The sequence below is a fragment of the Pantoea sp. LS15 genome, assembly GCF_012241585.1.
In the GTDB taxonomy this organism is placed as follows: domain Bacteria; phylum Pseudomonadota; class Gammaproteobacteria; order Enterobacterales; family Enterobacteriaceae; genus Enterobacter.
In genome coordinates this window covers 1-57023 of record NZ_JAAVXA010000020.1, presented here as the reverse complement: position 1 = coordinate 57023, position 57023 = coordinate 1, and the positions used below count along the sequence as shown (strand labels likewise).

Here is a 57023-nt window from a genome sequence, read left to right as displayed (position 1 = left end):
GTGAAGAGGCCATCCGGAAGGATGGCCTTTTTGCGTTTGTACGCAAAAAAACTGTAGGCGGGTAAGGCGAAGCCGCCACCCGGTAAGTCAGATCGCACTCCACTCCACAATAAACTCCGCAATTCCATCCACATCATTTAAATCGAGCACCGGAACCTCAAGCGGCAACACAACATCACTGGCCACCGCAACCACATGCTCATCAAGCGTTAACTCGCTAACATCATGCCCGGCATCGCTTCTGAAAAGCAGGATCTTAGGTACAGCCTCATGCTTAAAACCCTCAACCAGCACCAGATCCAACCTGGAATGATCCATTCGACTGACCAGGTAAGCGAGATCCAGCGGCGCCTCATCAGGTGTTTCTGTCATTAGCGCCCAGCGCTGACGACTTGCTACCATCGTTTGAGCTGCACCCGCTTTACGTAACTCATAGCTGTCTTTGCCCGGTTTATCGACATCCATATTATGGTGGGTGTGCTTGATCAATCCTGGATGTATACCCCTGGCACAAAGGGCAGGAATGAGCTTTTTCAACAGCGTGGTTTTCCCGGTCCCACTCCAGGCGGAAATAGCCAGAACAGGTATCATCATTTCTCCTGCATCATCTGCAAATCTTCAGTTGTATTCACGTTCACAAACGCAGACTTCATATCACTGAAATCAATGGAATGGCCGCCAGACTGACGCATAAAGACCATCACCCTACGCTCTCCCGCCGTCAGGTACTCCTGCAGAGCAGGCACTAATGATCTGTGCATCAACGCGATAGCAGGATGGTCACGCTCACCGTCATGTACCCAGACCACAGGGGCTGCAGCACGAAGCCGTACCAGACGCTCGACAAGGCAGGACGGAATCAATGGGGTATCGCAAGGACAGAAAATAAACCACTCTCCGGGCGACTGCTGCATAACCGAAAGCATACCAGCCAGCGGACCTGGGTAATTTGCCTGGTTATCCTGATAAACGGCGTACCCGCTGCGCTGGTATGTCTCAATATGCCTGTTAGCACTGATGACCATTGTCGTCACCTGGCCTGTAAGCGCATCAGCGACACATTGCCACAAGGGTTTACCGTTCAAAAGCTGAAGCCCCTTATCTTTTCCCCCCATTCGCGTCGCTCTGCCACCCGCCAGAACGACCCCAGTGATTTCCTGGCTAAGATTCACGAATATCGCCTCTTTTATTGTGGGATTGACCCTGCTAACGTGTCACTCTAAATGAAAGGAGCACCACCATGAAATGTAAACGTCTGAATGAAGTCATTGAACTCCTCCAGCCAGCCTGGCAAAAAGAGCCAGAGCTGAATTTGATGCAATTTTTACAGAAACTGGCGAAAGAGTCAGGTTTTGACGGCGAACTGGCAGACCTTTCTGATGATATCCTGATCTACCATCTTAAAATGCGTGACTCTGCCAAAGATGCTGTTATTCCAGGTATTCAAAAAGATTATGAGGAAGATTTTAAAACCGCATTGCTGCGCGCCAGAGGCGTAATTAAAGAGTAAAAGCTTGTAAGCGGCGGCACCGAAATCGCCACAAGATGATATCCTGAATCATTCGTATAATTTCCGGATGATCGGATGAACGACCAGGCTTTTACTTTCCAGACATTACACCCGGATACCATTATGGATGCCCTGTTTGAACAGGGTATCCGGGTGGATTCTGGGCTAACGCCGTTAAATAGCTACGAAAACCGTGTGTATCAATTTCAGGATGAGGAGCGTCAGCGCTTCGTCGTGAAGTTTTATCGCCCTAAACGTTGGTCAGCAGAACAAATTCAGGAAGAGCATCAATTTGCTCAAGATCTGCTGGATGACGATGTACCCGTTGCCGCCCCGCTAAAATTCAATAACCAAACGCTGCTTATGCACGAAGGGTTTTACTACGCAGTCTTCCCAAGTCTCGGTGGTCGCCAGTTTGAAGCGGATAATATTGATCAAATGGAGTGGGTGGCCCGCTATCTGGGACGTATACATCAGACGGGACGCAAAAAATCCTTTATTGCCCGTCCGACTATCGGCATTCAGGAATACCTTCTTGAACCTCGCGAAGTATTCGAAACCTCTGCGCTGATCCCCACAGCGCTAAAGGATAATTTCCTCAGCGCCACTGATAAGCTTATTGGTGCGGTAAAAGCCAGCTGGCGCGATGATATTTCCGTGCTGCGTCTGCATGGCGATTGTCACGCAGGAAATATTCTCTGGCGTGATGGCCCGCTGTTTGTCGATCTCGATGATGCGCGTATGGGACCAGCAGTTCAGGACTTGTGGATGCTGCTCAATGGCGACAAAGCCGAGCAGCGCATGCAGCTTGAAACCATTATTGAAGCCTATGAAGAGTTTAGCCCGTTTAATTCAGACGAAATTACCTTGATTGAACCTTTACGTGCGATGCGTTTTGTTTATTATCTCGCATGGTTAATCAGGCGTTGGGATGACCCCGCGTTTCCCCGAAATTTCCCGTGGCTTACCGGAGAAGATTACTGGCGCAGCCAGATATCTACATTTACTGAGCAGGTTAAGGTTCTTCAGGAACCCCCTCTGCAATTAACGCCGATGTATTAATTGGACACACCCAGGAGAGAGTTTATTATGAAAAAAATTTGGCTGGCGCTGGCAGGAATGATTCTGGCATTTAGCGCTTCTGCTGCGCAGTTTACCGACGGCAAACAGTACATCACGCTGGACAAGCCTGTTGCTGGCGAGCCACAGGTTCTGGAGTTCTTCTCGTTCTATTGCCCACACTGCTATCAGTTCGAGCAGGTGCTGCATGTATCTGACAGCGTGAAGAAAAAGCTGCCAGAAGGCACCAAAATGACCAAGTACCACGTTGAATTCCTGGGTCCATTGGGTAAAGACCTGACTCAGGCGTGGGCAGTTGCTATCGCACTGGGCGTAGAAGATAAGATCACTTCCCCAATGTTTGAAGCCGTACAGAAAACCCAGACCGTTCAGACTACTGCCGATATCCGTAAAGTTTTCGTTGATGCGGGTGTGAAAGGTGAAGACTATGACGCGGCATGGAACAGCTTTGTGGTGAAATCTCTGGTGGCTCAACAGGAAAAAGCCGCTGCCGACCTGCAGCTTCAGGGGGTTCCGGCGATGTTTGTTAATGGCAAATATCAGCTGAATATGCAGGGCATGGACACCAGCAGCATGGATATCTTCGTACAGCAGTATGCCGATACTGTGAAATACCTGGTTGAGAAGAAGTAAGATTATTGATGTAAAAACGCCGGTCACTGACCGGCGTTTTTGTATGAAGATTTAATGTTGTCTATCTGTTCGTCTTTCTCTTTCCAGAGTGTATTAAGCCATAACTGGAAACGACGTTTGAAATTCTTATCGTTAACGTAGTCACCGTGCAATTCGGCCTCGATCGGTACCAGATCAACACGCACAACAATGCGCGTCAGCTTGCCACTGAGCATATCGAAGAACGGCGTTTTATCGTTTTCCGGGTAGCAGAGGGTGACGTTAAGTAATTTATCGAACTGAGCACCCAGCACGTTAAGCGCCATCGCAATACCCGCGGCTTTTGGCGGCAGCAGGTTCTGAAAAGGAGAACGTGTTTGTTGGCGCTTCTCTTCTGTAAACCGGGAGCCTTCAACGAAGTTCACGATGGTTGTTGGATGTGCGCGAAACTTTTCGCAGGAACGGCGTGTGGTCTCCACGTCCTTACCGCGACGCTCAGGATGGCGGATCAAATAGCTGCGCGAATAGCGTTTCATAAACGGCATATCGAGCGCCCAGCAGGCCAGACCGATGAAAGGAACCCAGGCGAGCTGCTGTTTCAGGAAGTATTTGTTCATCGGGATGTGCTTACGGAAAAGCACACATAACACCACGATGTCAGCCCAACTGTGGTGATTGCAAATTAGCAGGTACCAGTTCTTTTTGTTGAGGCTCTCCAGTCCTTCAACATCCCACTTCAGTTGTGGGTTCAGGTACAACAGGATCGCCAGCCCTTCACACCAGCAATACATCATGAAATTACAAAATGTGGACACGGCTCGCCACACCACAGGCACAGGCAGCAGCAGTTTAATAATTCCTGCGACAATGATCGGCACAGAACAGGCGATAGTCACCAGAATCGTTAAAATGATGCTTAACAGTAATGTTATTGCAGCGAGCAATCTGGACATGATTAGCTTTTTCAAATAGTTAGCTTTAATTGAGCGACCGGCTATTCGGCGCTGGGCGCTGATTTTACCAGAAAATAGACGAAGTAATGGCGCTTTCACACGGAGAGTTGGTGGCTTTTTCCCTACTGCAGAAGATTTCGCTACGATTCTGCACGAATCAGGGCTTATATCCACATAGACTAAATTGTCATCAGCGGGTAATACAGATGAGATCTAACAGAATAACGTTATGATAATTAAGATCTAAATTATATCACGTATGTATTTTTAGCGTCTGTTATTCATATGAAGTGAAAATATACACAAACTTATCCACAGTTTGTTTTTTGCGAGAGATCTTCACGATCGCAAAATCTTTTTCTGTATCTGGCGCTAATAACTGATGTTTTCATCCTTCTGTGGCATCCTTTAGCCATAAATTGATTAAAGGCACGGACATTATGGTTCAGATCCCAGAAAACCCTCTTATTCTCGTCGACGGCTCTTCTTACCTGTATCGGGCGTATCATGCGTTTCCTCCTCTGACCAATAGCGCAGGGGAACCTACCGGCGCGATGTACGGCGTGCTTAACATGCTGCGCAGCCTGATACTCCAGTATCAGCCAACCCATGCGGCGGTGGTCTTTGATGCCAAAGGCAAAACCTTCCGCGACGAGTTGTTTGAGCATTACAAATCTCACCGCCCGCCAATGCCTGACGATCTGCGTGCGCAGATTGAGCCGCTGCACGCCATGGTGAAAGCGATGGGCCTGCCGCTGCTGGCTGTCTCTGGTGTTGAAGCCGATGACGTCATCGGCACGCTGGCGCGTGAAGCTGAAAAAATGGGCCGTCCGGTGCTGATCAGCACCGGTGATAAAGATATGGCGCAGCTGGTAACGCCAGGTATCACCCTGATTAACACCATGACCAACACCATTCTGGGGCCTGAAGAGGTTGTCACAAAATATGGCGTACCGCCTGAGCTGATTATCGACTTCCTCGCGTTGATGGGCGATTCGTCGGATAACATCCCTGGAGTCCCTGGTGTCGGTGAAAAAACGGCACAGGCGCTGCTTCAGGGGCTGGGCGGGCTGGATACGCTGTACGCGGAATCGGATAAAATCGCCGGGCTCTCCTTCCGTGGTGCAAAAACCATGGGCGGAAAACTTCAAGATAACAAAGAGGTGGCTTACCTCTCTTATAAGCTGGCAACGATTAAAACCGATGTCGAACTGGAACTGGGTTGTGAGCAACTGGAAGTGCAGCAGCCTTCTGCTGACGATCTGCTGAGCTTGTTTAAGCAATACGAATTCAAGCGCTGGATCACCGACGTCGAAAGCGGCAAGTGGTTACAGGCAAAAGGGGCTAAGCCAGCAGCAAAACCGAAAGAGACGATAGTTGTTGATGCTGAAGAACAGGCCGAAGAAGAAGCCGTAACCTTGTCCTTCGACAACTACGAGACCATTCTTGAAGAGTCACAGCTGATCGCCTGGATCGAGAAACTGAAAAAAGCGCCGGTCTTTGCCTTCGACACGGAAACCGACAGCCTCGACAACATCTCTGCCAATATGGTGGGCCTGTCATTTGCGACAGAACCGGGGATGGCGGCTTATGTTCCTGTTGCACACGATTACCTGGATGCGCCGGCGCAGATCTCCCGTGAACGTGTGCTCGAGTTGCTGAAGCCGGTTCTGGAAGACGACAAGGCGCTCAAAGTCGGGCAAAACCTGAAGTACGATCGCGGTATTTTGCAAAACTACGGTATTGAGCTGCGCGGTATCGCATTCGACACCATGCTGGAATCCTACATTCTGGACAGTGTTGCAGGTCGCCATGATATGGATTCCTTATCAGACCGTTGGCTGAAACATAAAACCATCACTTTCGAAGAGATTGCCGGTAAAGGGAAAAATCAACTTACCTTCAACCAGATTGCACTCGAAGAGGCGGGTCGCTATGCCGCGGAAGACGCGGATGTCACCCTGCAATTGCACCTGAAGATGTGGCCAAAACTTCAGAAAGAAGCAGGGCCGCTGAACGTATTCCAGCATATTGAGATGCCATTGGTGCCTGTGCTTTCACGTATTGAGCGCAATGGCGTTAAAATCGATCCAACTGTATTGCATAACCACTCCGGGGAGCTCGCGCAGCGTCTGACCGAGCTTGAGCAAAAAGCGCATGAGCTTGCTGGAGAACCGTTTAACCTCTCGTCACCGAAACAGCTGCAAACCATTCTGTTTGAAAAGCAGGGTATCAAGCCGCTGAAGAAAACGCCTGGCGGTGCACCGTCGACGTCTGAAGAGGTGCTTGAAGAGCTGGCACTGGATTACCCCCTGCCAAAAGTGATTCTGGAGTATCGGGGTCTCGCGAAGCTGAAGTCCACTTACACTGATAAGCTCCCGCTGATGATCAACCCGAAAACAGGCCGTGTGCATACCTCGTATCATCAGGCTGTGGCAGCGACGGGTCGACTCTCGTCAACTGATCCAAACCTGCAGAACATTCCGGTACGTAATGAAGAAGGTCGCCGAATCCGTCAGGCTTTTATTGCGCCAGATGACTACCTGATCGTCTCTGCTGACTACTCGCAAATTGAGCTACGTATTATGGCGCATCTGTCCCGCGACAAAGGCTTGCTGACTGCTTTTGCCGAAGGGAAGGACATCCACCGAGCAACCGCGGCGGAAGTCTTCGGTTTGCCGTTGGATAGTGTAACCAACGAACAGCGCCGCAGCGCCAAAGCGATCAACTTTGGTTTGATCTACGGTATGAGCGCATTTGGTCTGTCGCGCCAGCTCAACATTCCACGCAAAGAGTCGCAGAAGTATATGGATCTCTACTTCGAGCGTTATCCTGGCGTGCTGGAATATATGGAACGCACCCGCGCACAGGCTAAAGAGAAAGGTTATGTCGAAACACTGGATGGCCGCCGTCTCTACTTACCAGATATCAAATCCAGCAATGCAGCGCGACGCGCTGGTGCAGAACGTGCGGCAATCAACGCCCCTATGCAAGGTACTGCGGCGGACATCATTAAGCGTGCGATGATCGCCGTTGATGCCTGGCTGGAAAAAGAGAAGCCTCGCGTGAAAATGATCATGCAGGTTCACGATGAACTGGTATTCGAAGTGCACAAAGACGACCTCGACGCTGTATCGAAGAAGATCCACGAACTAATGGAAAGCAGCATGACACTCGACGTGCCGTTGCTGGTGGAAGTGGGAAGTGGTGAAAACTGGGATCAGGCTCACTAAAGGCTCTGCGAATAACGCGCTTTTTATGTAAGTTAGCAACATAACAAAGTGCGTTTTGTGACGATCATTAGAATTCCCTATGTAAATAATGAAAAAAAACTACAAAAAGTGCTTTTTCTGCAGCAAAAAAAGGGGTAGAGTTATCGACGTAGGGTACAGAGGTAAGATGTTCTATCTTTCAGACCTTTTACTTCACGTAATCGGATTTGGCTGAATATTTTAGCCGCCCCAGTCAGTAATGACTGGGGCGTTTTTTATTGTGGAAAAGAAACATTCAGGTAAAAAAAGCGCGGACATCGCCGCGCTCGGTATTACTCTTCTTCCGCTTCCGTCGCGGGTTCCAGCTCGCTAAACCAGGTGTCGAGCTTCTGGCGCAGTTTGTCTACGCCCTGCTTTTTCAGAGAGGAGAAAGGCTCCACCTGCACATCACCGTTGAAAGCCAGCACCGCTTCGCGAACCATATTCACCTGCGCTTTACGCGCGCCGCTTGCCAGCTTATCGGCTTTCGTCAACAGCACCAGTACGGCAATATCGCTTGCTACAGCCCAGTCGATCATCTGTTGATCAAGATCTTTCAGAGGGTGGCGAATATCCATCAGCACCACCAGACCTTTCAGGCACATGCGTTTTTCCAGGTATTCACCCAGCGCACGCTGCCACTTGATTTTCATCTCTTCGGGTACCTGAGCGTAACCGTAGCCCGGTAAGTCGACCAGGCGTTTGCCCTCTGCCACTTCAAACAGGTTAATCAACTGGGTACGGCCAGGTGTTTTTGAGGTACGCGCCAGGCTTTTCTGATTAGTCAGCGTGTTCAGGGCGCTGGATTTTCCCGCATTGGAGCGGCCAGCAAATGCCACTTCAATACCGGTATCAGAAGGAAGGTGGCGAATATCGGGCGCACTGGTGACAAAATGCGTCTGTTGGTAGTTCCAGGTAGTCACGTGGTCGTCTCCAAAATCGTAATCTGAAGGGGATTATACCCGAATGCAGGCAAAAGGCTTTTCTGATTGCATATGGCCTGTAGGTGAAAGCCCTGGCTGTTGTGAGAGATCGGCTAATCAAGCTTTGGGATATTTCAGAGAAATCGCAGGTGCCAAAAATGGCAAACTATTTTAAATCATAAACTTAAATGCGGGTAATTGTCCGAAAATCCCTTTTTGTACTGTTTCGTTGCTTGTTAGTTTAACGGAACAAGGTAAAGTGTGCGTCAGGGCGAGGAAGCCAACAGGAAATCGACTTAAGGATTAGGGGTCAGGAGCGCCAGGAGGCGAAGACGCAGGATAGTCAGGATGACCAGCGCCTGGAGGCGTTTTAACAGGAAATGGAACCGTATCAAGGACGGTATCAGCCAAGGGATAAACAGGGCTTGTTGTTGGCAAACACGGAATGTCTGACCCGCTAAGGGTTGTGAGTCAGGAAAAAAGGCGACAGATTGCTCTGTCGCCTTTTTTCTTTGCTTGCTTTCTGCTAGATTTCGCCGCAATTCTATACTGAAGAAAACGACTTAAAGATAAAACATCATGAAAAAACCAACCTCCGCTGCGGGCGCTAAACGCCCTGCAAAAGCACGCCGCAAAACGCGCGAAGAACTGAACCAGGAAGCGCGCGATCGTAAACGCGACAAAAAGCATCGCGGTCATGCTGCGGGTAGCCGTGCGAACGGCGGTGGTACTGCGGGCGCTTCTGCAAAAGGTAAGCAGCAGAAAGATCCTCGTATCGGCAGTAAAACTCCCATTCCACTGGGCGTGACAGACACCCCGGTCACTAAGCAGCACAAACCAAAGAGCGAGAAACCTATGCTTTCACCGCAGGCTGAGCTGGATATGCTGGAGAACGATGAGCGCCTGGACGCGCTGCTGGAACGTCTTGAAGAGGGGGAAACCCTGACTGCTGAAGAGCAGTCGTGGGTTGATGCCAAACTGGATCGCATTGATGAGCTGATGCAGAAGCTTGGTCTGTCTTACGACGATGAAGATGACGAAGAAGAAGAAAAGCAGGAAGATATGATGCGTCTTCTGAAGGGTGGAAACTAACATTTGCACCCGGCAGGAACGCTGGTCCTGCTTATAACCCTTCCGGTTATATGTTATCTGGTGTGGTTATTCGTTAAACTACGGCGGTTGTCGCGGCGCCAGAAATGGCTGCGCACCCGAATGATGGCTCGCAACGGGGCCAGGTCGGGCCGCCGTATACGAACGCGACACCAACGGAAGGAGTGAGCATGTCTGTACCATCTATCGACTGGGATTTGGCCCTAATCCAGAAATATAACTATTCCGGGCCACGCTATACGTCATACCCTACCGCGCTGGAGTTTACTGATACCTTCGGCGAGACTGAATTTCTTCAGGCCGTGGCGCGCTATCCTGAACGCCCGCTTTCGCTCTACGTCCATATTCCGTTCTGCCATAAGCTCTGCTACTTCTGCGGCTGCAATAAAATTGTTACCCGCCAGCAGCACAAGGCCGATCAGTATCTGGATGCGCTCGAACAGGAAATCTTGCATCGTGCGCCACTCTTTGCCGGACGTCATGTCAGCCAGCTGCACTGGGGTGGCGGTACGCCAACCTATCTGAACAAAGTGCAAATCAGCCGATTGATGGCGTTGCTGCGCAGCAACTTCAATTTTAATGATAACGCCGAAATCTCGATCGAGGTTGATCCGCGAGAAATCGAGCTGGATGTACTGGATCACTTACGCGCTGAAGGTTTTAACCGCCTGAGTATGGGCGTGCAAGATTTCAATAAAGAAGTACAGCGTCTGGTGAACCGTGAGCAGGACGAAGAGTTTATCTTCGCCTTACTGAATCACGCGCGTGAGATTGGTTTCACCTCGACCAATATTGACCTGATTTACGGCCTGCCAAAGCAGACCCCCGAAAGTTTTGCCTTCACACTGAAACGCGTGGCCGAACTCAATCCGGACCGCCTGAGCGTCTTTAACTATGCGCACTTACCAACGCTGTTCGCTGCCCAGCGCAAAATAAAAGATGCTGATCTCCCTTCTGCCCAACAGAAGCTGGATATTTTGCAGGAAACCATTACTTCACTGACTGAGACCGGTTACCAGTTCATCGGTATGGATCACTTTGCCCGTCCGGATGACGAACTGGCCATTGCTCAGCGTGAAGGGGTATTGCACCGGAATTTCCAGGGCTACACCACCCAGGGCGATACCGATTTGCTGGGGATGGGCGTCTCTGCCATCAGCATGATTGGCGACTGCTATGCACAAAACCAGAAAGAGCTGAAGTCGTACTACCAGCAGGTTGATGACGCCGGCAACGCGCTGTGGCGTGGCATTGCGTTAACGCGCGATGACTGCATTCGCCGTGATGTCATTAAGGCGCTTATCTGCAACTTCCGTCTCGATTTCAGTGACGTTGAGTCGCAGTGGGGTCTGCACTTCAGCGATTATTTTGCGGAAGACCTGAAACTGATTGCACCGCTGGCGAAAGATGGGCTGGTGGATGTATCGGAGAGTATGATTGAGGTCACGCCGAAAGGACGTCTGTTGATCCGTAATATCTGCATGTGCTTTGACGCGTATCTGCGTCAGAAAGCGCGTATGCAGCAGTTCTCGCGGGTGATTTAAGGCGCATAGCCAAAAGTATGAAACGTAGGCCGGGTAAGGCGAAGCCGCCACCCGGCTTTTACGTTCAACTCCGCTAGCTAAACAGCCCAACCAGCGCCGCACACAACATAGCCGCAACGGCTGTTTGCGGTGTGTGGCTTTCGGCTGCACCGCTAGAGAGCAAATTCACTAATGATTCCAGCATGATGGTCCCCCCAATTTCCGGGCACGATCATACAAAACTCATCGGAACAGTAAAGCGCAAAATAACAGCATTTTGCGCTCAATTAATAACCTTTACACTTCGGGGGAACATTACTCCATACCCAGCTCTTTCAGTTTACGCGTCAGGGTATTACGTCCCCATCCCAACAGGCGAGCGGCTTCCTGCTTATGCCCCTGCGTATGACGAAGCGCGGTAGTTAACAGCGTACGCTCCATCTCTGGCTGAGCTTCAGAAAGCAGGTTTTGATGACCGGAACGCAGGGCGCGGTCGGCCCACTGCGCCAGTAGCGTTGCCCAGCTGTCAGGCAGTGCATGTCCGGTACTGCTCTCTGGCGCGGATGCCTCAAACAACTCTGCCGGTAAATCCTGAATCAACACTTCCTGCCCGGCGGCCATCACGGTCAGCCAGCGGCAGGTGTTTTCCAACTGGCGCACGTTGCCCGGCCATGCCAGACGCGTCAGAGCGGCATCGGTTTCCGGGTGAAGCTGCTTGGCTTCTACGCCCAGCTCACGAGCCGCCACCTGCAGGAAATGACGTGCCAGGCGGGGAATATCTTCCCGACGTTCACGCAGCGGCGGCAGATGAACGCGAATGACGTTCAGACGGTGGAATAAATCCTCACGGAATTTTCCTTCCTGCACGCGTTGCTCCAGATTCTGGTGTGTTGCGGCGATAATACGCACGTCCACTTTTACCGGCGCATAGCCGCCCACGCGATAAAACTGCCCGTCGGCCAGCACGCGCAACAGGCGGGTCTGGACATCCAGCGGCATATCGCCAATTTCATCCAGGAATAGCGTACCGCCGTCCGCCTGTTCGAAGCGCCCCTGGCGAATGGTATTTGCGCCGGTAAATGCCCCTTTTTCATGGCCGAACAGTTCGGATTCAATCAAATCCTTCGGGATCGCTGCCATATTCAGGGCGATAAACGGGGCTTTTGCCCGCGGGCTGTGGCGATGTAATGCATGTGCCACGAGCTCTTTACCGGTTCCCGATTCGCCGTTAATCAATACGCTGATGGACGAGCGGGACAAACGGCCAATAATACGAAACACATCCTGCATCGCCGGCGCTTCGCCGATGATATCAGTTGTTGGCCCAAAATCGGGTGTGTGGCGAGGCTGTTGCTGTTCCTGATAGTGGCTAATCGCACGCTCAACCAGCGCGACCGCTTCGTCGATATCAAACGGTTTTGGCAGGTAATCGAACGCCCCTTGCTGGTAGGCGCTCACTGCGGCATCAAGATCGGAATGTGCCGTCATTATGATGACCGGAAGCATAGGGTGGCGTTGTTTGATCTGCTTTAAAAGCGCCAGCCCGTCCATTCCCGGCATGCGAATATCCGAAAGCAGAACGTCCGGCGTTTTGGTGGTGAGTGCGTCGAGTACTTCGCTGCCGCTCTCAAACGTCGTGCAGCTTAATCCTGCCCCTGTGAGCGCGCGTTCAAGCACCCAACGGATGGAGCTATCGTCATCGACTACCCAGACTATCCCTCGTTGCATAAACGTCACCTTTATTTTTTAATCGGCAGGAAAACCGAAAACTCGGTGTGTCCCGGCCAACTGTTAAATTCAATTTTTCCAGAGTGTTGATCGATCAAACTGCGTGCAATGGATAAGCCCAGGCCGGTTCCGCCTTCGCGACCACTTACCATCGGGTAGAACAGGGTGTCCTGTAGATGCGATGGAATACCTGGTCCGTTATCCTCAACGTCGATTCGGGCTGCCAGACGATAGCGTACGCCGTGTAACGTGAGCTGGAAGGCGGTGCGGGTACGTAAAATAATCTCGCCCCCTTCCGGCCCCAGAGCCTGCAGGGCATTGCGTACGATATTCAACAACACCTGCTCAATCTGATCCGGGTCATGCGCCAGTTCCGGCAGGCTTGGGTCGTAATCACGCACCAGCGTGACGTTTTCTGGTAACTCCATCGAAACCAGTTTCACCACCCGTTCAGCCACTTTATGAATGCTTTCTGATACGTGCATACCCGGTTGCTGGGGTCCGAGAAGACGGTCAACCAGATTGCGCAGGCGGTCTGCCTGTTCGATGATGACGTTGGTGTACTCCGCCAGCGCGGGGTCGGGCAGCGCCTTGGTCAGGAGTTGTGCTGCGCCGCGTAATCCCCCCAGCGGGTTTTTGATTTCATGCGCCAGACCTCGCACCAGGTCTCGGGCGGCAATTTGCTGGGCATGCTGAAGCTGCTCCTGGCTCAGTCGGCGCTGATTATCCATCGGAGCCATTTCCAGCAGGATCAATCCTTCAGGAAGACGTTGGGCCGTCAGTGACAGAATATGCGAGCGCCCGTCGATAACCAGCGTGACTTCGTTATCCGTAAATCCCTGACCGGCCTGCAAACTTTCCTGCATCAGGCCAATATTCAGCGAAAAATAACTCAGTAATTCCGGAAGCGGGGTGCCAAACAGTTTACGTGCGCTTTGGGCGAGCAGCTGCTGCGCCGCCGGGTTGGCATAATGTACGGCCAGCTCGTCGTCGACAAGCAAGATACTGTTAATCAAAGAATTGAGGATCTGCCCAGCATCGGGCAGCGTGCCAGTTGCCATTCAGCAGTCTCCTGGAGTTGTTTGCACTAATTTAGTGCAGTATAGCTTTTTCGTCGTAAAAAGCGCGCGAGATCAGGTTGTTGGTGGAGAAAAAAGCCCATCCGGAGATGGGCTAAAAGTTTCCACGGCAACTACCCCCGGCGTTTATCACGCCGGGTAAAACAACTTAATTAAACGCTGTAGTACAGCTCGAACTCAACCGGGTGTGGCGTCATACGCACACGGTCGTTCTCTTCCATACGCAGGGCGATGTAAGCATCGATAGCGTCGTCAGTGAATACGCCACCTGCAGTCAGGAACTCGCGGTCTGCGTCCAGTGCCTGCAGGGCTTCTTCCAGAGAGCCAGCAACCTGTGGGATCTCTTTCGCTTCTTCTGGCGGCAGGTCGTACAGGTTTTTATCCATTGCTTCGCCTGGGTGGATCTTGTTCTTGATACCATCCAGACCAGCCATCAGCAGTGCTGCGAAGCACAGGTATGGGTTAGCCGCTGGGTCCGGGAAGCGCACTTCGATACGACGCGCTTTAGGAGAAGCAACAACCGGGATACGGATAGAAGCAGAACGGTTACGCGCAGAGTAGGCCAGCATTACTGGCGCTTCGTAGCCCGGGACCAGACGCTTGTAGGAGTTAGTGGTTGGGTTAGCCAGGGCGTTGATCGCTTTAGCGTGTTTGATTACGCCGCCGATGTAATACAGCGCCTGCTCAGACAGACCAGCATATTTGTCACCAGAGAACAGGTTGGTACCGTTCTTGGACAGAGACATGTGGCAGTGCATACCGGAACCGTTGTCGCCAAACATAGGTTTTGGCATGAAGGTAGCGGTTTTACCGAAACGGTGCGCAACGTTGTGCACAACGTATTTGTAGATCTGAATTTCGTCTGCTTTTTTGGTCATGGTGTTGAAGCGGGTAGCCACTTCGTTCTGACCCGCAGTCGCCACTTCGTGGTGGTGAGCTTCAACTACCAGGCCCATCTCTTCCATCACCAGACACATGGTGGAACGAATGTCCTGTGCTGAGTCGACTGGAGGAACCGGGAAGTAACCGCCTTTAACGCCTGGACGGTGACCTTTGTTACCACCTTCGTATTTGGTGGAAGAGTTCCATGCGCCTTCGATATCGTCGATAGCAACGTGGGAACCAGAAATAGACGCACCGAAACGGATGTCGTCGAACAGGAAGAATTCTGGCTCTGGCCCGAACAGAACGGTGTCTGCGATGCCGGTAGAACGCAGGTATTCTTCAGCGCGTTTCGCGATAGAACGTGGGTCGCGGTCGTAGCCCTGCAGCGTGCCTGGCTCGAGGATGTCGCAACGGATGATCAGGGTTGGTTCTTCGAAGAACGGATCAATGACCGCAGTGGTCGCATCTGGCATCAGAACCATGTCGGATTCGTTAATGCCTTTCCAGCCACCAATGGAGGAGCCGTCAAACATTTTGCCTTCTTCGAAGAATTCGGCGTTTACCTGATGAGCAGGAATTGTGACGTGCTGTTCTTTACCTTTGGTATCGGTGAAGCGCAGATCAACAAACTTCACTTCATGTTCGTTCAGCATCGTCAAAACGTGTTCAGCGGACATACTTAACTCTCCAGATTGGTCATTGTCGTCGTGGTAACGAGGTCTTCAATTTCTGTTTGTACTGGCTGTTGCCATGTATTTTTTATAAAGCGAAATCTGTGCCAACTTTTAAAACACCCCAAAAAGGCGTTATCATGCGCACCATAGTGCAAAAGGGCTGCACCACAATGGATTTGTTGCACCAGTATAGTGCTTCAATGTGAACATTGGGCACCATATTGGTGCAATTTACGTTAAAGTGCCCTTTTACCGCTCCGTGAAAGCGATCACAAAGCATCTCTGCAATACTTGTTTGCGGGGGATGTTTGTGATCCTGTTTTGTAGTGCGATTAATCCGTGTACAATAACGCGCTATTTCTAAATGCCTGAGGCAAAGTTGTGATCGAAAATTTGCGTAACATCGCCATCATCGCGCACGTTGACCATGGTAAAACTACCCTGGTTGATAAGCTGCTGCAGCAATCCGGTACGTTTGATGCGCGTGCCGAAACCCAAGAACGCGTGATGGACTCCAACGATTTGGAGAAAGAGCGTGGGATTACCATCCTCGCGAAAAACACCGCGATTAAATGGAATGACTACCGTATCAACATCGTTGATACCCCAGGGCACGCCGACTTCGGTGGTGAAGTTGAACGTGTAATGTCCATGGTAGACTCCGTTCTGCTGGTCGTTGACGCAATGGATGGCCCAATGCCACAGACGCGCTTCGTGACCAAAAAAGCATTTGCCCATGGTCTGAAGCCAATCGTTGTTATCAACAAAGTTGACCGTCCTGGCGCGCGTCCTGACTGGGTTGTTGACCAGGTATTTGACCTGTTCGTTAACCTCGACGCGACTGACGAGCAGCTGGACTTCCCTATCGTTTACGCTTCTGCGCTGAACGGTATTGCGGGTCTGGATCACGAAGACATGGCTGAAGACATGACCCCGCTGTACCAGGCGATTGTTGACCGTGTTCCTGCGCCAAACGTTGATCTCGACGGCACACTGCAGATGCAGATCTCTCAGCTCGACTACAACAACTATGTTGGTGTAATCGGCATTGGTCGTATCAAACGCGGTAAAGTGAAGCCTAACCAGCAGGTCACTATCATTGATAGCGAAGGCAAAACCCGTAACGGTAAAGTCGGTAAAGTACTGACTCACCTGGGCCTTGAGCGTATTGAGAGTGACATCGCGGAAGCGGGCGACATCATCGCCATCACCGGTCTGGGTGAACTGAACATCTCCGACACCATCTGCGACCCGCAGAATGTCGAAGCGCTGCCAGCCCTGTCCGTTGATGAACCAACCGTATCCATGTTCTTCAACGTCAACACCTCTCCGTTCTGTGGTAAAGAAGGTAAATTTGTTACCTCTCGTCAGATCCTTGACCGCCTGAACAAAGAGCTGGTGCACAACGTTGCGCTGCGCGTTGAAGAAACCGAAGACGCTGATGCATTCCGCGTTTCTGGTCGTGGTGAGCTGCACCTGTCTGTTCTGATCGAAAACATGCGTCGTGAAGGTTTCGAAATGGCGGTTTCCCGTCCGAAAGTTATCTTCCGCGAAATCGACGGCCGTAAACAAGAGCCGTTCGAAAACGTTACTCTGGACGTTGAAGAGCAGCACCAGGGTTCTGTGATGCAGGCTCTGGGTGAGCGTAAAGGCGACCTGAAAAACATGAATCCAGATGGCAAAGGCCGCGTACGTCTTGACTACGTGATCCCAAGCCGTGGTCTGATCGGCTTCCGTTCAGAATTCATGACCATGACTTCCGGTACCGGTCTGCTGTACTCCACCTTCAGCCACTACGACGATGTTCGTCCGGGCGAAGTTGGCCAGCGTAACAACGGCGTGCTGATCTCCAACGGTCAGGGTAAAGCGGTTGCGTTTGCGCTGTTCGGTCTGCAGGATCGCGGTAAGCTGTTCCTGGGTCACGGTGCTGAAGTTTATGAAGGCCAGATCATCGGTATTCACAGTCGTTCTAACGACCTGACTGTAAACTGCCTGACCGGTAAGAAACTGACCAACATGCGTGCGTCCGGTACTGACGAAGCAACGGTTCTGGTTCCACCGATCAAGATGACCCTGGAGCAGGCTCTGGAATTCATCGATGACGACGAACTGGTAGAAGTGACTCCACAGTCAATTCGTATCCGTAAACGTCACCTGACCGAGAACGATCGTAAACGTGCTATGCGCGGTGCGAAAGAAGAGTAATTCACTCCTCTCTGGTCAACAAAACCCCGTCCTTGTGTCGGGGTTTTTCTTTTTCTACCCTGTGCGTACTTCATAGCCAAAGCCTGTCTTTCCCGCTACAGTTACTTTTCCACGGCGAGCAGGAGATAAACATGCTTTATATCTTTGACTTAGGAAATGTAATCGTCGATATCGATTTTAATCGAGTGCTGGGCGCATGGAGCGATTTTAGCCGTGTCCCACTGGCGACATTGAAGCAGAGTTTCGTGATGAGCGAGACCTTCCATCAACACGAACGCGGTGAGATCAGCGATGAAGAGTTCGCCGAACGTTTCTGCCATGAACTGGATCTGCCGTTAAGCTACGAGCAGTTTTCTCACGGCTGGCAGGCGGTATTTGTGGCGATACGTCCGGAAGTTACCAATATCATGCACAAACTGCGAGAGCAGGGACATCGTGTGGTGGTATTGTCAAATACCAACCGTCTGCACACCACATTCTGGCCTGAGGAATACCCTGAAGTTAAAGCGGCGGCAGATAAGATCTATCTTTCGCAGGAGATGGGTATGCGTAAACCTGAGGCACGAATTTATCAGGCTGTTCTTCAGGCAGAAGGATATACCGCGGCCGATGCGGTCTTTTTCGACGACAACGTCGATAATATAGAGGGAGCTAACCAGTTGGGTATTACGTCAATTCTGGTGACCGGAAAAGAGACGATACCAAACTACTTTGCGAAGCAGTTATGCTAAAAACCGTTCATCAAAAAGCCACGCATCATACTCGTCCACTGAGAGCCTGGCTAAAACTGCTCTGGCATCGCATTGATGAGGACAACATGACCACACTGGCGGGTAATCTCGCGTACGTGTCGTTGCTCTCATTAGTGCCGCTGGTGGCGGTTATCTTTGCGCTTTTTTCGGCTTTTCCAATGTTTGCGGACGTGAGTCTGCAGCTTCGCCATTTTGTCTTCGCGAATTTTATTCCTGCAACCGGGGATGTCATCCAGAACTACATTGAGCAGTTCGTTGCCAACTCCAACAAGATGACGGCAGTGGGGGCATGCGGTCTTATCGTCACTGCGCTGCTGTTGATGTACGCCATTGATAACGCGCTGAACACCATCTGGCGGAGTAAAAAGGCACGACCAAAGGTGTACTCCTTTGCCGTGTACTGGATGATCCTGACGCTGGGTCCGTTGCTGGCCGGGGCGAGTCTGGCAATCAGTTCATATCTTCTTTCATTACGCTGGGCGAGTGATTTAAATGGCGTTATTGATAATGTACTTCGCATCTTCCCGCTGATCCTGTCGTGGCTCTCATTCTGGCTGCTCTATAGCGTTGTGCCGACCACGCGCGTGCCTAACCGTGATGCCGTTGTTGGCGCGCTGGTGGCCGCGGTGCTGTTTGAACTGGGTAAAAAAGGATTCGCCCTCTACATCACCATGTTTCCGTCCTATCAGCTGATTTACGGCGTGCTGGCGGTGATCCCGATTTTGTTTGTCTGGGTCTACTGGACCTGGTGTATCGTCTTGCTTGGTGCCGAAATAACTGTCACTCTCGGTGTCTATCGCGAACTCAAAAAAGCAGCAGCAGCTGAAAAACAACAAGAAGCAGACCAACCATGATTGCATTGATACAGCGCGTAACCCGTGCCAGCGTCACCGTGGAGGGAGAGGTGACGGGTGAAATTGGCCCAGGACTTTTGGTGTTGTTAGGTGTCGAAAAGGATGATGACGAACAAAAAGCCAACCGCTTGTGCGAGCGTGTGTTGGGCTACCGTATTTTCAGCGATGCGGAAGGTAAGATGAACCTTAACGTTCAGCAGGCGGGTGGCAGCGTGCTGGTGGTTTCCCAGTTCACGCTGGCGGCGGATACCGAGCGCGGCATGCGTCCGAGTTTTTCTAAAGGTGCCGCACCTGATCGTGCTGAAGAACTTTATGAGTATTTTGTTGAGCGCTGTCGCCAGCAGGAAATGAATACGCAAACCGGACGATTCGCTGCGGATATGCAGGTTTCGCTGGTGAACGATGGCCCCGTCACATTCTGGCTCCAGGTATGAGCCAACTGGCGGCGTGGCCGCGGGTAACAAGAGAGAGTACAGCTATGTATCACCTTCGAGTACCGCAAACGGAAGAAGAGTTAGAAGCCTATTACCAGTTCCGCTGGGAAATGCTGCGCAAGCCATTACACCAGCCAAAAGGGTCTGAACGCGACGCCTGGGACGCGATGGCCCACCATCAGATGGTGATGGATGAAGAGGGCAACCTCGTTGCCGTCGGGCGTTTGTATATTAACGCCGATAACGAAGCGTCTATTCGCTTTATGGCGGTTCATCCCTCCGTTCAGGACAAAGGCCTGGGGACGCTGATGGCGATGACCCTGGAATCTGTGGCCCGACAGGAAGGCGTTAAGCGCGTCACCTGTAGTGCCCGCGAAGATGCCGTAGAGTTCTTCGCCAAACTCGGTTTTGTTAATCAGGGGGAAATAACGACCCCGCAAACCACACCCATTCGTCACTTTTTGATGATTAAACCCATCGCCACGCTGGATGATATTCTGCATCGTGCCGACTGGTGCGGGCAGCTACAGCAAGCCTGGTATCAGCACATCCCGCTGAGTGAAAAAATGGGTGTGCGTATCCAGCAGTACACCGGGCAAAAATTCATCACCACGATGCCGGAAATCGGCAATCAAAACCCGCACCACACCCTGTTTGCCGGAAGTCTGTTCTCGCTGGCTACATTGACCGGCTGGGGGCTTATCTGGCTGATGCTGCGTGAGCGCCATCTGGGGGGGACGATCATTCTTGCCGACGCCCATATCCGCTATAGCGCACCGATCAGCGGTAAACCGAGCGCCGTGGCTGATCTGGGTTCATTGGGGGGCGACCTCGACCGCCTGGCCCGAGGTCGCAAAGCCCGCGTACAAATGCAGGTTGAATTGTTTGGTGACAAAACATCTGGCGCGGTGTTTGAAGGCACCTATATTGTTCTTCCGGCGAAGCCATTCGGCGCGTATGAAGAGGGTGGGAACGAAGAGGAATAATCCCTTCGTTGTTATCGCCTGGCTGAGCTAATCCGCCAGGCGATGTCCCGTATAACGTCTTGTGCCGACTGGCTGATGCCACCGAGTTGAAAGAAGCCATGGATAACGCCCAGCCAGCGCTGAGCGCTACACTTCACACCCTGCTCAGTCAGATGCTGGAACAACATTTCTCCCTCATCACACAGCGGATCGTACTCGGCGGTAACAATGTGCACAGGCGGAAGACCGTTAAAATCATCGCGCCACAGCGGGCTGGCTTCCGGATGCTGAAGGTCAGTCTCTGCGAGATACATTTCATACCCGCTGAGCAGGGTATCGCGGGTAATGACGTAATCCTGGCCATTAAGGGTATAGCTTTCAAAACTGGCTGTGGCATCAAGCATGGGATAAATCAGGATGAGCTGTGCTGGATTCCACAGGCCTTTATCTTTGAGCCGCAGTGATGTCACCAGCGCAAGATGTCCACCTGCACTGTCGCCGCAAAGGGTGATTCGGTTTTTATCCACACCCAGTTTGTCTGCATTCTGCCAGACAAGGTCTGCAGCGCGTTCTGCGTCGTCATGTGCAGCGGGGAATTGATGCTCGGGTGCCAGTCTGTACTGAACCGCAATCACCCGGCAGTTACCGTAAAATGCCAGCTGGCGGAGCTGCTTATCATGCGTATCAAACCCACCGCTGATAAAACATCCGCCATGATAGTAGATGGCAGCAGGTAATAATTCAGACGCATTGAGAGGTGAAAACACCCGAATGGTAAGGCCCTCAAGAACAAACGTCTCTATCTGGACGCGCGTTTCTGTCTCCCCGGCAAGACCTGCGCTGAGAACATACCCTGCTCGTCGTAGCTCAATTGTCTGGCGACGTGATGAGGGGCGACCTGCTGCGATAAACCCTTGAACCAGCCGTTCAATACCCTTTTCCAGTGCCATGAAAATGCCCTCTAACTGTATGGATATACAGCTTTATAGCCTGGTTTAATTCAAAAGAAAACAAGAATGTTGTTGAGGACAGCAATCTGGAAAGCGCCTCGCAAATGGAAGGTAAACTATTGGCTGGGACTTTAACGCTACTGAGAGAAAGCGTATGTTGCCTTGAAAATAGACAATAATGATATACTGAGGTGATATATGAGTTTACTCGCGGAGCTTAACATGGGCAGAATTCTGATCGATTTGTCGGATGACGTTATTCAACGTCTCGATAACCTCAAACAGTTGCGTAACCAACCTCGTGCCGAATTACTGCGTGAAGCAATTGAGCAGTTTCTCGATCAGCAAAGCTCATCCGTTATCCGTGATGCGCTTGGTCTGTGGGGGAACCAGCAAGAAGACGGATTAGAGTATGAACGCAAGCTGCGTGAGGAGTGGTAGCTATGGAACACATGGCGGTTTTTGATACCAATATCCTGATCGACCTTTTCAACAATCGCGTCGAGGCAGCAAATACAATCGAAAACACAGCATCGCACCGGTCAATCAGTCTAATTACATGGATGGAAGTCATGGTGGGGGCACGCAAACATGGCCACGAAGCGAAAACAGCGACAGTGTTGGGCGCATTTGAGATTATCGATGTAACCCGAGAGATTGCTGAAAGAAGCGTCGTGCTCCGTGAGAAACATGGCATGAAACTGCCGGATGCCATTATTTTAGCGACTGCCCAAAGCAGAAATTGCCCGTTAATAACCCGGAATACCAAAGACTTTCAGGGCATTCCCGGGGTTGTTTCACCGTACCAGCTGTAGGCCGGGCAAGCACGCGCCGCCCGGCACTGTCACAGGGAATTATTCCCCTTCACCCGGGAACAGGAACGGGTTGATCGAGCTCCGGGCAAAGCCCTCCTGCTCCATCTTTGCGTCCAGAATCAGCGAGGCGAGATCGTCGGCCACCGCTTCGACTTTCGGGTCTTTTTCCTGATACAGAATCTTCAGGTAAGTGCCGCAGTCACCGCAGCTTTCGGCTTTCACTGCCGCGTCTTCATTTTCCAGCGACCAGTAGTTGAGATCGCGGGTCTGTTCACAGTTGCTGCACTTCACGCGCACCACATGCCATTCGGTTTCACACAGGTTGCAGTGCAGGTAGCGCAGCCCCTGAGTGGTACCAATCTGCACCATACTGGAGACTGGCATAGAGCCGCATACCGGGCAAAACTGGCGTGCTTCGCCATATTCTGCACGGGCTTTACCGGGGATCAGGCTCGCCATTTGCGCCCAGTACAGTGACAGCGCAGCCCAGATGAATGGGGCTTTATCACTGCTGACCAGCGTAAAATCGGAAGCAAACAGCGCACTCGCCATCTCTTCCAGCTCCTGATCGGAGGCTTTTTCCAGGTTTTCGATAACGGCCAGCGCGGTGCCGCTCATCTCTGGCTTCAGCTCGGCAATCAGCGAATGCAGCAGCTTATGCCAGTGTTTATCGCGCGGCAGTACGTGAATATCCAGCGGTGGTTTGCCTTGCTCACTGGCTTCTTTGATGCGCGCAGTCAGGTCCATTTGCAGTGGGTGGTCGTACAGCACCACTTCCTGCGCGTGGGCAATCAACGCGGCAAAGCGCAAAAAATCGCCCAGCGGGTTGCTCTCTGCCAGCTCGCGCAGACGCTCTGCGCGGCGGTTGTAGAGGTTCTTGAGTCTGGGGAATAACAACGGCGGAATATATTCCGCCGTGCGTTTCTCGCTCGACCCCAGCTCATCTTGCGGGATTATGCGAATACTCATTCAGATGACTTTTCCTGTTTCTGGCGAACTTCACGGTACCAGCGCGGGTGATGTTTCTTCGCCCACGTATTGGTTACCCATCCTTCCACCATCGCGGTAATGGTGCCTTTCACCCAAAGGGCGGCGTAAATATGCACCATGATAACCACAATTAACGCCACTGCGGCAAATGAATGCAGCATCAGCGCAAATCGGATCACCGGGATTGAGAAAGCAGGCGCAAAGTACGGACGCCAGATGATCACGCCGCTGACCAGCAACAGGACCAGGAAGATAATCGCCGCCCAGAATACGCATTTCTGGCCGAAGTTATAACGCCCGGTATCACCCACTTCCTCGTTGACGACAATCTTACGAATATTCTTCGCCCAAAAGATATCATCCCGATTGATTAGGTTATGGTGCCAGTAGCGGAAGAACATGATGATGAACGACGCGAACATGATGACGCCAACAAACGGGTGCAGGATACGCGCCAGCTGTGGTGTCCCCATGATCTGCATCAGCCAGTTGAAGGACGGGAAGAAGAACCCCAGCCCGCTTATCGCCGCCAGCATGAAGCAGAAGGCAGTGACCCAATGGTTGATACGTTCCGGCGCGGTATAGCGCACGATGGTGTCACGTTTTCTCATTTGCGCACCTCGTCTTTCTCTTCATGCAGGTTGTCATCTTCCTCTTCCGCGCGGTTCGGGCCGACACCAACGTAGTGGAAAATGCTCGCTGCGAAGGTAGCAGCAAAACCAACCGCTGCCAGTGGTTTCCAGATGCCTTTCCAGAACTTCACGGTGGCGCTGATTTCCGGGTTTTCCGGCAGGCCGTGATACAGATTCGGCTTGTCGGCGTGGTGCAGCACATACATCACGTGCGTACCGCCAACCCCGGCCGGATCGTACAATCCTGCGTTGTCGTAACCACGGGTTTTCAGCTCGCCTACGCGCTCTGCCGCCAGCGTTTTCATATCCTCTTTCGAACCAAAGTGGATAGCACCAGTCGGGCAGGTCTTCACGCAAGCCGGTTCCTGGCCGACGTTTACACGGTCAACACACAGCGTACATTTGTAGACGCGGTTGTCTTCCGGGTTTAGTCGCGGCACGTTGAACGGACAGCCGGCAATGCAGTAGCCGCAGCCAATACACTGCTCAGACTGGAAGTCGACGATGCCGTTGGCATACTGAATGATAGCCCCTTCTGACGGGCACGCCTTCAGGCAACCCGGATCCGCACAGTGCATACAGCCGTCTTTGCGGATAAGCCATTCCAGTTTGTCGTTCTGCTCCACTTCGGAGAAGCGCATCACCGTCCAGGACTTGGCGGTCAGGTCTGCCGGGTTGTCATAGACCCCGACGTTGTGACCCACTTCGTCACGGATGTCGTTCCACTCTGAACAGGCCACCTGGCAGGCTTTACAGCCGATACAGGTGGTCACGTCGATAAGCTTCGCCACTTCCTGCTGGTGGTCCCGCGCCTGAGGCGCGGGCGTGAAACCGTTAGTCGCGGAACGACGGATAATGTCCTGAGATTGATAAGCCATAAGTCGTCTCCGTTACACCTTTTCCACGTTCACGAGGAAGGCCTTAAACTCCGGCGTCTGCGTGTTCGCATCGCCGACGAATGGCGTCAGAGTGTTCGCAATGAACCCTTTCTTCGCCACGCCCTCATAACCCCAGTGAATTGGAATACCGATGGTATCCACCTGCTGACCGTGAACGTTGAGCGTGCGAATACGCTTGGTCACCACCGCCTTGGCTTTGATATAACCGCGGTTAGAGGAGACTTTCACGGTATCGCCATGAGCAATGCCGAGCTTGTTCGCCAGTTTTTCACCAATCTCCACAAACTGTTCCGGTTGCGCGATGGCGTTAAGCAGCGCGTGCTTGGTCCAGTAGTGGAAATGCTCAGTCAGACGGTAAGTGGTGCCCACGTACGGGAACTTGTCCTTTTTACCCAGCGCTTCAAAATCGCCCTTGAAGATACGGGCTGCCGGGTTAGAGACCACGTTCGGGTGCAGCGGGTTGGTGCCCAGCGGCGTCTCAAACGGCTCGTAGTGTTCCGGGAACGGCCCTTCCGCCATCTTATCGATAGCAAACAGACGTCCCATCCCTTCAGGCTGCATGATAAACGGCCCGACATCGCTGCCAGGTGCAGCAGTGCTGTAGTCCGGAATATCTACACCGCCCCATTTCGCACCGTCCCACTTCAGAAGCTGACGCTTCGGATCCCATGGGTTACCCTGCGGGTCAGCGGAGGCACGGTTATAGAGAATGCGACGGTTCAGCGGCCATGCCCATGCCCAACCCAGCGTATTGCCAAGGCCCGATGGGTCGGCGTTGTCGCGGTTGGCCATCTGGTTGCCTTTCGGCGTCCAGCTACCGGCAAAGATCCAGCAACCACTTGAGGTGGTGCCGTCATCACGCAGGTGCGCGAAGGTGCTGAGCTGATCGCCTTTCTTCGCCAGCACGGTACCGGTGGCCGGGTCGATAACATCCGCCAGCGCTTTACCGTTGCTTTCCATTGCTACTTCTTCCGGCGCTGGGTTTTCCGGCGTCGAGTAGTTCCAGCTCATGTTCAGAACGGGTTCCGGGTTCGCGCCGCCTTCAGCCGCATACATTTTACGCAGGCGTAAGAAGATACCTGCCAGGATCTCGCCGTCGTTCATGGCGATGCCCGGGGCGTCCGCGCCTTTCCAGTGCCACTGCAGCCAGCGTCCGGAGTTAACGATAGAACCGTTCTCTTCCGCGAAGCAGGTCGATGGCAGACGGAACACTTCGGTCTGAATCTTCGATGGATCGACATCGTTCGATTCACCATGGTTCTGCCAGAAGGTCGAGGTTTCGGTATTAAGCGGGTCAATCGTCACCAGGAATTTCAGTTTCGACAGCGACTCAACAACCTTGTTCTTGTTCGGGAACGAGGCAACCGGGTTAAAGCCCTGGCACAGATAGCCGTTCACTTTGCCCTGGTGCATCATCTCGAAATACTGCAGAACGTCGTAACCTTTGTCCCACTTCGGCAGCCAGTCAAAGCCCCAGCTGTTTTCCGCTGTCGCTTTGTCTCCGAAGAAGGCTTTCATCATGGAGACGAAGAACTTCGGATAGTTGCCCCAGTAGTTCACCTGGCCTTCAAGCAGCGGTTTAGGTGTGCTGGCCGTCAGGTAGGTTTGCAGGTCAGGCTGTTTCTCGCTTGGCAGGCTCATATAGCCTGGCAGGCTTTGAGACAGAAGACCCAGGTCGGTCAGACCCTGAATGTTGGAGTGACCGCGCAGGGCGTTCACGCCGCCGCCTGCCATCCCCATGTTGCCGAGCAGCAGCTGAACCATCGCCATGGTACGGATGTTCTGCGCACCGATAGAGTGTTGCGTCCAGCCGAGTGCATACAGGAACGACGCAGTTTTATCTTTCGCGCTGGTTTCGGCGATCAACTCGCAGACTTTCAGGAAGTCCGCTTTCGGCGTACCGCAGATGTTTTCGACAACGTCCGGCGTATAACGGGAAACGTGCTCTTTCAGCAGGTTCCATACGCACCGCGGGTGTTGCAGCGTGGTGTCGCGTTTCGCAAAGCCTTTCTCATCCAGCTCGTAGTTCCAGCTGGTTTTGTCGTATTTGCGTTTTTCGGCGTCGTAACCGCTGAACAGGCCATCTTCGAAGTGGTAATCCTCACGCACGATCAGGCTGGCGTTGGTATAGGCTTCGGTGTATTCGCGGTTATATTTTTCGTTGGTCATCAGGTACAGCAATACGCCTGACAGGAAAGTGATGTCAGTACCTGAACGAATAGGGGTGTAGAAATCCGCCACTGACGCAGTACGCGTAAAGCGGGGATCGATAACAATCAATTTTGCGCCGTTGTGGATTTTGGCTTCCATCGCCCAGCGGAACCCGACAGGGTGCGCTTCAGCGGCGTTACCGCCCATCACCACAATGAGGTTGGCGTTCTTGATGTCGACCCAGTGGTTGGTCATCGCACCGCGACCAAATGTTGGAGCAAGACTTGCTACCGTTGGTCCGTGTCAGACACGCGCCTGGTTGTCGACCGCGAGCATACCGAGTGCACGCGTAAATTTCTGGGTTAAATAACCGGTTTCGTTGCTGGAAGCAGAGGCACACAGCATCCCGGTGGAGAGCCAGCGGTTGACCGTGACGCCGTCGGCGTTCTTCTCAACAAAGTTAGCATCGCGATCTTCTTTAATATGTTTTGCGATGCGGTCAAACGCTTCTTCCCAGCTAATTTGCTGCCATTTGTCGGAGCCAGGCGCGCGATATTCAGGGAATTTGAGGCGGCTTTCAGAGTGGATAAAGTCCACCAGACCGGCCCCTTTCGGGCACAACGCGCCGCGGTTGACCGGATGATCCGGGTCGCCTTCAATATGGAAAATAGACGCTTTGGCGTTTTTAGCACCGTCGCCGAGGCTATACATCAACAGCCCGCAACCGACAGAGCAGTACGTACAGGTATTACGGGTTTCACGGGTGCGCAGCAGTTTGTACTGCCGCGTTTCCGCCAGCGCTACGCCGGGCGCAAAGCCCAGTGCCGCTGCCGTGGTGCCTGCCATACCGCCAGCGCAGATCTTAAAGAACTGCCTTCTGCTGACCTGCATGGGTCACTCCTTGTTTCGACATTGCTTATATATGGTGTTTTGACTTCGCGGCTAAAGAATGACCGCAAAGGAGAAAAATTTGCGTTAATCCCTCAATTCCACGAGGGATATCATAAGAATACCACAATGTCGGTATGCCTGTTCTCATGGCGTTAAAACAAAGTGAACGTATTATCACCTTGCTGATTATAAAGTGTGATACTGATCACGCTGGAAGCTCGACATGTTAAAGCCGTGTAGCGGGTGTCGGGTTGCACCCCTCCGAAATGAGTAGGAGAATGGTTGTTGAAAAGTTGATCCATACTATGCATAAGACCTGCGGTTTATGTTGCAATAGCAGGCTCACCTTCGTGGTTGTTCAGGAATACCGCTGTGTCTAAACAAAACCGTGCTCCTCACTCGTCGTCATTGCCTGCGGGCATTGTGGAATTGTCGGTGCACAGGCCGCCCCACATCACTCACGCCACGCCCGATTTTCTGGCCGAGGAAGTTCCCGTTGCCCTGGTTTACAACGGTATTTCGCATGTGGTGATGATGGCCTCGCCGAAAGATCTCGAGCTGTTCGCCATTGGTTTTTCTCTCTCGGAAGGCATTATTGAACACCCGCAGGAGATCTACGGCATGGACGTGGTTCAGGCCTGCAATGGCCTTGAAGTGCAAATTGAACTCTCGAGCCGCCGCTTTATGGGGCTGAAAGAGCGTCGACGTGCGCTGGCCGGGCGCACCGGTTGCGGTGTCTGCGGCGTTGAGCAACTCAACGATATCGGTAAGCCTGTTACGCCTCTGCCGTTTACTCAGACCTTTAATCTGGCGTATCTCGACCATGCGCTTGAACATCTCAACGACGTTCAGCCCATTGGTCAACTGAGCGGCTGTACACACGCTGCAGCCTGGGTGCTGCCATCAGGTGAGATTGCTGGCGGGCATGAGGATGTGGGTCGCCACGTGGCGCTGGATAAGCTGCTCGGTCGACGTGCGCGTGAAAACGACGTCTGGCAGCAAGGTGCTGCGCTGGTGTCCAGTCGGGCAAGCTACGAGATGGTGCAGAAGTCCGCGATGTGTGGAGTCGAAATTCTATTTGCCGTGTCGGCGGCGACCACGCTGGCAGTGGAAGTGGCCGAGCGCTGTAACCTGACACTGGTAGGGTTCTGCAAGCCGGGAAAAGCGACGATTTATACTCATCCTCAGCGCTTAATTGTTGATCAGTAATTTTGAATGATATTAGCAAATCCTTCCGCTTTTAGTTGTTGGTGATGAGGTCTAGTATTTATCTCATCAAGGCACAACGCCTTACCTAAACAACTTAACGAAAGGGTTTAAATCATGAAAAGCATCAAAACTTTTGTCGCTGTAATCGCTCTGGCTGCTTCTTTCGGTTCTTTCGCAGCACAGACTGTGACCGCAACTGCCTCTACCATTGACGGCGCAGAAGCAAAAATCGCTGCACAGGCTCAGGACGCTGGCGCGTCATCTTACAAAATTACTCAGGCATTCTCTGGTAATCGCGTACACATGACGGCTGAACTGAACAAATAATTCCGCTTTACCGTCGAAAGAGCGCCCCCGGGGCGCTTTTTTTATTGGATCCCCGCCAGGCGCAGCAGCGCCGTCACCACTGCCGCCGCAATGATCACCACAATTAACGGCATTTTGCGCCAGGCCAGAAATACGGCAAACGACACGCCCAGAACGCGAGCCATACCTGCAAAATGTTCCCCTTCATAAAAGGTTGTCGCCAGCGCCACGGAAAAGAGTAAAACCGTTGCCGCGTCAGAAAGCAGCGACTGTGAACGCTCCGACAGTGCCAGCCTGCTGCCGAGCTTTGCGCCACCCAGACGCATCAGATACGTCCCTGCCGATAAGATGGCGATACCCAGAATAAAGAATGTCATGTTTCCCATTATTTTTTCCTCGCCGCCAGGCCCAGTAAAGACAGCAGAACCGGCAAACCGACCGGAGCAAACGGTACGGCAGCCAGCGACAACACTGCGCCGCTGCAGGCACGGATCAGCGTGGTGCGGTTTTTAAAAGCAGGAACCACTAACGCCAGTAAAATGGCCGGGAACACCGCATCCAGCCCGATGGTTTCTGGGTCAGGCAGAAGTTTACCGACCATGGCACCCAGCAGGGCTCCCTGCGGCCAGATAATCGCCACACCTAAACCACATAACCAGTAGGCGGCTTTACGCTGTTCGGGCGTTTTTTGCGACAGGCCGAACACCACGCTTTCATCGTTCATGATGTGACAGCCCAAAAAACTCAAACCACGTTTGCCGACCAGTTCACGTACCGTGACGCCAAACGGCACATGGCGGGCGTTCACCAGCAACCCGGCAGCCGCAGCCGCCAGAGGGTTACCTCCGCTCGCGACAATGCCGATAAACATAAATTCGGACGCACCCGCGAGTACGGTAATGGAAAGCACAAACGGTACCCAGACAGGAAAACCGTAGGCTATCGCCAGCGAGCCGTATGACATCCCGACCACACCAACGGCGAGACAAACCAGGATGATTGCTTTTATCGTGTCGCCTTTGAGGCAAGAGAGATGATGCTTCATACAATTTTAGCCATATCGAACGTGTATCCATTATAATGAACGCAACAGAACAGCTTTTCAAGACGAACGATTCGTTCGATTTATAGAACAAGAGGCCGTTATATGACGCAGCCAATTAGCGTAATCGCCAAAAGTCTGGTGCGAGAACGCCAGCGAACCGGACTTTCACTGGCGGAAATTGCCCGCCGTGCCGGGATCGCTAAATCCACCCTGTCCCAGCTGGAGTCTGGCAATGGCAACCCGAGTCTGGAGACGTTGTGGTCGCTTTGTGTGGCGCTGGATATTCCTTTCGCCCGTTTACTGGAGCCACAACAACCGACCACGCAGGTGATTCGCCGCGGTGAAGGGACCAAAGTGGTCGCCGGGCAGGCTAACTATGAAGCCATTTTACTGGCGGCGTGTCCACCGGGTGCGCGCCGCGATGTTTACCTTCTGATGACTCAACCGGGTGCAGACCGACTCTCTCAGCCGCATCCGCCTGGCTCGGTAGAGCATATTATCGTGACACAGGGGCGGGCACTGGTCGGCCTGATTGACGCGGCGGAAGAGCTGAATGCGGGGGATTACATCTGCTATCCCGCTGATCGTCCGCACATCTTTAAAGCCCTGGAGCCAGACACGTATGCGCTGCTGGTGGCGGAACAGAATTAAATTGCCGAGCAATTCCGTGTTAACCCAATGATAAAAGTAACAATTTCTCCATTACTCAAAAGCAAATAACCTTATAAAAATTACGGCATTGATAATCATTTTCAATATCATTTAATTAACTATAATGAACCAACTGCTTACGCGGCATTAACAGCTGTGCCGCCCGACACTAATGGAGAGGATTATGAGTTATACACTGCCATCCCTGCCGTATGCCTACGACGCACTGGAACCGCATTTCGACAAGCAGACGATGGAAATCCATCACACTAAACACCACCAGACCTATGTGAACAACGCGAATGCGGCGCTGGAAAGCCTGCCAGAGTTCGCTAACCTGTCTGCTGAAGAGCTGATCACCAAACTGGATCAACTGCCAGCGGACAAGAAAACCGTTCTGCGTAACAACGCAGGTGGTCATGCGAACCACAGCCTGTTCTGGAAAGGCCTGAAAACCGGTACTACCCTGCAGGGTGACCTGAAAGCGGCGATCGAGCGTGATTTCGGTTCCGTTGACAACTTCAAAGCGGAATTCGAAAAAGCGGCTGCAACGCGTTTCGGTTCTGGCTGGGCGTGGCTGGTACTGAAAGGTGACAAACTGGCGGTAGTTTCAACGGCCAACCAGGATTCCCCGCTGATGGGTGAAGCCATTTCTGGCGCATCCGGTTTCCCAATCGTGGGCCTGGACGTGTGGGAACACGCTTACTACCTGAAATTCCAGAACCGTCGACCGGACTACATCAAAGCGTTCTGGGACGTTGTTAACTGGGACGAAGCAGCTGCACGTTTTGCTGCTAAAAAATAATCCCTGATATCGGCATTACCCGTTAATTCTTATATGAAGCCTGGTTAATTTCACCAGGCTTTTTTCAAACTTTTTTCCTCGCAACACATCAGATTATTTTTACTTAAATTCTAATTAAGAAAATATCAGCATCTGAGATTTATCTGCATGAATATAATTCGACCTGAAAAATATTCTGGCTGACAGTCGATAACGCTTTAGTTTTCACCTTTTTCAGGTCAATTCTCATGCATGTTAATAAAAAGCTAACAATATGTTTGCAGGTGTTTTTTTATCTGCACTTCACGTTTTGTAATGCCTTCTTGTTTTCGTTTCCTGCACATGCTGAAACAAATCAGAACGTAGAAATCAATACAAAGAGTGGTGAAAATAATATTGCCGGGGTGCTCTCTGGTGCCGGGGCATTATTAAGTCAGGATAATAAAAGTGACGCTATTATAAACTCATTAATTAATAGTGGTTCAGGTAAAGCCACAAATGAAATTCAACAGTGGTTGCAACAATTTGGCACGGCCAGTGTGAATATTGGCCTTGATCAGAACTTCTCGCTGGAGAGTGCGAATCTGGATCTGCTGCTCCCGCTGTATGATGATAAAGGCGGCAATCTATTATTCACACAACTGGGTGGACGACGCGAAGATGACCGTAACCTCTTCAACGTGGGTCTTGGTTATCGTTACTTTGCTGATAGCTGGATGTGGGGGGTTAACGCCTTCTATGACCAGCAAATATCCGGCAATACGCACCAGCGAATGGGTGTCGGCGGCGAACTGGGTTGGGATTTTTTAAAGCTCAGTGCTAACGGTTATAAGCGCCTTTCCGGGTGGAAAACTTCCTCTGAGCATCAGGATTACGAAGAGCGCGTAGCAGACGGTTATGATGTGCGTACAGAGGGGTATTTACCCGTTCATCCTCAGCTTGGTGCAAAACTGGTTTGGGAGCAATATTATGGCGACGATGTTGCATTGTTTGGTGATGACGATGATGACCGCCAAAAAAATCCTTATGCGGTTACTGCTGGAATTAACTATACCCCATTCCCCCTTATTTCATTTGGACTTAACCAAAAAATGGGTAAGGGTGATCAAAATGATACACAAGTTGAACTTAATGTTAACTGGATGCCGGGTGTACCTATTGCAACACAGCTAGACTCCGAAAAAGTTAAAGAGCGTCGTACATTACTCGGCAGTCGAATGGATCTGGTTAATCGTAATAATAATATTGTGCTGGAATACCGAAAGCAGGAGCTTATTTCGCTCTCGCTTCCTGAGCGTATTGAAGGCGTTGAATCAAAAACAGTGCCTGTTACTGTGAGCGTTAAGACGAAATACCCTGTCGATCATATTGTCTGGCAAGACGATAATCTGGTTAGAAATGGCGGGAAAATTAGTGAAAAAAATGGCGCCTGGTTTGTTGTATTACCGCACTATGAACAAAATGGCGCTGAGAAAAATAGGTATGTGGTTTCAGCAACGGCTTATGACAATCGGGGGAATAAATCTGATACCGCGTATATGACCGTGGCAGTGAATGGATTTGATGTCACTCAGGTCACTTCCGATACCACTTCCGAAAATACACATTTGCCAGCCGATGGCGTGAGTACCACGCAAATCATGGTGACGCTCACATCCGGTGGCGGGCAGAAAATTACGGGACTTGCCCGTCATCTGAGCAGCCAGTTACTCCGTGCGTCTGCACGCAAAAAGACCTTCAGTGCAGACCCGGTTAGCGAGAAAATGACAGCGTTCAGGGAACAGTCTGCCGGGGTGTATGTAAGTACGTTCACCAGCGGAAATGTGCCGGGGGATGTGACAATCCAGCCGTTGTACGATACGACGAAGCTGAATAAAACTGTGGTCACTCTTGATGCGATGGACGACTCTCAACATTTTGACCGTCTGGAGGCATCAAAAAACACGGCACTGGCGAACGGTCAGGATGCGATTACGCTGACGGCGCATGTGGTGAATGCGGCGAATGAACCGGTACAAGGTGCGCAGGTTAAATGGCTAGGGGATAACTCGCACGCCGTTTTCTCCGCAGTGCAAAGCCGCAGTGATGCACAAGGTAATGCAACGGTATCGGTCACCAGTCACGATGTCGTTCGCCTGACGGTCAACGCGCAACTGGAAAATGGCCAATCGATGACAGGCTCTGCGCTGCAATTTACCGCGGATGCCGGTTCCGCCGTCGTGACGCATCTTGAAGCGGATAAGACCGTCGCCAAAGCGGATAATCAGGATACGATCACGCTTAACGCGGTGGTGACAGATGCCAACCGGCACCCGCTGGTTAATCAGCCTGTGCAATGGGCGATAAACTCTGCAAATACGTCGGTACATCTCGCGGATAAACAGAGCAACACCAATGAACAAGGGGTTGCGACGATCACCATCGCCTCGGCAAAAGCCGGGCAGGGAGTGGTTTCCGCCACTGCCGGTAATAGCGAGACCGTCACCTCCGACAAACTCACCTTTGTTGCCGATAGCGAAAGCGCGACCCTCGGTGCCCTCACAGCCAGTAAAACCAGCGCGCTGGCGAACGGGCAGGATGCGATCTCCCTTCAAGTCAAAGTGGAAGATGCCAACAAAAACCCAGTGAAGGGTGCGACAGTCGACTGGTCTGCGGGTAGCGCAACCGCCCGCCTTTCCGGGACATCCACTGAAACTAACGCGCTCGGGATAGCGACCATTGAGGTTACTTCAGCAGATATTGAAACGCTTGAAGTGATGGCGACGATGGGCGGACAAACGCAAACCTCTCCTGCACTGAGCTTTATCGTGGATAGCGCAACGGCAGTGGTGAAAACGCTGAATGTCGATAAATCTCAGGCGACAGCCAATAACAACGACCGTATTACGCTAACGGCTGAAGTCGTCGATGCTAACGATCATCCGGTTCCTGCATCAGCGTTGCAGTGGTCCATTGTTCAGGGGCAAGGCACGTTGAGCGCATCGCAGAATGCGACAAATGAATCCGGTATGGGGTCAGTGACACTCACCGCCACGCAGCAAGGAACGGTTGTTGTCTCGGTGAATACTGCGACGGGAACCGCGGTGAATTCGCCTGAGTTGGCTTTTGTTGCTGATACGGCTACTGGCAAGGTTTCGCAGGTGACCACGGATAAAACAACCGCAGTGGCCGATGGTAAAGACAAGGTGACGTATACCGCAACCGTAACGGATGCGAATGGCAATCCGCTTCAGGGAATGGATGTAAACTGGAACGTCACACCTTCTTTCGCGAAACCTTCTTCAACAACGTCCCGGACAGGCGCAGACGGCACCGCATCAGTCACTGTAACAACGCTAAAAGCCGCAGATGTCAGCCTAACCGCGCAGGCTGGAACAGGATCCGCCTGGAATGCGCCAGTGGTGACATTCACTGCCGATAGCACGACAGCACAGATTGGAGACCTTTCTGTAAGCAAAGCGACCGCACTGGCGAACGGCATGGACAGCATTACGTTTACTGGCGCGGTAACGGATACAAACGGTAATCCAGTGAGCGGTGAGACGGCGGTCTGGTCTATGGTGCCAGCGACAGGTGTACTTTCCTCGACAACGAGTGAATCTGATGCCCGGGGAAATGTGTCGGTTACCCTGAAATCAGACCTGGTCGCGGATTATCGTGTGAAAGCGACTGTTAATGGGCATGAAGAAACTTCTGACAGCGTGTCGTTTACCGCTGATACCACAACTGCCGCGATTCGTACTCTGGTTGCGGATAAAACCAGCGATATAGCTGCGGGCAATGACACCGTGACCTTAACGGCAACTGTACTGGACAACAGCAATCATCCGGTACCTGGGGCGACAGTTTTGTGGTCAGGCGATAACCCGAATGGCGTATTCAGTCAAAGCAGCAGTACAACAGACAGCGACGGTAAATCTTCAGTGACCTGGAGCAGCACACTGGCAAAAGAGACACTGATTACGGCAAAGAGCAGTAATAACAGTGAGAAGGCCCTACAGCTTAACGTTGTGCCCGATCTCCAGAGCGCGATTCCGGTTACTGTGGTCGCGGATAAATCCAGCGCTGCGGCTAACAGCACGGATCAAATTACCTTAACCGCAACGGTTAAGGATCGGTATGGCAATGCTGTTCACCAGGCAAATGTGGGCTGGCAGGTGACGCCGGCGGGTGATTATCAATTATCAGCAACGGAGCAGACAGCTGATGACGCAGGTCAGTCAGTTGTCACGTTGTCGAGTGCTGATGTCGTTGCCTGCAGAGCGGTTGCCACGTTCAATGGCGTCAATAAACCTTCAGCGACGTTACGCTATGTGGCTGATGTCGCAACAGAGCACGTGTCACAGATAGTCGCCAGCAAGACGGCGGACATTGTTGCCGGTAAAGATGTCATTACGCTTCAGGCTACCGTGGTGGATGACGATGATCATCCGGTTAGCGATGCCGTTGCGCATTGGGGGACGGATAACGAAAGCGGCCAATTCCAGCCCGCTGATAGCAGTACGACGAATAGCGAAGGTATCGCCGAAATTACATTCACCGCCAGTACAGCGTTGCCGACGAGGATTGGTGCAGGGATTAACCATACGCAAGAGACACTGACGGTAAACTACATCGGTAACACAGAGACCGCGATGTTATCCACTATCAAAGCGGATAAATCGAAAGCGGTAGCGGACAACACTGAGCGTGTTACCTGGTCGACAACGGTCAAAGATGCCAATGGTAATGTCCTGCCGGGGGTAACGGTGAACTGGCGCAGCGATTCTGCCGCCATGACGTTATCAGGCAACAGTAGTGTGACGGATGCGAACGGTATTGCGACGGTAAGTGGCACAACAACAAAAGCGGGTGATGTTGTGATGACGGCGACACTGCTGACGAGGGGGCTGTCGCTTTCCGCGGGTAAAGTGAGTTTCGTTGGTGATGTTAAAACCGCTGGGCTGGTGTCACTGAGCGCAGATAAATCGGTTGCCCTGAGCAACGGCATGGATTCAGCTAAATACACCGTTGTGGTAAAAGACGTTAACCAGAACCTTGTTCCGGATGCGTCGATAAGCTGGCAGACCACGATGAACAATCTATCGGCTGCCAGTACCAAAACTAATGCCTCTGGTATCGCGACCGTTAAGCTCTCGGGTCATGGGGTGGGGATGGCTACTGTTAGCGCCTTGGTTAACAGTTCAACATTGTCTGACAGCAGTGTGAAATTTATCAACATCATAGAAGATACATGGGTGATTAATAGCAACAGTTCGAGCTATTCATCAGCCTCGATTGGTGGCTATCCGTCTCTGGGCTTTGTTACCGTTGCGCCGACCAATGGCCCGACATCCCTGGCGTGGGCACCGAGCGGGTATGCGGCTGTGTCAACGCCGGTGATCCTGACGAATGGTAGCGGCAAGCAGTATTCCGTTAATCTGAAAGGATACCGACAGTCTGACTGCTCTCAGAGGCCATTGAACGCCGCTGTTGGGTGCAATGGTGGTAGCGGTATGCGCGCTAAATTCACTTATGCTCGCACAGATAATCCGGATTTACCTGCCGGACATTACACCGGGTTGGTCCACTTCCTGGGTAAAGACTGGCATACCAGCTATGCCTTTGAATACAGGTTAACGATGGATCTGACAGTGTACTAACGCTAAAAAACTTGCGTAAATACCAGGGAAAAGCGAGTCTGATGGCTCGCTTTTTTGTCTCTGCAGAAAGGAGCAGCAATGCATTACCCGGTGAATGTATTTACAGGCAAGGTAAGGGAATACGACGGTAGCCGCCCGAGCGCCATCGCCAAAGTGCAGGTCGACGGTGAGCTGACGTTAACCGAGCTTGGGCTTGCGGGCGACGAGCAGGCCGAGAAGAAAATCCATGGCGGGCCCGAGCGCGCGCTGTGCCACTATCCGCGCGAGCACTATCAATACTGGATAACCGAATTCCCCGAGCAGGCAGACCTCTTTGTCGCACCAGCCTTTGGCGAGAACCTCTCCACCGAAGGGCTGACGGAGAGAAATGTTTTTATCGGTGATATCTACCGCTGGGGCGATGCCCTGATTCAGGTGACGCAACCGCGCTCACCGTGCTTCAAACTTAACTACCATTTTGGCATCAGCGATATGTCTGCCCAACTGCAAACGGCAGGCAAAACCGGCTGGCTGTATCGCGTGGTGCTGGCAGGGCAGGTCTCTGCGGACGCGTCGCTGGAACTGGCATCACGCCTGAGTGATGTCTCGGTGTACGACGCCTGCGCAATAGCCTGGCATATGCCGTTTGATGACGACCAGTATCATCGCCTTCTGTCGGCGGCGGGGTTATCAACGAGCTGGACAAGAACGATGCAGAAGCGGCGTATAAGTGGGAAGATCGAGGACAATTCGCGGCGATTGTGGGGGAAATAGCGGTTTCCGCAAAAACGAGAGTGCCCGCCTGAATCAAGAGGACACCGCCTTTATGGCGCTGTCCTCGCTAATCATGAACTTGATACCTGGCCCACAAAAATAACGTCAGCCTGCCGAAAAAACTTGAGAATTTTCTCCGCTCAAATATTGTGTCTTCAAATTGGTTTAAACCAGATTGCGAGACATGAAAGAAAAAAACTATGTTGATCTCCTGAGGGACCGCTTCGAAAGTTGGCTAGCGGCTAATGATTTTCCGCCGGGCTCCAGACTTCCCTCCGAGCGCGAATTGTGCGAATTGCTTGATGCGAAACGCATGACCTTAAGGCAGGTTTTAATTGAGCTTGAGGTCGCGGCGCGCATTTTCCGCAAGAACCGCAGCGGGTGGTTCATCTCTCCCCGTCGATTCATCTACAACCCAAAATCGCTCTCCAGTTTTAATGCGGAGGCGCGTGCACAGGGACGAAAACCTTCCTGGGGTTATTTGACCAAAGACGTTGTCGATACTGTACCTCGTCATATTGAGAAAGCTTTTTCTTCTTCCGGGGCTCCCTGCCTGATTACCGGCTGGTGCGGACTGGATGATCATAAAGTTTTTTACCATGAGTCCTGGATTGATACCGAAATCGCCCCGGGCTTTATGGCAAAGCTGGAAAATCACGCTTTTTCTAAAGTCTGGGAAGAACATTTTGGGCTTGCCTTAACCATCAAAGAGATGATTTTCAAACCCGTCAATATGCCTGAGCTTGCCTGCAAAGAGTTGGGCGTAGCACCCAATACGTACGGTATTTTGGTAGAGAAGCATCGTGCCACCTCTGAAAAAAAAGTGGTTCAGGTGGATCTGGAGTACTGGAGACTTGAATCCGTCGAACTGGTTATTCGTGATGAGTGAGAAAAATTATGGAAAACGTTATCAGAGAAAAACTCGCTGAGCGTGCAAAAAACATCCGTCTTTATTTGCATGCCTATGCCTTTCATTTAAATATGCGTTACGAGAGAATTCTTCCTGAAGATTTACTGGATATTGCACATCAGAATCATTTATCGGGTGTGAAAGTGCATGTTGAAGACGGTGAATCCTTTTCACTGAGAAATATGCGGCCAGAGCAGCTGCTCTCTTTTAAAAAGAAAGCCGAACAATACGGGCTGGATATTCATATTGAGACCAGCGCGTCAGATAAAAAGACACTGGATGAGGCTATTGCTATTGCGCAGGCCACAGGTGCTACCTCTGTCAGATTTTATCCACGTTATGAAGGGCATTTAAATTCAGTACTGGAAAAAATCGCGCAGGATATCGCTTATCTGGCGCAGTTTGATAATAGCGGTATCCAGTTTACGATTGAACAGCATGAAGATCTCAAAGGACATGAACTGGTTACGCTGGTAAAAAACAGTGGTATGAAGAACCTCTCAATACTCTTTGACTTTGGCAATATGATTAATGCGAACGAAGAGCCAATGGCTGCGTTACGGACTATGTCGCCTTACATCACTCAGGTTCATATCAAGGATGCCAGAGTGATAAAAGAGGGTAAAGGATGGGCGCATGAAGCCTGCCGTACAGGGCTCGGTGATCTCCCTGTAGAGAAGATGTTGCGAGAACTTTTATTGTTGGGTGACGACCAGGCCCAGGTCACTTCTTTTGGTCTTGAAGAAGAGGTTGATTATTACGCGCCAGCATTTCGTTTTGATGATGAAGGAGATAACCCGTGGATACCGTGGCGTGACGCAAGTTTTACACCACTTCCTGATAATGAACTGGTTGATGCTCGTCTGGCACAGGAAAAAGAGTATGCTATTTCTCAAATTGAATTAATTCGTAATTTGTGCGCTAAGTTTATAAATATAAAACAACCTGCTTAATTAATTTAACAGTGTCTTATGGCTTCCTTTTTCAGGGATGGCCTGGATTCTTATATATTACAGAACGGTTTTCTCTCAAAATTGTAGTGAGGGTGTCGAATATGTTCATGAATAAATGGGCTCGTCTGTGCTTTTTGGTATTAGGTGGTGGGACGATATTTAAGCTTTCCAGCATGAAGGATGTTTTTTATGTACCAATGCAAAGTGACTGGGGGCTGACAAACACACAAATAGGGCTCAGTTTTACGGTATATACGATTGTACAAACCACGGGGCTTTTTCTCTCTCTATATATTGCCGACCGCTATTCTAAGAAGATCCTTCTGCCCTTCGGGTTAATTGGTGTCGGGCTGTGTGGTCTCTATTTATCCACGCTACCGTCTTTCACTGGCTATCTCATTTGCTTTGCGGCGATGGCCTTCTTTGCTGATGTCGTTTACTGGCCAGTATTATTAAAAGCCGTTCGCCTGTTAGGAACAAAAGAAGAACAGGGGCGGTTGTTCGGGCTTCTGGAAGCAGGACGTGGTGTGGTGGACGTTATTGTGGCTTCTGGCGCGCTGTTTGTCTTTGTTCACTTTGGTGAAGGGAAAGCGGGGATGCAGGCTGGTTTGCTCTACTACACGATTATCACCCTGATGGCCGGCGTTATCACCTACTTCATCGTTGATGATGATCATGTCAAAAATGCGGAAGGAAGCAGCGCAAACATTGAAACCCTGAAAGGGATTAAGCATGTACTGACCTGCCCGAACGTCTGGTTAGCGTCATTTGGTATCTTCTTTGTGTATGCAGCTTACTGTGGTTTGACCTATTTCATCCCGTTCCTGAAAGACATCTACATGCTCCCGGTTGCGCTGGTAGGGGCGTACGGGATCATTAATCAGTATGCCCTCAAAATGGTGGGTGGGCCGGTGGGCGGTTTCCTGGCAGATAAAGTGGCTAAGTCTCCCACGGTCTACCTGAAATGGACGTTCTTGATTTCTGCCGTTGCGATGATGTTGTTTATGCAACTCCCTCATCAGTCGATGAACGTTTACATCGGGATGGTTGCAACATTAGGGTTTGGTGCCATCATCTTCTCGCAGCGCGCCATCTTCTTTGCCCCGATGGATGAAATTGGAACCCCACGGCAGTATGCCGGTTCGGCAATGGCATTTGGTTGTATTATCGGCTATATGCCCGCGATGTTTGCGTACACACTCTATGGCTGGATTCTGGATAACTTTAAAGGGATCACCGGATACAACTATGTCTTCAGCGTGATGATTGCTTTCAGTCTTTCAGGATTTGTTTGCTCGACATTACTGGTGAAACGCATCAAAAAACAGAAAGTTATGTCAGTCAGTGAGGCGGCATAAGATCATGAACAGCGTCCCCCGATGCAACATCGGGGGACGTGGGGTCAGGAACGTTTATACAGTGGCAGCCACAGGGTTAACCGCAATCCGCCCAGTGGGCTGTCGTCGGCTTTCACCCAACCGCGGTGCTGCTGCATAGCGGTTTCAACAATCGCCAGACCTAGCCCCGTGCCGCCAGATTCGCGGTCACGCGCCTCGTCGGTACGGTAGAACGGTCGGAAAATCTGCTCGCGGTCTTCCGGACTCACACCAGGGCCATCGTCATCCACGATGACGGTGATCCCGTCTTTATCCACCGAGAAGGCGACCTCAATTTTCGTATGCGAGTAGCGCAGGGCGTTACGTACGATGTTCTCCAGCGCGCTTTCCAGCGTGTTGGGGTTACCATACAGCGGCCATGGCCCCGGCGGGAAGTTGACGGTGAACGATTTGCCCATCTGTTCTGCTTCAAAGGCCGCGTTGTCTAACACTTCATGCCACAGATGATTGGCTTTCACCGTCTCGCTGACCAGCGCGTTTTTCTGCTGATTGCGCGACATCACCAGCAGATCGTTGATCATGCTGTCCAGACGATGCGCTTCCGTTTCAATACGTTCCAGCTCTTTGCTCTCACCACTGCGACGACGGAGCAGGGCGGTGCCAAGCTGTAGCCGTGTTAGCGGGGTACGCAGTTCGTGCGAGATATCCGAAAGCAGCCGTTGCTGCGCCGTCATCATACGCTCCAGCGCGCTCACCATCTGGTTGAAACTGGCGCCTGCGGCAAGGAACTCTTGTGGTCCGGATTCCAGCTCAGGATGCTGTCTCAGGTTGCCCTGCGCCACTTCATCGGCGGCATTTTTCAACTTACGCGCCGGTTTTGCCAGACTCCACGCCAGCCATAACAGCAGCGGCGAGCTGACCAGCATTGTGACAATCAGCAACAGGAGAGGACGGTCAAACAGCAGGTTGATAAAATCAGACTGGGAATTACTCGCCGGACGGATCAAGTAGAGCTGATAATTATCCTCCCCGTCCCTGACAGAGAAAGGCCCCACCATCTCAACGCGGCCATATTTCTTCTTCTGGGGGTGATCGGCGTTATCAGCCTGACCGATAAAGTTACGGATAATCTGCATTTCATTGCGATCGGCACCAATCACTCGGCCTTCACTGGTGACCAGCAGCAGGCGCTGCCCGGGTGGTGCCCACTTGTCGATAGCGCGAAACAGCCTGCGCCACCACATCAAATCGTTTGGCGGGTCATTTGCCAGCTCGGCTTCGACGTGCTGCTCGATCATCACGCCCTGACGTTGCTCGCTGTCGAGAAGCTCCGTCATCTGGCGTGAGTCGAGTTTTGGCAACATCAGTACGAGCATTAAAACCAGTGCCAGCGTCAGCCAGAAGATGGCGAAGATGCGGGCGGTTAAGCTTCCTATCATGAAGCGGAGACCATCAGATAACCGCGACCACGCAGGGTTTTAAACCATGGATGACCGTCTTTACGCTCCGGCAGCTTACGGCGCAGGTTAGAGATGTGCATGTCGATGGCGCGGTCAAACGGAGTGAGACGTTTGCCCAGCACTTCCTGGCTCAGATGTTCACGCGATACCACCTGGCCGAGATGTTGCGCCAGCAGATAAAGCAGGGTGAACTCCGTGCCAGTCAATTCCAGCGCCTGGCCGTCGAAGCTGGCTTCCTGGCGGCCCGGGTTCAGGCTCAGGGAGTCCACTTCCAGCGTCGGCGAGCTGTTATCGGTATTCTGCTGCTGCTCGCTCCAGTGGGAACGACGCAGAATAGCGCGAATACGGGCAACCAGTTCACGGTCGTTGAACGGTTTCGGTAAATAGTCATCCGCACCCAGCTCAAGGCCGAGTACACGGTCAAGTTCACTGCCGCGTGCGGTCAGCATAATGACGGGTGTCTGGTGTGTCTGGCGAAGCTCTTTCAGCGTATCAATGCCGTTTTTCTTCGGCATCATGACGTCGAGCAAAAGTAAATCGATGCTGTCGTCAAGGAGACTCAGCGCCTGCTCGCCATCATGGGCAACCAGAACGTTGAAACCTTCCATGTCGAGCAACTCCTTTAAAAGGGATGTGAGCTCTCGGTCATCATCAACTAACAGGATTTTATTCATTGTTTAAATACCTCCGAGGCAGAAATTACGACATCAAGGCTGTCTAATCCATGACTTTACGTTGTTTTACACCCCCTGACGCATGTTTGCAGCCTGAATCGTAGACTGTCTCTCGTTGAATCGCGACACGAAAGATTTTGGGAGCAAGTGATGCGCAAAGTTACCGCTGCCGTCATGGCCTCAACGCTGGCGTTCAGTGCGTTTAGCCAGGCTGCTGTAGCTATCATCAGCGATAACGGTTCCTCACAAGAGGACACAACGCAGCACAGTAGCCAAAGCCATATGTTTGACGGCATAAGTTTAACCGAACATCAGCGTCAACAGATGCGAGATCTGATGCAGAGGGCAAGGCATGACCAGCCCCCTGTTAATGTTAGCGAAATGGAGACAATGCATCGCCTTGTCACCGCAGAAAATTTTGACGAAAGCGCTGTACGCGCTCAGGCCGAGAAAATGGCACAGGAACAGGTTGCCCGCCAGGTAGAGATGGCGAAGGTCCGCAACCAAATGTTCCACCTGCTAACGCCCGAGCAGCAAGCGGTTTTGAACACCAAACATCAGCAGCGTATGGACCAGTTGCGTGAGGTTGCACGGATGCAGCGAAACTCGGAAACGACGTTTTTCAGTAGCAATAGCAGTACCCGTAGTAACCAGTAAACCCTGTTTTCCTTGCCATAGACACCATCCCTGTCTTCCCCCACATGATGTGGGGGTTTTTTTTGCCTTCATTCTAATTTGTTAACCGTTTATTCATCCTTTGACTCCTCACGCTTCCGTTATACTAGCGGCATGACATGACAGGAGTGTTTATGAATCAATCCTATGGAAGGCTGGTAAGCCGGGCCGCCATTGCGGCAACCGTCATGGCGTCTAGCCTGCTACTGATCAAAATCTTTGCCTGGTGGTATACCGGTTCGGTCAGTATTCTGGCGGCGCTGGTAGACTCATTGATGGATATTGCAGCCTCACTGACCAACCTGCTGGTGGTGCGTTACTCACTGCAACCGGCGGATGAAGAGCACACATTTGGGCACGGCAAAGCGGAGTCGCTGGCCGCGCTGGCGCAAAGTATGTTCATTTCCGGGTCTGCACTGTTCCTGTTTTTAACCGGCATTCAGCATCTTGTCTCACCGTCACCGATGAACGATCCCGGTGTGGGCGTGATTGTGACGATCGTTGCACTTATAAGCACACTTGTTCTGGTAACGTTCCAGCGCTGGGTCGTACGCAAAACGCAAAGTCAGGCGGTACGGGCGGATATGCTTCATTATCAATCTGATGTTATGATGAATGGGGCTATTCTTATTGCACTCGGCCTGGCCTGGTATGGCTGGCATCGGGCCGATGCGTTGTTCGCGTTAGGGATTGGTATCTATATTTTATATAGTGCCTTACGGATGGGGTATGAAGCGGTGCAATCGCTGCTTGATCGCGCCCTCCCTGACTCAGAACGTAATGAAATTTTTACTATTGTGACCTCCTGGCCTGGTGTCAGTGGTGCGCACGATCTTCGAACGCGGCAGTCAGGGCCGACCCGCTTTATTCAGATTCACATTGAAATGGAAGACAACCTGCCACTGGTTCAGGCTCACGTTATTGCTGAGCAGGTCGAGCAGGCGATTTTGCAGCGTTTTCCTGGTTCAGACGTCATTATTCACCAGGATCCCTGCTCGGTTGTACCTGGACATGTTGGGTTTTCGTAATTCGTTGTAAAAAAGTGAGCCAGGCCAGCATTTTGTGTATAAATTACCGCCATTTGGTCTGACCTGAATCAATTCAGCTGGAAGTGATTGATATACTATTTGCAGTATTCGTTGGTCGATAAGTTTCTTCCGGCAACAGATTTCAATTTTGCATTCCTAAGTTCAGAGGTAGTCATGATTAAGAAAATCGGTGTGTTGACAAGCGGCGGTGATGCGCCGGGCATGAACGCGGCAATTCGTGGGGTTGTCCGTGCAGCGCTGACGGAAGGTCTGGAAGTTTTTGGTATCTATGATGGTTACCTGGGTCTGTACGAAGACCGTATGGTTCAGCTCGACCGTTACAGCGTGTCTGACATGATCAACCGTGGCGGTACCTTCCTTGGGTCTGCACGCTTCCCGGAATTCCGTGATGAACACGTCCGTGAAGTGGCTATCGAGAACATGAAAAAACGTGGCCTGGATGCCCTGGTGGTTATCGGTGGTGACGGCTCTTATATGGGTGCAAAACGTCTGACTGAAATGGGCTTCCCGTGCATCGGTCTGCCAGGCACTATCGACAACGACATCAAAGGCACTGACTACACCATCGGTTACTTCACCGCGCTGGGTACCGTTGTGGAAGCGATTGACCGTCTGCGTGACACCTCTTCTTCTCACCAGCGTATCTCCATCGTTGAAGTGATGGGTCGTTACTGTGGTGACCTGACCCTGGCTGCCGCGATTGCGGGTGGTTGTGAGTTCGTGGTTGTGCCGGAAGTGGAATTCAGCCGTGAAGATCTGGTGGCTGAAATCAAAGCAGGTATCGCGAAAGGTAAAAAACACGCGATTGTTGCCATCACCGAGCACATCTGTGATGTTGACGAGCTGGCGAAGTACATCGAAACCGAAACCAAACGTGAAACCCGTGCAACCGTACTGGGACACATCCAGCGTGGCGGTTCCCCTGGACCGTACGACCGTATTCTGGCGTCCCGTATGGGGGCATACGCTATTGAACTGCTGCTGCAGGGTCACGGCGGCCGCTGCGTCGGTATTCAGAACGAGCAGCTGGTGCACCATGACATCATTGACGCCATTGAAAACATGAAACGTCCATTCAAAGGTGACTGGCTGGACTGCGCGAAAAAACTGTACTGATCCCTCAAGCCCTCTCCGTTGCGGAGAGGGCTTTTATTCCTCTACGTTATAGCCAATCTTTTTTTATTCTTTAATCATCGCATCTCTTTCTGGCACGCTGCATTCATCAAAACACTACACACGAGAGCTGGGCGATGAATAAATGGGGCGTGGGTTTAACATTATTGCTGGCATCGACCAGCGTTCTGGCTAAGGACATCCAGTTACTGAACGTGTCATACGACCCGACGCGTGAACTTTACGAGCAGTACAACAAAGCGTTTGCTGCACACTGGAAGCAGCAAACCGGTGACAACGTTGTGGTTCGTCAGTCTCACGGTGGTTCCGGCAAGCAGGCGACGTCTGTGATCAACGGTATTGAAGCCGATGTGGTCACTCTGGCACTGGCCTACGATGTCGACGCCATCGCCGAACGTGGTCGTATAGATAAAAACTGGATCAAACGCCTGCCGGATAACTCCGCGCCTTACACCTCGACCATTGTTTTCCTGGTGCGTAAAGGCAACCCAAAACAAATCCATGACTGGAATGATCTGATTAAACCCGGTGTGTCAGTCATCACACCTAACCCAAAAAGCTCTGGCGGCGCTCGCTGGAACTACCTGGGGGCGTGGGGTTACGCGCTGCACCACAACAACGGTGACCAGGCCAAAGCTCAGGAATTCGTGAAAGCGCTGTATAAAAACGTTGAGGTGCTGGACTCCGGCGCGCGTGGCGCAACCAACACTTTCGTCGAGCGTGGTATTGGTGATGTGCTGATCGCATGGGAAAACGAAGCCCTGCTGGCCACCAACGAACTGGGTAAAGACAAATTCGAGATTGTGACCCCTAGCGAATCTATCCTCGCGGAACCAACTGTTTCTGTGGTCGACAAAGTGGTAGAGAAGAAAGAGACCAAAGCAGTGGCGGAAGCCTACCTGAAGTATCTCTACTCGCCAGAAGGCCAGGAAATTGCGGCGAAAAACTTCTATCGTCCTCGTGACCCGGCGGTTGCGAAGAAATACGAGAATGTATTCCCGAAACTGAAGCTCTTCACCATTGATGACGAGTTTGGTGGCTGGACCAAAGCCCAGAAAGATCACTTCTCTAACGGCGGTACCTTCGACCAGATCAGCAAACGCTAAGTATTTCGCAAAGAACGACACGGTGACCCGGTGTGAGAAATCCACCGGGTTTTTTATTTGGTCATCATTTTGCGTTACTCTTTCACTTCAAATGGATACGGGGAACGCGCTGTGAAAAAAATTATCTTATTGATCCTGATTGTCATCGCCCTTGCCGCTGGCGGCTGGTACTGGATGAAAGCGGGTAATCCGGATGCGCTGCGACATATCGTTCTCGACCAGTGTGTGCCGAATCAGATCCAGAACCGTAACCCGGCGCCGTGTGCGCAGGTGAAAACAGATGCAGGTTATGTGGTGTTTAAAGACCGCAATGGACCGCTGCAGTATCTGCTGATGCCAACCTACCGTATCAACGGCACAGAAAGTCCGCTTTTGACCGAGCCTCACACGCCGAACTTTTTCTGGCTGGCGTGGCAGTCACGCAGTTTTATGACGCTAAAGCGTGGAACCGAGGTGCCTGACAGCGCCATTTCACTGACGATTAACTCCCCGACAGGCCGTACGCAGAACCATTTTCATATTCATATCTCCTGCCTGCGCCCGGACGTGCGTGAGAAGCTAAACGCGGCTCAGGGAGAAATTAGCACCCAGTGGCTGCCTCTGCCGGGTGGGCTGGAAGGGCATGAGTATCTTGCCCGTCGGGTAACGGAGAATGAGCTGGTGCAGCGCAGTCCGTTTATGATGTTGGCTGAAGAGCTGCCGGAAGCACGCGACCATATGGGACGCTTTGCGCTGGCGATGGCGCAGCAGTCAGATGGCTCTTTTGTTTTACTGGCAACGGAACGTAACCTTCTGACCCTTAATCGCGCGTCGGCTGAGGAATTGCAGGATCATCAATGCACTATCCTGAAGTGACCCCACCATAAATCGCGTTTACTCCGGCTGCCTGTCACCGTAGACTTGCTGAAAAAATCTACAGGAGACAGGTATGTCGCTCTGGTTAGCTCATCCTCTACTGCTGCCCTCACTGATTGTTGGCGTCACTATCGTGCTGTGGGCGACGTCGCTATTACCGGAATTTATCACCGCACTGTTGTTCTTCACGGCGGCAATGACCGCCAGAATCGCCCCGCCGGAGGTGATCTTCGGCGGTTTTGCCTCGTCGGCGTTCTGGCTGGTGTTTAGCGGTTTTGTGCTCGGCGTGGCGATCCGAAAAACCGGTCTGGCGGACAGGGCCGCGCGGGCGCTCTCGGCAAAGCTCACCGATTCCTGGGTGTTGATGGTGGCGAGCGTGGTACTGCTGAGCTATGCGCTGGCGTTTGTGATGCCGTCGAATATGGGGCGTATTGCGCTCCTGATGCCTATCGTTGCTGCGATGGCGAAAAGGGCGAGTATCGCAGACGGTTCGCGGGCGTGGTTTGGCCTGGCGCTGGCTGTGGGGTTCGGTACTTTCCAGCTCTCGGCAACTATTTTGCCTGCAAACGTCCCTAACCTGGTGATGAGCGGTGCGGCGGAAGGTTCGTACGGCATCCACCTGAGTTACGTCCCGTATCTGCTGCTGCACACCCCCGTACTGGGCATTCTCAAAGGTCTGATTCTGATTGGCCTGATCTGCTGGCTCTTTCCCGGTAATCCAAAACCACCGAAGGATCAGGCACCGTCTGAACCGATGGGGCGGGATGAAAAGCGTCTCGCCTGGCTGCTGGCGGTGGTGCTGGGAATGTGGGTGACAGAGAGCTGGCATGGTGTGGGGCCCGCGTGGACGGGGCTGGCGGCCTCGGTCATCGTCATTCTACCGCGCATTGGTTTTATCACCGGAGAAGAGTTTTCTGCCGGGGTGAATATGCGTACCTGTATTTATGTCGCGGGTATACTTGGTCTGGCGATTGTGGTGACGCAGACCGGGATTGGCGCAGCCGTGGGTGAAGCTTTGCTACGGATAATGCCGCTGGACGCTGATAACCCCTTCACCAGTTTCCTGGCGCTGACGGGGATCACCACGGCGCTCAACTTCATTATGACTGCCAACGGTGTTCCTGCGCTGTATACCACGCTGGCACAGAGTTTTTCCGACGCGACGGGTTTCCCGCTGCTGTCGGTGATCATGATCCAGGTGCTGGGTTATTCCACACCGCTGCTGCCGTATCAAGCGTCGCCAATTGTGGTCGCAATGGGGCTCGGGAAGGTGCCTGCAAAGGCGGGGATGGTACTCTGTCTGGCGCTGGCGATAGCGACCTATCTGGTGCTGTTGCCGCTGGATTACTTGTGGTTTAGCGTATTGGGTCGTTTGTAGCGGAGTAGGGCGGGTAAGCGCAAGCGCCACCCGCCACAACAGCATTATGCCTGTTTAGCCGCTTCTGCTGCTTTAACGATCACCGCGAAAGCGTCAGCTTTCAGGGATGCACCGCCAACCAGTGCGCCATCGATGTCTGGCTGGGTGAACAGCTCAGCAGCGTTGGAGGCGTTTACGGAACCGCCGTACTGGATAATCACTTGCTCAGCCACTTTCGCATCAGCTTTAGCAATGTGATCACGGATGAACTTGTGAACTGCCTGAGCCTGCGCAGGGGTTGCTGATTTGCCGGTACCGATCGCCCAGACTGGCTCGTAAGCAATGACCGCGCCTTCGAATGCTGCCGCACCCTGAGTTTTCAGAACTGCGTCGATCTGGCGAGCACACACTTCTTCCGTTTTGCCAGCTTCGTTTTCAGCTTCGGTTTCACCGATGCACAGAACTGGGATCAGACCCTGCTCTTTCAGCACAGCGAATTTCTTCGCGATGAACTCGTCGGATTCTTTGTGATAGGTACGACGCTCAGAGTGGCCGATGATGATGTATTTCGCGCCGATATCTTTCAGCATTTCAGCGGAGGTTTCACCGGTGAACGCGCCAGACAGGTTAACGTCAACGTTCTGTGCACCCAGAATGATGTGGCTGCCGTCAGCGGCGTGTTTAGCCAGATCCAGGTACATATCCGGCGGAGCGATAGCAACCGCACAGCCCGTCACGCCAGCCAGCTCTTTACGCAGGTTCGCAACCAGTTCGTTTACCATGTGGCGGCTGCCGTTCAGTTTCCAGTTACCCATCACTAAAGGATGTCGCATTTCAATTCTCCACGCTAAATAAGCGAATTAAGGAATATGGCCACCCTGTCGGGCAGCATGGTCTGTGAATCAGTATAGAGATTTTCCCTCGAAAGGCTTTGCTTTTTGTCATTAATTCGCCCCGCCGAGAGTGTCAGATAGTGCCAGCTTAATCGGTTCAACTGCGAAGGTCAGTCCTTTTTCGCCGTTGTCTGCGACAACATAGCGAATCGCACCTTCGGTATCGGCGTAGTAACGCTTGTTTTTACCGGCGGTGAGGAGTTTTTGTAGCTTTTGCTGGCTTTGCTTTTTCGTCAGTGCCGGGGTAAAGGCCTGCAACACCGCACTCATATACTCAAGCGCCTTCGCCTTCGCGGCTTTCTGCTCTGGCCCCTGAATCGGCAGCCAGGTGATTTGCATACTTTTGATTTTTAGCGTGCCGCGTTCCAGCGCCGTTGAAGCATACAAGTTTTCGTTAATCTTGCTTGCCGCACGGGTCAGTGTAGGCGTATCACGAGAGCTATCAATGGCACGAAATTCATCCAGCGGCAGCGTTGGGTTGGTCTGGTTGAAGGTTTCACGAAACTGGCTGATGGACTGATCAAAAGACGGTGCACCGGCCAGAAGATATGGTGCCGTTGTCGGGGCGGTGGTTTCGGCAGCGTGCAGGGGAAAGCCCGCGCTGAGCAGCGCTAAACACAGGAAAAGAGAACGTGCCGAACTTTTCATCAACATTGCCCCTGGCCGTAAGTGCTCATGATTAAAACGATATCTGGTCGGCTTGTCAAAAGGTCACAACTCCAGGGTAAAATGCGCGCTATACGATAATAAGGAACCTTACATGACCATACAGCAGTGGTTGTTTTCATTCAAAGGGCGTATTGGACGCCGTGATTTCTGGATCTGGATGGTGACATGGGTCGTCGCCATGCTGGTTCTGTTTTTTGTTGCTTACAACGCATGGCTGAGTACGCAAACGGCGGCATTTGCGCTGGTCTGTCTGCTATGGCCAACAGCGGCCGTGGTGGTAAAACGTCTGCACGATCGCGGGCGTTCCGGTGCGTGGGCATTTCTGATTATTCTGGCGTGGATGCTGGTGGCAGGGAACTGGGCGATGCTTCCGTCCATTCTTCCCTGGGTCGTCGGCAGGCTACTGCCGTCAGTCATCTTCGTGATGATGATTGTCGATCTGGGTGCGTTTATTGGCACCCAGAGCGAAAACAAATACGGTAAAGACACCCTTGAGGTGAAATTCCGCTGATCACCAGTAGTGTTCAGCGGTCATATGGCCCGGTCGGCGGCGAAGATGTTTCGTCATCTGCCGGGTATCTTTCAGAAGTTGTTGCGTGTCACGAACCATCTGCGGGTTTCCACACAGCATGACGTGGCTGGTTTCCGCCGTCATCGGCAAACCCACTGCTTTTTCCAGGACTCCACTCTCAATTAATGCCGGCACACGACCCGTCAGCGCACCTTCTGCCGTTTCACGACTGACCACCGTTTGAATTTTGAGCTTACCGCCATACTTCTGTTCCAGCTCGCGCATTTGCGGCAAATAGCTTAAGTCTGCAGCGTAGCGTACGGCATGAACCAACACGATGTTTTTAAAGCGTTCAAGGTCTTTGCCATATTGCAAAATGGAGAGATAAGGGCCGATGGCCGTGCCGGTTGCCAGCATCCATAGCGTGTCACAGTCAGGAATTTCGTCGAGCACAAAGAAGCCGGCAGCGTCACTCACAATTTGCACATCATCACCGGGCTTTAGAGCGGCGAGGCGCGGGCTGAGTTTGCCGTCCGGAACGGTAACCAGATAGAACTCGAGATCCGGGTTATCTGGCGCGTTAACGTAAGAGTAGGCGCGCTGTACGCGTTCACCGTCGACATCCAGCCCCAGCTTCGCAAATTGCCCGGCCGTAAACGGGTGAACGGGAGCATGCAGGGTGAGACTAAATAGCGTATCGGTCCAGAACTGTATCTTTGTGACTTTACCTGTTACCCAGTCCGCCATGATCTTCTCCTGTGCTGTTTCTCTGTTCTATCTTCCTGTCTTGTCGTGAAGATTTCCAGCCCATTTGGGCCGGAAAGCTCTATCGATCAAACGGTTTTACAGAATGTGCGTCTGTACATCCGGGTCTTTACGGTCGAGATAGTGGATAGACTGAATGCGACGAATGGTGCGTGATTTACCGCGGATCAGCAGCGTTTCAGTGGTTGCCATGTTGCCCTTGCGGGTAATGCCGTCCAGCAGATCACCTTTCGTGATGCCGGTTGCCGAGAAGATAACATTATCGCTGCGGGCCATTTCGTCCAGAGTGAGAACTTTATGGGCTTCGATGCCCATCGCTTCGCAGCGTGCCAGCTCCTCTTCGCCAATCCGACGGTTCTCTTCGCTATCGCCTTTGACATCATGACGTGGCAGCAGGCGTGCCTGCATGTCGCCGTCCAGGGCGCGGATCACAGCTGCGGATACGACTCCTTCTGGCGCGCCACCAATGCCATAAAGCACATCGACTTCGCTATCCGGCATGCAGGTCAGAATCGAGGCGGCAACGTCGCCATCCGGAATGGCAAACACGCGCACACCGAGTTTTTGCATCTGCACAATCGTGGCATCGTGGCGCGGTTTCGCCAGAATGGTGACGGTCAGCTCGCTGAGCGGTTTACCCAATGCTTTGGCGATATTATGCAGGTTCTCTTCCAGCGGCAGGCTGAGGTCGATAGCGCCTTTGGCACCCGGGCCGACAATCAGTTTTTCCATGTACATATCTGGCGCGTTGAGGAAGCAGCCTTTGTCGCCCACTGCCAGCACCGCCAGGGCGTTGGCCTGACCCATCGCCGTCATGCGTGTGCCTTCGATCGGGTCGACGGCGATATCCACCGCATCGCCTTTTCCGGTGCCGACTTTCTCACCAATATAGAGCATTGGCGCTTCGTCGATCTCGCCTTCGCCGATCACGATGGTGCCGTCGATGTTGACCTGATTAAGGACGATGCGCATGGCATGGACAGCCGCACCGTCTGCGGTATTTTTGTCGCCACGACCCAGCCATTTATAGCCTGCGAGGGCGGCCGCTTCGGTGACGCGGGAAAACTCGATAGCAAGTTCACGTTTCATGAGGTACTCGTGCAATCAAAAGGAATTGCACGAAGTTTATCACAGAGTGGGGAGACGAGTTCCCTCTCCCCTTTGGGGAGAGGGTTAGGGTGAGGGGAATTACTCTTCGTGATCTTCCCACGCCAGGGCGCGTTTCACCGCTTTTTTCCAGCCGCTGTAGCGGAAGTTACGTTCGGTGGTTTCAATACCTGGGCGGAATTCGCGTTCGATCACCGCTTTCTCCTGCAGTTCGTCCAGGTTCTGCCAGAAACCTACTGCCAGACCGGCGAGGTATGCGGCACCCAGCGCTGTGACTTCACGCACTTCAGGACGCTCAACGCGAGTACCCAGAATGTCCGACTGGAACTGCATCAGGAAGTTGTTCGCGACCGCACCACCGTCCACGCGCAGAGCGTGCAGACGAATGCCGGAGTCAGCTTGCATCGCTTCCAGCACGTCGCGCGTCTGGTAGGCGATGGATTCCAGCGTGGCGCGGATAATGTGGTTTGAGTTCACACCACGCGTCAGGCCGAAAATCGCGCCGCGTGCATACGGGTCCCAGTACGGTGCGCCAAGACCGGTGAATGCAGGCACCACGTACACGCCGTTGGTGTCTTTCACTTTGGTCGCGAAGTACTCGGAGTCGAACGCATCGCTGATCAGTTTCATCTCATCACGCAGCCACTGAATAGACGCACCCGCCATGAACACTGCACCTTCCAGCGCGTAGTTCACTTCGCCGCGTGGGCCGCAGGCAATGGTGGTCAGCAAGCCGTTTTCTGATTTCACCGCTTTCTCGCCGGTGTTCATCAGCATAAAGCAGCCAGTGCCATAGGTGTTCTTCGCCATCCCTTCCTTGACACACAGCTGGCCGAACAGCGCCGCCTGCTGGTCACCTGCGATACCGGCGATAGGAATACGTGTGCCGCCTTTACCACCGATGTTGGTCTGGCCGTATACCTCAGAAGACTTGCGTACTTCAGGCAGCATCGCGCGTGGGATATCCAACGCGTCCAGCATCTTGTCATCCCACTCTAGGGTGTTGATGTTGAACAGCATGGTACGTGAGGCGTTGGTATAGTCGGTGACGTGGACGCGTCCCTGGGTCATCTTCCAGATAAGCCAGGTATCAACCGTACCGAACAGCAGCTCACCACGTTTTGCACGCTCACGTGAACCTTCCACGTGGTCGAGGATCCACTTCACCTTGGTACCGGAGAAATACGGGTCAACAACCAGACCGGTGGCGCTGCGCACATACTCTTCCATGCCATCGCGCTTCAGCTGTTCACAGATTTCTGATGTGCGGCGGCACTGCCAGACAATGGCGTTGTAAATAGGCTTACCGGTTTCACGTTCCCAGACAATCGTCGTTTCACGCTGGTTGGTAATACCAATCGCGGCAATCTCGTCGGAACTGATATCGGCTTTCGCCAGCACTTCGACCAGCGTGGAGCTTTGCGATGCCCAGATCTCCATCGGGTCGTGTTCTACCCAGCCTGGACGAGGATAAATTTGCTCAAATTCGCGCTGTGACACGCTGACGATGTTCGCGTCATGATCCATTACGACAGCGCGGGAGCTGGTAGTGCCCTGGTCGAGCGCAACGATATATTTTTTTTCGGTCATGGTATGTGTCCCGTAGTCAGATTACAGCGAAGCTTTATGTTGTGCGGCAGAAGTCGTTTCCTTCTCCTCTTCCACACAGGTGTCGCACGGTAAGTGGCGACCAATTAATTTGCGGTAGCTAAATGCACCCAGCGCAGCCCCGACAACCGGCGCAAATAACGGAACCAGGAAGTAAGGAATGTCTTTACCGCCAGTGAAGGCCACGTCACCCCAACCCGCAATAAAGGCGAAGGCTTTTGGTCCGATATCACGTGCCGGGTTCATCGCAAACCCAGTCAGTGGGCCCATTGATGCGCCAATCACCGCAATCAGCAGGCCAATCAGCAGGGGGGCCAGCGGACCGCGCGGAATGCCGTTTCCGTCGTCGGTCAGCGCCAGGATAACGCCCATCAGGATAGCGGTAATCACCATTTCAACTGCGAACGCCTGCACAAAATTGATATGCGGGTTTGGATAGGTTGAGAAGATACCTGCCAGGTCCAGACTTTCGACACTGCCGCGCACCATATGATGCGTCTGTTCGAAGTCGATGAAAAGATTGTAATAAAGCCCATAAACTAACGCCGCTGCGCAAAACGCGCCGGCAAACTGAGAAAGAATGAAAGGAACAACTTTGCGTCCGTCGAAGCACGCGAACAGCCACAGTGCGATAGTCACCGCCGGGTTAAGATGTGCACCAGAAACACCTGCAGTCAGGTAGATGGCCATCGCCACGCCCAGACCCCAGATAATACTGATTTCCCACTGACCAAAACTGGCACCCGCCACTTTCAGTGCAGCGACACAGCCCACTCCGAAGAATATCAACAACCCGGTACCAAGGAACTCGGCAATGCACTGGCCTTTTAAGGTTGATGTCTGACTCATAATCGGAATCCTGAAGAAATTGATGTTTATTGTTAGCATGGCCGCCCGTGACAGCCACGATGCCCTGTAGACATAGTGTTAATTTATCGTTAACGAGCAAAAACGAGAAATATCGAAATCAAAATGTGTGGTCTTCGTCATAAAATGAGCGTTTTCGCGCCATAAAGCACATTTTTGCATCAGTGGCGGAATGTGAGCTGAATCATTTCATTAACGAATGAGTTAACAATTTAGGGTGATATGACGCGAACGCACCAGGACCAGACCTAAAAGTGTTGCAAACCGCGATCTGCGCGGTGTGTCGCTGGACACAGAGCGCCGTGCTCCATACAATCGACGGTATATGTCGTGCGCGTTTACGTTAAAGCGTCGCCTTGCAATTCAGGAGAGGTAGCATCATGTCTTTAGAAGTGTTTGAGAAACTGGAATCGAAAGTACAGCAGGCGATTGACACCATCACCCTGCTGCAGATGGAAATTGAAGAGCTGAAAGAGAAGAACAACAGCCTGGCGCAGGAAGTTCAGAACGCTCAGCACGGCCGCGAAGAACTGGAGCGCGAAAACAACCAGCTGCGCGAACAGCAGAACGGCTGGCAGGATCGCCTGCAGGCGCTGCTGGGACGTATGGAAGAAGTCTAATTTCTTACGGGAACTGCAGATTCGAACAAGCCGGGTATGGCGTCGCCGCCTCCCGGTTTTTTTATGCCAGTTATAAAAAAGGCCGCCAGATGAAGTGAACCCCGAAAGTTGGACATCCAATGATTAGGGGTTTTGCGTTTCAATGGGCAGAAAAAAATATTCATCTGAATTCAAGCAGAAAGTTGTTCTCCACTATCTGAACAGTGGTGACGGTGCA

Annotated in this window: 54 protein-coding genes; 31 read left to right on the top strand and 23 right to left on the bottom strand. The window is 52.3% G+C overall.

The window, feature by feature from the left end:
• Positions 1-87: 87 nt before the first annotated feature.
• Both mobB and mobA read right to left on the bottom strand, forming a co-directional pair.
• Positions 88-591, bottom strand: a complete 504-nt coding sequence (mobB, locus tag HED65_RS21175; protein WP_114980052.1) for a molybdopterin-guanine dinucleotide biosynthesis protein MobB — start codon at positions 589-591, stop codon at positions 88-90.
• Positions 591-1172, bottom strand: a complete 582-nt coding sequence (gene mobA / locus HED65_RS21170; RefSeq protein WP_114980051.1) for a molybdenum cofactor guanylyltransferase MobA — start codon at positions 1170-1172, stop codon at positions 591-593. The genes mobB and mobA overlap by 1 nt, the downstream gene beginning before the upstream one ends.
• A 68-nt stretch (positions 1173-1240) precedes the next feature.
• Here mobA and HED65_RS21165 point away from each other — a divergent pair, with 68 nt between their 5' ends.
• From HED65_RS21165 to dsbA, 3 genes are all read left to right on the top strand, one after another.
• Entirely contained in the window at positions 1241-1510 is a 270-nt protein-coding gene (locus tag HED65_RS21165; RefSeq protein ID WP_003861904.1) for a YihD family protein, read from the top strand.
• 75 nt (positions 1511-1585) lie between these two features.
• Positions 1586-2572 carry a serine/threonine protein kinase gene (locus HED65_RS21160; RefSeq protein WP_114980050.1) on the top strand — a complete coding sequence of 329 codons (987 nt, stop codon included), beginning with the start codon at positions 1586-1588 and terminating at the stop codon, positions 2570-2572.
• Between the two features lie 27 nt (positions 2573-2599).
• Positions 2600-3223 carry a thiol:disulfide interchange protein DsbA gene (dsbA, locus tag HED65_RS21155; RefSeq protein WP_114980049.1) on the top strand — a complete coding sequence of 208 codons (624 nt, stop codon included), beginning with the start codon at positions 2600-2602 and terminating at the stop codon, positions 3221-3223.
• 23 nt (positions 3224-3246) lie between these two features.
• Here the strand turns inward: dsbA and yihG are convergent, their stop codons facing one another.
• Positions 3247-4155 (bottom strand): 1-acylglycerol-3-phosphate O-acyltransferase, YihG family, encoded by a 909-nt coding sequence (gene yihG, locus HED65_RS21150; RefSeq protein WP_114980048.1) that lies wholly within the window; start codon positions 4153-4155, stop codon positions 3247-3249.
• A 440-nt stretch (positions 4156-4595) separates the two neighbouring features.
• Here yihG and polA point away from each other — a divergent pair, with 440 nt between their 5' ends.
• Entirely contained in the window at positions 4596-7388 is a 2793-nt protein-coding gene (polA, locus tag HED65_RS21145) for a DNA polymerase I (protein WP_114980047.1), read from the top strand.
• A 166-nt stretch (positions 7389-7554) separates the two neighbouring features.
• The gene (spfP, locus tag HED65_RS23065) at positions 7555-7602 is read left to right on the top strand and encodes a small protein SpfP (RefSeq protein WP_071892919.1); all 48 of its coding nucleotides are present in this window, start codon (positions 7555-7557) and stop codon (positions 7600-7602) included.
• Positions 7603-7699: 97 nt separating this feature from the next.
• Here the strand turns inward: spfP and yihA are convergent, their stop codons facing one another.
• Positions 7700-8329 carry a ribosome biogenesis GTP-binding protein YihA/YsxC gene (gene yihA, locus HED65_RS21140; RefSeq protein WP_028018155.1) on the bottom strand — a complete coding sequence of 210 codons (630 nt, stop codon included), beginning with the start codon at positions 8327-8329 and terminating at the stop codon, positions 7700-7702.
• Between the two features lie 579 nt (positions 8330-8908).
• On the opposite strand from yihA, the gene yihI reads away from it, so the two are divergent.
• Together yihI and hemN are read left to right on the top strand one after the other, a co-directional pair.
• Positions 8909-9421 carry a Der GTPase-activating protein YihI gene (yihI, locus tag HED65_RS21135; protein ID WP_114980046.1) on the top strand — a complete coding sequence of 171 codons (513 nt, stop codon included), beginning with the start codon at positions 8909-8911 and terminating at the stop codon, positions 9419-9421.
• Positions 9422-9609: 188 nt separating this feature from the next.
• Positions 9610-10983, top strand: coding sequence for an oxygen-independent coproporphyrinogen III oxidase (gene hemN, locus HED65_RS21130; RefSeq protein ID WP_114980044.1), 1374 nt, complete (start codon positions 9610-9612; stop codon positions 10981-10983).
• 73 nt (positions 10984-11056) lie between these two features.
• Here the strand turns inward: hemN and HED65_RS21125 are convergent, their stop codons facing one another.
• From HED65_RS21125 to glnA, 4 genes are all read right to left on the bottom strand, one after another.
• Complete coding sequence (locus HED65_RS21125; protein WP_049008129.1) at positions 11057-11167, bottom strand: YshB family small membrane protein; 111 nt, start codon at positions 11165-11167, stop codon at positions 11057-11059.
• A 110-nt stretch (positions 11168-11277) separates the two neighbouring features.
• The gene (glnG, locus tag HED65_RS21120) at positions 11278-12690 is read right to left on the bottom strand and encodes a nitrogen regulation protein NR(I) (RefSeq protein WP_114980043.1); all 1413 of its coding nucleotides are present in this window, start codon (positions 12688-12690) and stop codon (positions 11278-11280) included.
• Positions 12691-12701: 11 nt separating this feature from the next.
• Positions 12702-13751, bottom strand: a complete 1050-nt coding sequence (gene glnL, locus HED65_RS21115; protein WP_028018152.1) for a nitrogen regulation protein NR(II) — start codon at positions 13749-13751, stop codon at positions 12702-12704.
• Between the two features lie 170 nt (positions 13752-13921).
• A complete protein-coding gene (gene glnA / locus HED65_RS21110; RefSeq protein WP_023309763.1) occupies positions 13922-15331 on the bottom strand; it encodes a glutamate--ammonia ligase in 1410 nt (469 codons plus the stop codon).
• 378 nt (positions 15332-15709) lie between these two features.
• Here glnA and typA point away from each other — a divergent pair, with 378 nt between their 5' ends.
• The 5 genes from typA to fabY all read left to right on the top strand — a co-directional run bounded on the left by typA (position 15710) and on the right by fabY (position 20559).
• Positions 15710-17533, top strand: coding sequence for a ribosome-dependent GTPase TypA (gene typA, locus HED65_RS21105; RefSeq protein ID WP_047624623.1), 1824 nt, complete (start codon positions 15710-15712; stop codon positions 17531-17533).
• A gap of 131 nt (positions 17534-17664) precedes the next feature.
• A complete protein-coding gene (gene yihX, locus HED65_RS21100; RefSeq protein WP_114980042.1) occupies positions 17665-18264 on the top strand; it encodes a glucose-1-phosphatase in 600 nt (199 codons plus the stop codon).
• Complete coding sequence (locus HED65_RS21095) at positions 18258-19139, top strand: virulence factor BrkB family protein (protein ID WP_114980041.1); 882 nt, start codon at positions 18258-18260, stop codon at positions 19137-19139. The genes yihX and HED65_RS21095 overlap by 7 nt, the downstream gene beginning before the upstream one ends.
• The gene (gene dtd, locus HED65_RS21090; protein ID WP_047345532.1) at positions 19136-19573 is read left to right on the top strand and encodes a D-aminoacyl-tRNA deacylase; all 438 of its coding nucleotides are present in this window, start codon (positions 19136-19138) and stop codon (positions 19571-19573) included. The genes HED65_RS21095 and dtd overlap by 4 nt, the downstream gene beginning before the upstream one ends.
• 44 nt (positions 19574-19617) lie before the next feature.
• Complete coding sequence (gene fabY / locus HED65_RS21085; protein WP_028018144.1) at positions 19618-20559, top strand: fatty acid biosynthesis protein FabY; 942 nt, start codon at positions 19618-19620, stop codon at positions 20557-20559.
• An 11-nt stretch (positions 20560-20570) separates the two neighbouring features.
• On the opposite strand, the gene HED65_RS21080 is transcribed toward fabY, so the two are convergent.
• Positions 20571-21488, bottom strand: a complete 918-nt coding sequence (locus HED65_RS21080) for an alpha/beta hydrolase (protein WP_114980040.1) — start codon at positions 21486-21488, stop codon at positions 20571-20573.
• Positions 21489-21686: 198 nt separating this feature from the next.
• On the opposite strand from HED65_RS21080, the gene HED65_RS21075 reads away from it, so the two are divergent.
• On the top strand, positions 21687-21929 hold the full coding sequence (locus HED65_RS21075) for a ribbon-helix-helix protein, CopG family (RefSeq protein ID WP_114980039.1): 243 nt from the start codon (positions 21687-21689) through the stop codon (positions 21927-21929).
• A 2-nt stretch (positions 21930-21931) separates the two neighbouring features.
• The gene (locus HED65_RS21070; protein WP_114980038.1) at positions 21932-22303 is read left to right on the top strand and encodes a type II toxin-antitoxin system VapC family toxin; all 372 of its coding nucleotides are present in this window, start codon (positions 21932-21934) and stop codon (positions 22301-22303) included.
• Positions 22304-22342: 39 nt separating this feature from the next.
• Here the strand turns inward: HED65_RS21070 and fdhE are convergent, their stop codons facing one another.
• The 4 genes from fdhE to fdnG are packed head-to-tail and all read right to left on the bottom strand — an operon-like array spanning position 22343 to position 27866.
• On the bottom strand, positions 22343-23272 hold the full coding sequence (gene fdhE, locus HED65_RS21065) for a formate dehydrogenase accessory protein FdhE (protein ID WP_114980037.1): 930 nt from the start codon (positions 23270-23272) through the stop codon (positions 22343-22345).
• Complete coding sequence (fdoI, locus tag HED65_RS21060) at positions 23269-23904, bottom strand: formate dehydrogenase cytochrome b556 subunit (RefSeq protein ID WP_114980036.1); 636 nt, start codon at positions 23902-23904, stop codon at positions 23269-23271. The genes fdhE and fdoI overlap by 4 nt, the downstream gene beginning before the upstream one ends.
• Positions 23901-24803 (bottom strand): formate dehydrogenase subunit beta, encoded by a 903-nt coding sequence (gene fdxH / locus HED65_RS21055; protein WP_028018139.1) that lies wholly within the window; start codon positions 24801-24803, stop codon positions 23901-23903. Before fdxH ends, fdoI begins: the two co-directional genes overlap by 4 nt.
• Before the next feature lie 12 nt (positions 24804-24815).
• Positions 24816-27866 carry a formate dehydrogenase-N subunit alpha gene (gene fdnG, locus HED65_RS21050; protein WP_147279814.1) on the bottom strand — a complete coding sequence of 1017 codons (3051 nt, stop codon included), beginning with the start codon at positions 27864-27866 and terminating at the stop codon, positions 24816-24818.
• Between the two features lie 372 nt (positions 27867-28238).
• Here fdnG and fdhD point away from each other — a divergent pair, with 372 nt between their 5' ends.
• Both fdhD and HED65_RS21040 read left to right on the top strand, forming a co-directional pair.
• Positions 28239-29075, top strand: coding sequence for a formate dehydrogenase accessory sulfurtransferase FdhD (gene fdhD, locus HED65_RS21045; protein WP_114980034.1), 837 nt, complete (start codon positions 28239-28241; stop codon positions 29073-29075).
• Between the two features lie 114 nt (positions 29076-29189).
• Entirely contained in the window at positions 29190-29402 is a 213-nt protein-coding gene (locus HED65_RS21040; protein ID WP_114980033.1) for a YdgH/BhsA/McbA family protein, read from the top strand.
• A 41-nt stretch (positions 29403-29443) separates the two neighbouring features.
• Here the strand turns inward: HED65_RS21040 and HED65_RS21035 are convergent, their stop codons facing one another.
• Positions 29444-29767, bottom strand: coding sequence for an AzlD domain-containing protein (locus tag HED65_RS21035; protein WP_114980032.1), 324 nt, complete (start codon positions 29765-29767; stop codon positions 29444-29446).
• Positions 29767-30426, bottom strand: a complete 660-nt coding sequence (locus tag HED65_RS21030; protein ID WP_114980031.1) for an AzlC family ABC transporter permease — start codon at positions 30424-30426, stop codon at positions 29767-29769. The genes HED65_RS21035 and HED65_RS21030 overlap by 1 nt, the downstream gene beginning before the upstream one ends.
• Positions 30427-30528: 102 nt before the next feature.
• On the opposite strand from HED65_RS21030, the gene HED65_RS21025 reads away from it, so the two are divergent.
• The 7 genes from HED65_RS21025 to HED65_RS20995 all read left to right on the top strand — a co-directional run bounded on the left by HED65_RS21025 (position 30529) and on the right by HED65_RS20995 (position 41477).
• A complete protein-coding gene (locus tag HED65_RS21025) occupies positions 30529-31077 on the top strand; it encodes a helix-turn-helix domain-containing protein (protein ID WP_049004916.1) in 549 nt (182 codons plus the stop codon).
• A 184-nt stretch (positions 31078-31261) separates the two neighbouring features.
• Positions 31262-31882: a superoxide dismutase [Mn] gene (sodA, locus tag HED65_RS21020; RefSeq protein ID WP_010436906.1), complete on the top strand. Its 621-nt coding sequence runs from the start codon at positions 31262-31264 to the stop codon at positions 31880-31882.
• Between the two features lie 227 nt (positions 31883-32109).
• Entirely contained in the window at positions 32110-37503 is a 5394-nt protein-coding gene (locus tag HED65_RS21015; protein WP_114980030.1) for an Ig-like domain-containing protein, read from the top strand.
• Positions 37504-37581: 78 nt separating this feature from the next.
• Positions 37582-38256 (top strand): 6-hydroxyaminopurine reductase, encoded by a 675-nt coding sequence (yiiM, locus tag HED65_RS21010; protein ID WP_114980029.1) that lies wholly within the window; start codon positions 37582-37584, stop codon positions 38254-38256.
• A 184-nt stretch (positions 38257-38440) separates the two neighbouring features.
• A complete protein-coding gene (locus HED65_RS21005) occupies positions 38441-39145 on the top strand; it encodes a UTRA domain-containing protein (RefSeq protein ID WP_114980028.1) in 705 nt (234 codons plus the stop codon).
• Between the two features lie 8 nt (positions 39146-39153).
• A complete protein-coding gene (locus HED65_RS21000) occupies positions 39154-40119 on the top strand; it encodes a sugar phosphate isomerase/epimerase family protein (protein WP_114980027.1) in 966 nt (321 codons plus the stop codon).
• 107 nt (positions 40120-40226) lie between these two features.
• Entirely contained in the window at positions 40227-41477 is a 1251-nt protein-coding gene (locus tag HED65_RS20995; RefSeq protein WP_114980053.1) for an MFS transporter, read from the top strand.
• Between the two features lie 44 nt (positions 41478-41521).
• On the opposite strand, the gene cpxA is transcribed toward HED65_RS20995, so the two are convergent.
• Positions 41522-42895 (bottom strand): envelope stress sensor histidine kinase CpxA, encoded by a 1374-nt coding sequence (gene cpxA / locus HED65_RS20990; RefSeq protein ID WP_014072363.1) that lies wholly within the window; start codon positions 42893-42895, stop codon positions 41522-41524.
• On the bottom strand, positions 42892-43590 hold the full coding sequence (gene cpxR, locus HED65_RS20985; RefSeq protein ID WP_028018126.1) for an envelope stress response regulator transcription factor CpxR: 699 nt from the start codon (positions 43588-43590) through the stop codon (positions 42892-42894). The genes cpxA and cpxR overlap by 4 nt, the downstream gene beginning before the upstream one ends.
• 150 nt (positions 43591-43740) lie before the next feature.
• On the opposite strand from cpxR, the gene cpxP reads away from it, so the two are divergent.
• The 6 genes from cpxP to HED65_RS20955 all read left to right on the top strand — a co-directional run bounded on the left by cpxP (position 43741) and on the right by HED65_RS20955 (position 49787).
• Positions 43741-44247: a cell-envelope stress modulator CpxP gene (cpxP, locus tag HED65_RS20980; protein ID WP_114980026.1), complete on the top strand. Its 507-nt coding sequence runs from the start codon at positions 43741-43743 to the stop codon at positions 44245-44247.
• Positions 44248-44399: 152 nt separating this feature from the next.
• A complete protein-coding gene (gene fieF, locus HED65_RS20975) occupies positions 44400-45293 on the top strand; it encodes a CDF family cation-efflux transporter FieF (RefSeq protein WP_114980025.1) in 894 nt (297 codons plus the stop codon).
• A gap of 174 nt (positions 45294-45467) precedes the next feature.
• Positions 45468-46430, top strand: coding sequence for a 6-phosphofructokinase (gene pfkA, locus HED65_RS20970; protein WP_028018123.1), 963 nt, complete (start codon positions 45468-45470; stop codon positions 46428-46430).
• A gap of 134 nt (positions 46431-46564) precedes the next feature.
• Positions 46565-47554 (top strand): sulfate ABC transporter substrate-binding protein, encoded by a 990-nt coding sequence (locus HED65_RS20965; RefSeq protein WP_114980024.1) that lies wholly within the window; start codon positions 46565-46567, stop codon positions 47552-47554.
• Between the two features lie 111 nt (positions 47555-47665).
• A complete protein-coding gene (locus tag HED65_RS20960) occupies positions 47666-48409 on the top strand; it encodes a CDP-diacylglycerol diphosphatase (protein WP_114980023.1) in 744 nt (247 codons plus the stop codon).
• Between the two features lie 73 nt (positions 48410-48482).
• Entirely contained in the window at positions 48483-49787 is a 1305-nt protein-coding gene (locus HED65_RS20955; RefSeq protein ID WP_114980022.1) for an SLC13 family permease, read from the top strand.
• 44 nt (positions 49788-49831) lie between these two features.
• Here the strand turns inward: HED65_RS20955 and tpiA are convergent, their stop codons facing one another.
• Together tpiA and HED65_RS20945 are read right to left on the bottom strand one after the other, a co-directional pair.
• A complete protein-coding gene (tpiA, locus tag HED65_RS20950; protein ID WP_014172206.1) occupies positions 49832-50599 on the bottom strand; it encodes a triose-phosphate isomerase in 768 nt (255 codons plus the stop codon).
• A 111-nt stretch (positions 50600-50710) separates the two neighbouring features.
• On the bottom strand, positions 50711-51307 hold the full coding sequence (locus HED65_RS20945) for a DUF1454 family protein (protein WP_114980021.1): 597 nt from the start codon (positions 51305-51307) through the stop codon (positions 50711-50713).
• 112 nt (positions 51308-51419) lie between these two features.
• Here HED65_RS20945 and HED65_RS20940 point away from each other — a divergent pair, with 112 nt between their 5' ends.
• Complete coding sequence (locus HED65_RS20940) at positions 51420-51839, top strand: DUF805 domain-containing protein (RefSeq protein WP_114980020.1); 420 nt, start codon at positions 51420-51422, stop codon at positions 51837-51839.
• Here the strand turns inward: HED65_RS20940 and fpr are convergent, their stop codons facing one another.
• The 4 genes from fpr to HED65_RS20920 all read right to left on the bottom strand — a co-directional run bounded on the left by fpr (position 51840) and on the right by HED65_RS20920 (position 56168).
• Positions 51840-52586 carry a ferredoxin--NADP(+) reductase gene (fpr, locus tag HED65_RS20935; protein ID WP_114980019.1) on the bottom strand — a complete coding sequence of 249 codons (747 nt, stop codon included), beginning with the start codon at positions 52584-52586 and terminating at the stop codon, positions 51840-51842.
• Positions 52587-52682: 96 nt separating this feature from the next.
• Positions 52683-53693: a class II fructose-bisphosphatase gene (glpX, locus tag HED65_RS20930; RefSeq protein WP_114980018.1), complete on the bottom strand. Its 1011-nt coding sequence runs from the start codon at positions 53691-53693 to the stop codon at positions 52683-52685.
• A 99-nt stretch (positions 53694-53792) separates the two neighbouring features.
• Positions 53793-55301 (bottom strand): glycerol kinase GlpK, encoded by a 1509-nt coding sequence (gene glpK, locus HED65_RS20925; RefSeq protein ID WP_028018115.1) that lies wholly within the window; start codon positions 55299-55301, stop codon positions 53793-53795.
• A 21-nt stretch (positions 55302-55322) separates the two neighbouring features.
• Positions 55323-56168: an MIP/aquaporin family protein gene (locus tag HED65_RS20920; RefSeq protein ID WP_114980017.1), complete on the bottom strand. Its 846-nt coding sequence runs from the start codon at positions 56166-56168 to the stop codon at positions 55323-55325.
• A 398-nt stretch (positions 56169-56566) separates the two neighbouring features.
• On the opposite strand from HED65_RS20920, the gene zapB reads away from it, so the two are divergent.
• A complete protein-coding gene (gene zapB / locus HED65_RS20915) occupies positions 56567-56806 on the top strand; it encodes a septal ring assembly protein ZapB (protein ID WP_010436935.1) in 240 nt (79 codons plus the stop codon).
• The last annotated feature ends 217 nt before the right edge of the window (positions 56807-57023 follow it).

Excerpts from the sequence above, each read along its gene's own strand:
- mobB (WP_114980052.1), bottom strand. The coding sequence starts at position 591 with ATGATACCTGTTCTGGCTATTTCCGCCTGGAGTGGGACCGGGAAAACC.
- HED65_RS21165 (WP_003861904.1), top strand. The coding sequence starts at position 1,241 with ATGAAATGTAAACGTCTGAATGAAGTCATTGAACTCCTCCAGCCAGCC.
- HED65_RS21160 (WP_114980050.1), top strand. The coding sequence starts at position 1,586 with ATGAACGACCAGGCTTTTACTTTCCAGACATTACACCCGGATACCATT.
- dsbA (WP_114980049.1), top strand. The coding sequence starts at position 2,600 with ATGAAAAAAATTTGGCTGGCGCTGGCAGGAATGATTCTGGCATTTAGC.
- yihG (WP_114980048.1), bottom strand. The coding sequence starts at position 4,155 with ATGTCCAGATTGCTCGCTGCAATAACATTACTGTTAAGCATCATTTTA.
- polA (WP_114980047.1), top strand. The coding sequence starts at position 4,596 with ATGGTTCAGATCCCAGAAAACCCTCTTATTCTCGTCGACGGCTCTTCT.
- yihI (WP_114980046.1), top strand. The coding sequence starts at position 8,909 with ATGAAAAAACCAACCTCCGCTGCGGGCGCTAAACGCCCTGCAAAAGCA.
- hemN (WP_114980044.1), top strand. The coding sequence starts at position 9,610 with ATGTCTGTACCATCTATCGACTGGGATTTGGCCCTAATCCAGAAATAT.
- HED65_RS21125 (WP_049008129.1), bottom strand. The coding sequence starts at position 11,167 with ATGCTGGAATCATTAGTGAATTTGCTCTCTAGCGGTGCAGCCGAAAGC.
- glnG (WP_114980043.1), bottom strand. The coding sequence starts at position 12,690 with ATGCAACGAGGGATAGTCTGGGTAGTCGATGACGATAGCTCCATCCGT.
- glnL (WP_028018152.1), bottom strand. The coding sequence starts at position 13,751 with ATGGCAACTGGCACGCTGCCCGATGCTGGGCAGATCCTCAATTCTTTG.
- glnA (WP_023309763.1), bottom strand. The coding sequence starts at position 15,331 with ATGTCCGCTGAACACGTTTTGACGATGCTGAACGAACATGAAGTGAAG.
- yihX (WP_114980042.1), top strand. The coding sequence starts at position 17,665 with ATGCTTTATATCTTTGACTTAGGAAATGTAATCGTCGATATCGATTTT.
- HED65_RS21095 (WP_114980041.1), top strand. The coding sequence starts at position 18,258 with ATGCTAAAAACCGTTCATCAAAAAGCCACGCATCATACTCGTCCACTG.
- dtd (WP_047345532.1), top strand. The coding sequence starts at position 19,136 with ATGATTGCATTGATACAGCGCGTAACCCGTGCCAGCGTCACCGTGGAG.
- fabY (WP_028018144.1), top strand. The coding sequence starts at position 19,618 with ATGTATCACCTTCGAGTACCGCAAACGGAAGAAGAGTTAGAAGCCTAT.
- HED65_RS21080 (WP_114980040.1), bottom strand. The coding sequence starts at position 21,488 with ATGGCACTGGAAAAGGGTATTGAACGGCTGGTTCAAGGGTTTATCGCA.
- HED65_RS21075 (WP_114980039.1), top strand. The coding sequence starts at position 21,687 with ATGAGTTTACTCGCGGAGCTTAACATGGGCAGAATTCTGATCGATTTG.
- HED65_RS21070 (WP_114980038.1), top strand. The coding sequence starts at position 21,932 with ATGGAACACATGGCGGTTTTTGATACCAATATCCTGATCGACCTTTTC.
- fdhE (WP_114980037.1), bottom strand. The coding sequence starts at position 23,272 with ATGAGTATTCGCATAATCCCGCAAGATGAGCTGGGGTCGAGCGAGAAA.
- fdoI (WP_114980036.1), bottom strand. The coding sequence starts at position 23,904 with ATGAGAAAACGTGACACCATCGTGCGCTATACCGCGCCGGAACGTATC.
- fdxH (WP_028018139.1), bottom strand. The coding sequence starts at position 24,803 with ATGGCTTATCAATCTCAGGACATTATCCGTCGTTCCGCGACTAACGGT.
- HED65_RS21040 (WP_114980033.1), top strand. The coding sequence starts at position 29,190 with ATGAAAAGCATCAAAACTTTTGTCGCTGTAATCGCTCTGGCTGCTTCT.
- HED65_RS21035 (WP_114980032.1), bottom strand. The coding sequence starts at position 29,767 with ATGGGAAACATGACATTCTTTATTCTGGGTATCGCCATCTTATCGGCA.
- HED65_RS21030 (WP_114980031.1), bottom strand. The coding sequence starts at position 30,426 with ATGAAGCATCATCTCTCTTGCCTCAAAGGCGACACGATAAAAGCAATC.
- HED65_RS21025 (WP_049004916.1), top strand. The coding sequence starts at position 30,529 with ATGACGCAGCCAATTAGCGTAATCGCCAAAAGTCTGGTGCGAGAACGC.
- sodA (WP_010436906.1), top strand. The coding sequence starts at position 31,262 with ATGAGTTATACACTGCCATCCCTGCCGTATGCCTACGACGCACTGGAA.
- HED65_RS21015 (WP_114980030.1), top strand. The coding sequence starts at position 32,110 with ATGCATGTTAATAAAAAGCTAACAATATGTTTGCAGGTGTTTTTTTAT.
- yiiM (WP_114980029.1), top strand. The coding sequence starts at position 37,582 with ATGCATTACCCGGTGAATGTATTTACAGGCAAGGTAAGGGAATACGAC.
- HED65_RS21005 (WP_114980028.1), top strand. The coding sequence starts at position 38,441 with ATGAAAGAAAAAAACTATGTTGATCTCCTGAGGGACCGCTTCGAAAGT.
- HED65_RS21000 (WP_114980027.1), top strand. The coding sequence starts at position 39,154 with ATGGAAAACGTTATCAGAGAAAAACTCGCTGAGCGTGCAAAAAACATC.
- HED65_RS20995 (WP_114980053.1), top strand. The coding sequence starts at position 40,227 with ATGAATAAATGGGCTCGTCTGTGCTTTTTGGTATTAGGTGGTGGGACG.
- cpxA (WP_014072363.1), bottom strand. The coding sequence starts at position 42,895 with ATGATAGGAAGCTTAACCGCCCGCATCTTCGCCATCTTCTGGCTGACG.
- cpxR (WP_028018126.1), bottom strand. The coding sequence starts at position 43,590 with ATGAATAAAATCCTGTTAGTTGATGATGACCGAGAGCTCACATCCCTT.
- cpxP (WP_114980026.1), top strand. The coding sequence starts at position 43,741 with ATGCGCAAAGTTACCGCTGCCGTCATGGCCTCAACGCTGGCGTTCAGT.
- fieF (WP_114980025.1), top strand. The coding sequence starts at position 44,400 with ATGAATCAATCCTATGGAAGGCTGGTAAGCCGGGCCGCCATTGCGGCA.
- pfkA (WP_028018123.1), top strand. The coding sequence starts at position 45,468 with ATGATTAAGAAAATCGGTGTGTTGACAAGCGGCGGTGATGCGCCGGGC.
- HED65_RS20965 (WP_114980024.1), top strand. The coding sequence starts at position 46,565 with ATGAATAAATGGGGCGTGGGTTTAACATTATTGCTGGCATCGACCAGC.
- HED65_RS20955 (WP_114980022.1), top strand. The coding sequence starts at position 48,483 with ATGTCGCTCTGGTTAGCTCATCCTCTACTGCTGCCCTCACTGATTGTT.
- tpiA (WP_014172206.1), bottom strand. The coding sequence starts at position 50,599 with ATGCGACATCCTTTAGTGATGGGTAACTGGAAACTGAACGGCAGCCGC.
- HED65_RS20945 (WP_114980021.1), bottom strand. The coding sequence starts at position 51,307 with ATGAAAAGTTCGGCACGTTCTCTTTTCCTGTGTTTAGCGCTGCTCAGC.
- HED65_RS20940 (WP_114980020.1), top strand. The coding sequence starts at position 51,420 with ATGACCATACAGCAGTGGTTGTTTTCATTCAAAGGGCGTATTGGACGC.
- fpr (WP_114980019.1), bottom strand. The coding sequence starts at position 52,586 with ATGGCGGACTGGGTAACAGGTAAAGTCACAAAGATACAGTTCTGGACC.
- glpX (WP_114980018.1), bottom strand. The coding sequence starts at position 53,693 with ATGAAACGTGAACTTGCTATCGAGTTTTCCCGCGTCACCGAAGCGGCC.
- glpK (WP_028018115.1), bottom strand. The coding sequence starts at position 55,301 with ATGACCGAAAAAAAATATATCGTTGCGCTCGACCAGGGCACTACCAGC.
- HED65_RS20920 (WP_114980017.1), bottom strand. The coding sequence starts at position 56,168 with ATGAGTCAGACATCAACCTTAAAAGGCCAGTGCATTGCCGAGTTCCTT.
- zapB (WP_010436935.1), top strand. The coding sequence starts at position 56,567 with ATGTCTTTAGAAGTGTTTGAGAAACTGGAATCGAAAGTACAGCAGGCG.